Here is a 55,434-nt window from a genome sequence, read left to right as displayed (position 1 = left end):
ATGTCGGCCCCGGCCTCGAACAGCTTGCGGATCATCGCGCTGTCCGAAGAGGCCGGGCCGAGCGTGGCGAGGATCTTGATGCGGCGCAGTCGCCTCATGGCTTCGGCGCTTGCCCCGGCGGCAGCGCCGGTACCGCCGCGGGCGGCGCTCCTTGGGGTCCGTTGGGCAGGCCCGGCATGTTGCCGCCAGGCCCTAGCGTCCCGGGAATGCCGGGCACGCGCTGCTGCGCCGGCTGCTCATTGGCCTCGGTCAGCTGCACCGTCCAGGCGCGCTGGTCGCCGGTGTCGACCTCGAAGAAGCCGGTGCGGTCGAAGCCGCGGGCGAGGCAGTTGTCGGTGCCCTTGATGGTGAATTCCTTGTCGCGCGAGCACATGAAGGCCTGACCGGACCATTCACCGCCACGGTCATAATCGAGCGCGTAGATGTAATAATAGCGCGCCACCAGGGTGCCCTTGAGCAGGGTCTCGCAGCTGCGTGACGACACGTTCCACCAGCCCTCGGTGGTCCAGCCTTCCGCGTCCTTGTAGCCGAGCGCGATCCCGACCCGGCTCGAGGTGTTGTTGCACAGCCGGAAGTCGGCCGCCGCCGGGCTGGATGACAGACAGAGCGCGGCCAAACCAAGCAGCGAAAGCAGTCCGAGACCGGGACGGCGGGGAATGCGATGCAGGAGAGGGAAGGTTTTGGGGATCATTGCGCGAGGCTATATCCAACATTGATTGATGTCGCGTGACTTGGCTGCGACCGTCCGCGGCGATGGATGGTGAAGACACGCTGCGATCGCGCGCCTCGTCCTCCCGACGGTGCTGCGATATGGCCAAACCCGCGACGAAGCCGCATTATATAGCAGACATCCGTCACAGCGCGGAACAGGGAACAGAGGATGACCATGGACAGCACCACCCGGACCGAGCTCGAAGCCGCCGCCTTCCGCCGGCTGGTCGAGCATTTGAGGACCAGAACCGACGTTCAGAACATCGATCTGATGAATCTGGCCGGTTTCTGCCGCAACTGCCTGTCGAACTGGCTCAAGGATGCCGCCGACGCCAAGGGGGCGCCGATGACCAAGGATGAGAGCCGCGAGGCCGTCTATGGCATGCCCTACGAGGAGTGGAAGACGAAGTACCAGCGCGAGGCCAGCGCCGAGCAGATCGAGACCATGAAGAAGGTGCATCCCGGACATTGAGCCTGCCGGCTTGCCCGCGAATCGGCGGCTGTGCGCGCGCGCCGAAAAACGCAAGCGACGTGGCCGATGTGGGGGTCTTCCGGCGTATCGAGCCCAACAACATGTGAGCGCGCTGTGGATGAGGCCGATGTTGCCTTGACGCAGGGCACGCCAGATTTGAGGGTCGCGCCCAACACGCGCGCTCGGGTTTGACGGGCGCTCTCACCGAACCCGGACACCGAGTTCCACTCAGGAGTATCAGATGGCCACCTCCGCTGCCGCGAAGGACGACGACTCGCCCGCGACCCGCTTTGCCGTAGACCAGCTCAAGTCGATCATCGAGCGCATCGAGCGGCTGGAGGAGGAGAAGAAGGCGATCTCCGAGGACATCAAGGACGTCTACGCCGAGAGCAAGGGCAACGGCTTCGACGTCAAGGCGCTGCGCACGATCATCCGGCTGCGCAAGCAGGATCCGAACGAGCGCCAGGAAGAGGAGAGCATCCTCGAGACCTACATGCAGGCGCTCGGCATGCTCTGAGCGTCCTCCTATCGGCTCGGACGATGCCCCCTCACGGGGGCATTTGTTTTTGGGATGATGTCTTGAAAGAACCGCCGGGCCAGGCCACGCTTTCGCATGGGGCAGCGGTGCCTGCGGCTTCAGCGCAGCGCCGCAGCCTTCATCGTGAAGGATTTGGTTTCGAGCTTGATGATCGCAGGTCCCGTGAACTGGTCATAGCTCAGTCCGGGCGTCGGGTCGGCGGTGAAGCTCATCGCCAGCGTGGTCTGCGGCTTGAGGAAGTAGCTGCGCATCACCGTGAGATCGGCGTCGCCCATCTTGGTCACCGACATCGACGACGATGCGCTGGGCGTCAGCATGATCGCCCGCATCCAGGTCGAATCGGGGCCCTTCGCGGCCGACATGCGCGTCGCCACCGTGACCAGGCCGTCCTGGCTCGAACCGCCCTTGGCAGCGGTCTCAGGGGCAGGCGCAACGCTGCGGGTCGCCGGGCGCGAGTTCTTCACCGGGATCGCCGTCGTCGCCGTGCCATTGCCACGCTCGGCCGGCGCGGGCGCAAAGGCCATCGCCTGCATCAGGCTCGCATTCTCCGGCCGGTCGATCGCCGACAGCGCGCGCCGCGCCGTGATGGCGGCGACCTGCTCGGGCGTCGCCTGCTTCGGCTGGCTCGGATTGTCACCCCAGAAGCCGCGCGAATTGATGATGTCGGCCACGCTCTGCGGGCCGCCCTCGCGCGGCGCGGGATTGATCGCGCTGGTGGTCTCCGGCTTCTGCTCGACCTTGGCGGCGACCGGCTGGGCAGCCGATTGCGCGTCGGCCGAGGCGAGCTGCAGGGCGTTGGCGATCTTGCCGCGGGTGGTGGCAGCCTTGCCGTCCGCCGACTTCTCGGCGTTGCGGCCGTCCTTGTCGGCCGACTTGTCTGTTGCCTTGGCAGAGAGCGCGGCGGTCTGGACCGGCTTGGCGTCGGACTTGCTCTCGCTCTCACCGGACTCTTCGTCATCCTCCGCGGGGCGGCCACGGAACAGCCGCGCGAACAGGTTGGAGCCGCCCGAGGACGCCGAGTCACCGTTGCCGCGCTTCTCGATCTCGGCCTTGGCGAGCTCATAGCCCTTCAGCGGCACGCCATTGCTCGGGACATGGACGGTCTTGCCGTCCGGGAAGACGCGGGCGAGCTGGTCGGCGGTCATGCGCGGCCAGTGACGGATATTGCCGGTGTCCAGATGGACGAAGGGTGAGCCGGAGGTCGGGTAGAAGCCGACGCCGCCGCGCTGCAGGCGCAGGCCAGCGAAGCGGATCTGCTCCAGCGGCACGCCGGGAATGTAGAAATCCATCGCGTGGCCGAGCATGTGCTGGCTGTGACGGGCCACCCCGGAATGCGCCGAGCGACGGCGCAGCATCGAATTGGTGGCGGGCGAGCGATACGACGAGATGATCTGGATCGGCTGCTTGGCGTCGACGTCGCGATAGACTTCCCAGAGGATGTCGAACAGGCGGCGGTCCATGACCGTCTCGTCCTGGGTGCGCCAGTCGCGCAGGAAGTGGTTGAGCTTCTTCAGCGCGTCTTCGTCGTAACGGCCTTCGCGCTTGAAGGTGATCGTCAGGTCTTCGCCGGAATGGGTGTGGTGGAAGGAGAGCGTCTTGGTTTCATTGAGCGCGGCCGCGTCATGCACGGATCCGGCGCCCACCAGCAGCAGCAGAGCCGCCAGCCCGTATTGGCATCCAGCCTTCCAGCTCGCCCGGGTGAGCGAAACAGATTGGCGCGCGAAAACAGACAGCAAGATGCAGCCCACCCCGTCGACGAGCGTTTACTCAGATACCCTCTTGCGGCCCGTCCGGCGGAAGAGAGAGGAAACGCTTACCTAAGGCGGGATGGTTAAGGGATACTCACCGACCCGCCCCCCAATTACCCTTAACATATACTCTTGAGTGTGGCGAAAAAGAGCCATCGAATCGTGGTTGATCATTGTGGTTAACCAAAAGCAAAAAACCTCGCCGGTGGCGTCTCCACCGGCGAGGTCTTTGATCTGAAAACCGAATTCAGCTCGCTTCGAGCGCCGGGATCACCGCGTGAAGACGCGACGGGCAGGGCGTCCGACCGGGGCCGGCGGCGTCGGCTGGCTGCCGCCGCCGAACAGCCGCTCGAAGAAGTTCGGACCGGACGAGCCCGACGAGAAGCTGTTGTCGCTGACGTTGACGTTGCTGGGCAGCGGGCCGCGCGGCCGGGCATAGCTCGGCTGGGCGTGGGCAACGACGTTCTCGAGATCCTTGCCACGGCCGTTCTTCAGGATCGCGATCATCGCCGCGTCACGGCCATAGATGTCCTTGCGGAACTGCAGCTTGCCGGCATCGTCCACAAAGGCGGTCTGGTAGGTGATATTGACCGGGATCGGCGTCGGGAATTTCAGGTCGATCTCGCTGCGGCCGTACATGCCGCGGATCCGCTCGGGCGTGTAGCGCTCGCCAGGCATGGTGATGTTGAGCAGCACCGAGGCGTACTGATCCGGATACTGCACGCGCATGCAGCCATGGCTGAAGGCGCGCTCGTCACGGGCGAACAGGTTCTTGTCCGGCGTGTCGTGCTGATAGACCAGGAACTTGTTCGGGAAGTTGAAGCGGATGCGGCCGAGCGCGTTGGCCTCGCCGGGTGGCTGCGAGATGTGGATCGAGCCGTCGCGAGCGCGCTCGAGCTTCAGGCCCATGCGATCGAGCACGGTCGGGTCCTGCTGCAAGGCCGGCAGATACTCGTTGTAGATGATCGACGGCGGCACGTTCCAGGTCGGGTTGACCGTGATGAACTTCATCGTCTCGCTGAGCAGCGGCGTGGCGTGCTGGCCCGGCTTGCCGGTCACGACGCGGGTGGTCCACACCTGCGCGCCGTTCTGCATCACCTTCAGCGTGTAGTCGGGGATGTTCAGGATGACATAGGCATTGCCGATTGCGGGCGCGCCGAGCTCGCGCGGCAGCCAGCGCCAGCGCTCCATGTTCACCAGGATGGTGTCGATCTGCTTGTCGCGCTTCGGCGTGTTGAGCGCCTTGACGGTGCGGTCGTCGAGCACGCCGGTCGGCTTGAGGTCGACGCTTTCCTGGAACTTGCGGACGGCGGCGGCGACCTTGGCGTCATAACGGATGTCGTCGGCGTTCTCGGTCAGGCCGAGCTTGGCGCGCAGCTTCGGCACGCGCGGATCGGACATCTGGGCCTCGGCCTCCGGCGCGTTCTTGCCGCGGGCCGGGGTGTACTTCAGCGGCTCGCCGTCCTCGATGATGACAGGCGCGCCGTCATGGCCGCCGCGCAGCTCGGCGAGCTTGGCCTTCAGCAGCTTGTAGAGCTTGTGCGGCGGGTTGTAGCTGTCCAGCGCCGCGGAGGCATCCTTGGCGGAGGTGACATTGGCCAGCACCTCGTTGGGGTCGATCGGGTGCTCGGGATATTGAATGTCGGCCGAGACCTGCGACCAGTGCATGCGGCCGCTCTGCGCCTGCCGCGCATAGTCCATCATGCTCTCGGTGAGCCGCAGGTCGGCTTCAGCCAGCGCGTCCGGCGCGGACCCGGCGGCGGCGAAATCCGGCACGGGATAGTCGGCGGGGTTGAGGCCGTCGGACGCCGCATCCTTCAGCCGGGCGATCACGCCCTTGGCGGCGGACGTCAGATTGCCGCTCTGGGTCCAGATCGGCGCATAGTCGCGGGCGGTATAGAACTTCTCCACCGCGGCCCGTTCGACTTTCCGGTCGAAATACTTCGTGCCCTTGGTGGCCACCAGGTCGCGCAGGCGGTCGGCGACGGGCTGGTCGGCGGCGGGAACGCTGCTGGCCGCCTTGACCGGTTCCGACGTAACTGCCGGCGCAGGCGCCGTGGCCGTCGCGGGGGCCGCCGTCGGCGGAGAGGCCATCGTCCTGGTGGGCTCGGTGGCCGGCGCCGCGGCCGAATCGACGGGCTTCGTCACAGGCGCGTCGGCGGGTTTGGTCTGGCTGGGCGAAACGGTTGCGGTCGTATCAGCCTTGAAGTCGGCAGCCGTGGGCGGCGGCACATTCGCCGGCTCGGGAAGCGGAACCGCCGCATCGATCGCCAGCTCGGCCGCATTGGCGCGAGGCGTATCGCCCTGAGCGAGAGCCGAGGTCGCGGACACCGCGAGGAAGGTTGCCGCGACAGCCATCAGCACGCGGTCATATCCGCCACGGGTGGTCACACAATCTCGCATCGTCAATCCCTCGGATGATCTGTCCCGTCAGAGACAGGGTCGGTAACAAGGTCGATCTCTGCCCGTCTGTTCCGGCTCGAGCATCGTCGCTGAGAATGGATCACGCCTGCACGCCACGATTCACGCCCAAACGATACTCACGCCCCACTTCTGCGGCCAGCGCCACACGGGACAACTCACGACAAACTGACTCTTGGGAAACCCCGGCCAAACCGATCGTGCGTTTGTGCCATGCGCTTTTTCCTTTGTCTGTCACCGCAAGGCAACGGTTCAGATGTTCCCGTCTTGCCCCGCCGATGCGGCGTTTTTCGGACCGCAGCGGAGCACCAGAATGGTCGTTCAGCCGAGCGGCGGACTCTCTGTCGCAGGTGTCTCGGCATTGGCCTCGTCGAGCTTACGGTACAAGGTCGAGCGTCCGATTTTGAGACGGCGCGCGACCTCCGACATCTGGCCGCGGTAATGGGCGATGGCAAAGCGGATGATCTCGTGCTCCATCTCCTCGAGCGGACGAACCTCGCCGCTGGCGGTAAGCATGGGAAGAAGACCATGTGAGGGCAGGGGGGCGATGGGCACTTCGCTCGCCGGCACCATCGCGGGCAGCCCGGCTGGGAGCGCGCGCTCGACGGTCAGCGCGGGGGCCGGCTCGACCGGCGGCGCATGTGTCGGAATCAACGGGAAGTCGGCGACGCCGAGCAGGTCGGTCTCGCTCATGACGACAGCGCGATAGACCGCATTTTCGAGCTGGCGGATGTTGCCGGGCCAATCGAGCTTGGTCAGGTAGGCGACCGCGTCGCCGCTGATGCCCGAAACCGGGCGATTCTCCTCGGCGGCGAAACGCGCCAGAAAGTGCCGCAGCAGATGCGGAATGTCCTCGCGGCGCGCGCGCAAGGGCGGAATCGTCAGCGGCAGCACGTGCAGCCGGTAGAACAGGTCCTCGCGGAAATGGCCTTCCTTCACCCGGTCGAGCAGGCGGCGGTTGGTCGCCGAAATGATGCGGACGTCGACCTTGACCGGCTTGCGGCCGCCGACCGCCTCGACGGCGCCCTCCTGCAGCGCGCGCAGGAGCTTCACCTGCGCGGTGAGCGGCAGTTCCGAGACCTCGTCCAGGAACAGCGTGCCGCCATGGGCCTCGACGAACTTGCCGGTGTGACGCTCGGTCGCGCCGGTGAATGCGCCCTTCTCGTGGCCGAACAGGATCGACTCGACGAGGTTGTCCGGGATCGCGCCGCAATTGACCGCGACGAACGGTTTGGTCTTGCGCTCGCTGGTGCCGTGGATGGCGCGGGCGAACAGCTCCTTGCCGACGCCCGATTCGCCCTCGATCAGCACGGGAATGGACGAGGCCGCGGCCTTCTCGGCGATGCGCAGGATCGGCGCCATCGCCTCGGCGCGGGTGATGATGTCGGCGAATGTCAGCCGTCCCTCGCGGCTATGCCGGATGCGCTGCAATTCGCCCTTCAGCGCCGAGGTGTTGAGCGCATTGCGCAGCGACACCTGCAGCCGCTCGATGCCGACCGGCTTGACGACGAAATCCTGTGCGCCCGCGCGCATGGCCGAGACGACGTTGTCGATGCCGCCATGCGCGGTCTGCACGATCACCGGAATCGAGATGCCCGCCTCGCGCATTTTCGAGAGCACCCCCATGCCGTCGAGGCCGGGCATCACCAGGTCGAGCACGATGGCGTCGATGGGGCCGGCATCGGGATTGGTCAGCTTCTCGATGACGGCGTCGCCGGTCTCGACGACGACCGCCTCGTAGCCGCATTTTTGAACCATGTTCTCCACCAGCCGGCGCTGGACCGGATCATCATCGGCAATCAAAATGCTGGCAGCCATGGCTTTCCTTGCACGCTACGACTATCTGTCTCGAATCGGGGCACTCTCGCCGACGCCGATTAACGCAACCTTAAACCTCGCTGATCGGGATAAACGTTCGAACAACAGGTTACCCATCCGATGACCTCGCGCGCCTCTTCCGCTCTTCGCAAGCCGACCAAAGCTGCTCCTCCCTCCAAAGCCGTCAAGGCCAAACTGGCTAACAAGCCGGCCAAGAAGCCTGCTGCCAAAACCTCGAAGCCCGCCGCCGCCAAATCCTTGCGTGGCGCTGCGGCCAAATCGTCTGCCAAGCCGGCGAAGAAGACGGTCGCGGCCAAGAAGGGAATCGGGGCGCTGCCCGAATGGAATCTCGGCGATCTCTATATGGGCATCGACGCGCCGGAGATCGCTCACGATCTCGCGAAGATGGATGCCGAATGCGTCGCGTTTGAGACCGACTACAAGGGCAAGATCGCCGAGCATGTCGCGCGCGAAGATGGCGGCGAATGGCTCGCAGAAGCGGTGCGGCGTTACGAGGCGATCGACGATCTCGCCGGGCGGCTCGGCTCGTTCGCGGGTCTCGCGCACGCCGGCGACAGCGTCGATCCGGCGATTTCCAAATTTTACGGCGACATCTCGGAGCGGCTGACGGCTGCGTCGACTCATCTGCTGTTCTTCGCGCTCGAACTCAACCGCATCGATGACGCCGTGATCGCACGCGCGATGGAGACGCCTGCGCTCGGCCATTACCGGCCGTGGATCGAGGATCTGCGCAAGGACAAGCCGTATCAGCTCGAAGACCGTGTCGAGCAGCTGTTCCACGAGAAGTCGCAGACCGGCTATTCGGCCTGGAACCGGCTGTTCGACCAAACCATCGCAGGTCTGCGCTTCCAGGTCGGGGGCAAGGAGCTCGCGATCGAGCCGACCTTGAACTTCCTGCAGGATCGTGACGGTGCCAAGCGCAAGGCGGCCGCCGAAGCGCTGGCCAAGACCTTCAAGGCCAATGAGCGCACTTTCGCGCTGATCACCAACACGCTCGCCAAGGACAAGGACATCTCCGACCGCTGGCGCGGCTTCCAGGATGTCGCCGACTCACGCCATCTCAACAACCGCGTCGAGCGCGAGGTCGTCGACGCACTGGTGGCCTCGGTCCGCGCGGCCTACCCGAAGCTGTCGCATCGTTATTACAAGCTCAAGGCGCGCTGGTTCAAAAAGAAGAAGCTCGCGCATTGGGATCGCAACGCGCCGCTGCCCTTCGCCGCCAATGCCACGATCGCCTGGCCGGAAGCCAAGAACATGGTGCTGACGGCCTATCGCGGCTTCTCGCCGGAGATGGCCGACATCGCGCAGCGCTTCTTCGATCAGAGCTGGATCGACGCACCGGTGCGTCCTGGCAAGGCGCCGGGCGCGTTCTCGCATCCGACCACGCCGTCGGCGCATCCCTATGTGCTGATGAACTACCAGGGCAAGCCGCGCGACGTGATGACGCTCGCGCACGAGCTCGGCCATGGCGTGCACCAGGTGCTCGCCGCCAAGAACGGCGCGCTGATGGCGCCGACGCCGCTGACGCTCGCCGAGACCGCGAGCGTGTTCGGCGAGATGCTGACCTTCAAGCGGCTGCTGTCGGAGACGAAAGACGCCAGGCAGCGCCAGGCGCTGCTCGCCGGCAAGGTCGAGGACATGATCAACACCGTGGTGCGGCAGATCGCGTTCTATTCCTTCGAGCGCGCGGTGCATACCGAGCGCAAGAACGGCGAGTTGACCGCCGAGCGGCTCGGCCAGCTCTGGCTGTCGGTGCAGACCGAGAGCCTCGGCGAGGCGATCGAGATCAAGCCGGGCTACGAGAACTTCTGGATGTACATCCCGCACTTCATCCATTCGCCGTTCTACGTCTACGCCTATGCGTTCGGCGACTGCCTCGTGAACTCGCTCTATGCCGTCTACGAGCACGCCGCCGACGGTTTCGCCGAGCGCTATCTCGCGATGCTCGCAGCCGGCGGCACCAAGCATTATTCCGAGCTGCTCAAGCCGTTCGGCCTCGACGCCAAGGATCCCAAATTCTGGGACGGCGGCCTGTCGGTCATCGCCGGCATGATCGACGAGCTGGAGGCGATGGGGTAGGAGCGTAAAACATCTGTTGAACGGAATGAAGAGGTGCGTTATACATTTGTATAACGCGCCTCTTTCCGTGGGTCGACCCATGAAGATCGAAATCAAGAAGATTGGCAATTCCGACGGCCTGCTGCTGCCGCGCGAGCTGATGCAGCGGCTCGATCTCAAACGCGGTCAGCAGCTGCACATCGTCGAGTTGCCCGGTGGCGGGTTCCAGGCGCTGCCCTACGATCCGGATTTCGAGCGGACGATGGAGATCGCCGACGAGCTCATGGACGAGTATCGCGACACCCTGGCGGCGCTCGCCAAATGAGCGAGCAACGGGAGCCGCTGTGGATCACGTATGAGCAGGCCATCGCGATCCACGCGCGTCAGCTTCGCCGCTTTGGCGGCGCGCCGGGGCTGCGCGACGAAGGCATGCTGCGCTCGGCTTTGGAGCGGCCCATCAACAAATGGAGCTACGAACAGGCGACGCTGCCCGAGCTTGCCGCGGCTTACGCATTCGGTCTCGCCAAGAACCACGCTTTCGTCGATGGCAACAAGCGCATCGCCTTCATGGCAATGATGACGTTTCTACGCAGAAACGACATCGCGTTTGCACCGGACCCGGCTCAGGCCACCGCCGTGATCCTCGCCCTCGCCGCCGGCGAGGTCAGCGAGGCCAGCCTGACGCGCTGGATCCGCGACAATTGGCCGAGCCAATAAGGCGATCGGAAAAACCGATAAAACCGCCTTGCATGCCAGCCGTTGCCCTTGCATTGGCTTTGAGGTATGCGACCTTAACAAAGCATACTTACTCTGGGGGACCCCGATGGCAAACCATGGCGAGATCGCCTACTCGACGGCGGCCGGCAACGACTATCCGGCGCATGAGGCCACCTACGAAGGCTTCATCAAGCTGGTGAAGTACGGCACCATCAGCGTCGCGCTGATCGTCATCTTGATGGCTATTTTCCTCGTTTAATGTCGCACTGGGCCCGCCGGCATCCCGCCGGCGGGCCTTCAGCTGACTGCCGCAGCCGATCGCTGACCCAGGTGTCATGCTGGAGCCTGTGGACGTCCCGCCCGTTTTTAAGCTCGCGCGCGCATCCGCGCCGGAGGCCTCATGAAGATTGCCGTCGCCAAGGAAATCGACCCGTTGGAGCCGCGGGTCGCGGCCTCTCCCGACACGGTGAAGAAGTTCAAGGCGTTGGGTGCCGAGATCGCGGTCGAGCCCGGCGCAGGCATCAAGTCCGGCCTGCCGGATTCGGAATTCACGGCGGCGGGCGCGACCGTCAGCGCCGATGCGCTCAAGGACGCCGACATCATCATCAAGGTGAAGCGGCCGGAAGCCTCCGAGCTCGCCAGCTACCGCCGCGGTGCCTTGGTGTTCGCGATCATGGACCCCTACGGCAACGACGCCGCGCTGAAGGCGATGGCCGATGCCGGCATTGCGTCCTTCGCGATGGAACTGATGCCGCGCATCACCCGCGCCCAGGTCATGGACGTGCTGTCGAGCCAGGCCAACCTCGCCGGCTATCGCGCGGTCATCGAGGGCGCCGAGGCGTTCGGCCGCGCCTTCCCGATGATGATGACCGCGGCCGGCACCGTGCCGGCGACCAAGGTGTTCGTGATGGGTGTCGGCGTCGCCGGCCTGCAGGCGATCGCGACCGCGCGCCGTCTCGGCGCCATCGTCTCGGCGACCGACGTGCGTCCCGCCACCAAGGAGCAGGTGGAGAGCTTGGGCGCCAAGTTCCTCGCGGTCGAGGACGAGGAATTCAAGAACGCGCAGACCGCCGGCGGCTACGCCAAGGAGATGTCCAAGGAGTACCAGGCCAAGCAGGCTGCTCTGACCGCGGAACACATCAAGAAGCAGGACGTCATCATCACCACGGCGCTGATCCCCGGCCGTCCGGCGCCGCGCCTCGTCACCATGGAGATGGTGAAGTCGATGCGCCCCGGCTCGGTCCTGGTCGACCTCGCGGTCGAGCGCGGCGGCAACGTCGAAGGCGTGAAGCTCGGTGAGACCGTCGAGATCGACGGCGTGAAGATCATCGGTTTTCCGAACCTCGCCGGCCGCGTCGCGGCCTCGGCGTCTGGCCTCTACGCCCGCAACCTGTTCTCCTTCATCGAAACGATGATCGACAAGAAGGAGAAGACGCTTGCAGTCAACTGGGACGATGAGCTGGTCAAGGCCACGGCTTTGACAAAGGACGGCGCCATCATCCACCCGAATTTTCAGCCGAAGGCGTAGTTGAAGGTCTGAGGAGCAAAGCCATGGAACATGTCGTCCAAGCCGTCGATCCCTTCGTCTTCCGGCTGTCGATCTTCGTCCTCGCCGTTTTCGTCGGCTACTTCGTGGTGTGGTCGGTGACCCCCGCGCTGCATACGCCGCTGATGTCGGTGACCAACGCGATCTCCTCGGTCATCGTGGTCGGCGCGCTGCTCGCGGTCGGCGTATCGATGGTGTCGAGCGGCAGCGGGCTGGCGCGGGCCTTCGGTTTCATCGCGCTGATCTTCGCCTGCGTGAACATCTTCGGAGGCTTCCTCGTCACCCAGCGCATGCTGGCGATGTACAAGAAGAAGTCCAAGTAATAACGCCGCATAACAACGCCGCGCGACGCGGGATGACAGGCACAACGGGGCATCTGCAATGAACGCCAATCTGTCGGCACTCCTTTATCTCGTGGCGGGTGTGCTGTTCATCCTGTCGCTGCGCGGGCTGTCCAGCCCCGCCACCAGCCGCCAGGGCAATTTCCTCGGCATGGCCGGCATGGCGATCGCGGTCGTCACGACCTTGGCCAGCCATCCGCCGGCGGATGCTGTGGCCTGGATCCTGGTGATCCTCGGCGTTGCGATCGGTGGCGGCATCGGCGCGGTGATCGCGCGCCGGGTTCCGATGACGGCGATGCCCGAGCTCGTCGCTGCCTTCCACTCGCTGGTCGGCATGGCCGCGGTGCTGGTCGCCGCCGGCGCCTTCTTCGCGCCTGAAGCCTTCGACATCGGCACGTCCGGCAACATTCACCCGCAGAGTCTGATCGAGATGTCGCTCGGCGTCGCCATCGGCGCGCTGACCTTCACCGGCTCCGTCATCGCCTTCCTCAAGCTGTCGGGACGGATGAGCGGCGCGCCGATCATGCTGCCCGCGCGCCACGTCATCAACATCGCGCTGGCGGTCGCGCTGGTGTTCTTCGTCGTCCGCCTCGTGCTGACCGGCGGCGGCTTCGACTTCTTCATGGTCACGATCCTGGCGCTGGCGCTTGGCGTGCTCATGATCATCCCGATCGGCGGCGCCGACATGCCGGTCGTGATCTCGATGCTGAACTCCTATTCGGGCTGGGCGGCCGCCGGCATCGGCTTCACGCTCGGCAATTCGGCGCTGATCATCACCGGCGCGCTGGTCGGCTCCTCCGGCGCCATCCTGTCCTACATCATGTGCCACGCGATGAACCGGTCCTTCATCTCGGTCATCCTCGGCGGCTTCGGCGGCGAGACGGCCGCGGCTGGCGGCGCGACGGGCGAGCAGAAGCCCGCCAAGCTCGGCTCGGCCGATGATGCGGCCTTCATCATGAAGAACGCGTCCAAGGTCATCATCGTACCCGGCTACGGCATGGCGGTGGCCCAGGCCCAGCACGCGCTGCGCGAGCTGGCCGACACCTTGAAGAAGGAAGGCGTCGAGGTGAAGTACGCCATTCACCCGGTCGCCGGCCGCATGCCCGGCCACATGAACGTGCTGCTCGCCGAGGCCAACGTCCCCTATGACGAGGTGTTCGAACTCGAGGACATCAACTCCGAGTTCGCCCAGACCGACGTTGCCTTCGTCATCGGCGCCAACGACGTCACCAATCCGGCCGCCGAGGAAGACAAGTCCTCGCCGATCTACGGCATGCCCGTGCTGCAGGTCTGGAAGGCGGGCACCGTGATGTTCATCAAGCGCTCGCTCGCCTCGGGCTATGCCGGCATCGACAATCCGCTGTTCTACCGCGACAACACGATGATGCTGCTCGGCGACGCCAAGAAGATGACCGAGAACATCGTCAAGGGCATGTAGCGCGCCTTGTCAGGAGCCATCACCGGTTTGAAATGGCTCCTGATTGTCCTGGTGGCGATCTACGCCACCGTGCTCGCGGTGCTGTTCGTGCGCCAGCGCGCGATGCTGTTTCCGATCCCGCCGGTCGGCCGCACCGCGCCTGCCGATGCTGGTTTTCCCCAGGCCGAAGAGCACGTGCTGACCTCCGCCGATGGCGAGAAGGTCATCGTCTGGCACGTGCCTGCGAAGCCCGGCCGCAAGGCCGTGCTCTATTTCCCCGGCAATGGCGATTTCCTCGCCGGCGTGGTCTCGCGCTTCAAGGCGCTGACGGCCGATGGCACGGGACTCGTTGCACTGTCCTATCGCGGCTATGCGGGCTCGACCGGCAGTCCGAGCGAGCAGGGTCTGCTTCAGGATGCCGCATCCGCCTATGCTTTCACGCGCGAGCGCTACGAGGCAAAACGAATTGTCGTCTGGGGTTTCTCGCTGGGCAGCGGCGTGGCCACGGCGATCGCCGCGGAGCATCCGATCGAGAAGCTCGTTCTCGAAGCGCCATATACGTCCACCGTCGATGTCGCGTCCGAGATGCTGAAAGTGGTTCCGGTCAGTCTGCTGATGCTCGACCGTTTCCACTCCGATCAGCGCATCGCCAAGGTCCACGTGCCGCTCCTGATCATGCACGGCGCCAGGGATCCGGGCATTTCGATCCGCTTCGGGGAACGATTGTTCGCGCTTGCGCATGACCCCAAGCGGTTCGTACGGTTTCCTGATGGCGGCCATAACGATTTGGATCTTTTTGGTGCGACAGAAACGGCAAAAGGCTTCATCGACAGCCCCTAGCTTTCTCCGCGTGAGCAGGCCTGTGCCGCTCCTCGTCATGCTGCTCTGTGCAGTTCTGCCGGTCGATGCGCATGCCGCCGGGTTGAACGGTGCCGCGATGACCTGGCCGTTCGCGCTGCCCTTCGCGGGCTTGCTGCTGTCGATCGCGCTCGGTCCGCTGCTGTTCGCCAAGTTCTGGCATCACCACTACGGCAAGGTCGCCGCGGCATGGGCGCTGACGACCTTGGCGGCCCTGACCTGGCAGGCCGGCCTCGGCGCGGCATTCGCGTCGTTCGTCCACGCCATCCTCGCCGAGTATCTCAGCTTCATCGTGCTGCTGTTCACGCTCTATACCGTCGCAGGCGGCATCCTGGTGACCGGCGACATCAGGGGCACGCCGACCACCAATACGGCCATCCTGGCGCTCGGCACGATCATCGCGAGCTTGGTCGGAACCACCGGCGCCGCAATGATCCTGGTGCGTCCTCTGATCCGCGCCAATCTGGGCCGGCCGCACAATGTGCATGTGCTGGTGTTCTTCATCATCCTCGCGGCCAATGTCGGCGGTGCACTGAGCCCGCTCGGCGATCCGCCGCTGTTCGTCGGCTTCCTGCGCGGCGTCGACTTCTTCTGGACCATGCGCAACATCTGGCTGCAGACCGCGATCGTCGCCGGCCTGCTGCTCGTGATCTTTGCCGCCATCGACATCTGGCGTTTCCGCTCGGAGAAGCCGGTCGCGGACGCATCAGGAAAGAAGGAGCCGGTGCGCGTTCGCGGGCTCGTCAACATCGTTCTGATCGGCGCCATCGTCGTCAACACGCTGGTCTCGGCGAGCTGGAAGCCGGGCATCTCGTTCGACATCGTCGGCACGCATATCGAGTTGCAGAACCTGGTTCGCGACGCGATCCTGGTGGGGATCGCCGGCCTCTCGCTTTGGCTCACGCCGGACGAGCATCGCGAGGCCAACGGTTTCAACTGGGAGCCGATCCGCGAGGTCGCCAAACTGTTCGCGGCGATCTTCACGGCCATCGTTCCCGTCATCGCCATGCTGAACGCCGGCCATGAGGGGGCTTTCGGATGGCTCCTGAACGCGGTGACCACGCCGTCAGGCGCGCCGCGCGAGGTCGCCTATTTCTGGTTCACCGGGCTGATGTCGGCCTTCCTCGACAATGCTCCGACCTACCTGCTGTTCTTCGAGCTCGCCGGCGGCGATCCCAAGGTGCTGATGGGCGAGCTCTCCGGCACGCTGGCTGCCATTTCGATGGGCGCGGTCTACATGGGCGCGCTGACCTACATCGGCAACGCGCCGAATTTCATGGTCGCGGCGATCGCCAACGAGCGCGGCATCAAGATGCCGAGCTTCTTCGGCTACATGCTGTTTGCGGCCGCCGTCCTGATTCCGCTGTTCGTGTTGTTGACATTGCTGCCGATTCATCCGCTGCTCAGCGCGCACTGACCCGCTCGATGCCGTCGATGACCCGACGATCCGGCGGGCGGGTGCGCAAGCGACGGAGGACGTCATGAGCGTCAAGGGCGCAACACCCGCATCATCGGTGATCTTTCCAGGCCTGGCGGTGGCGCTGGTCGCGGGCGTGACCCTGGCGCATTACGACTTCACGCCCTCGGCGGCGGGTCTGGTGTTCGCGGCCGCGCTGCTCGTCATCCTGTTCGGGACGGTGTTCGCGGCCGTGCATCACGCCGAGGTCATCGCGCATGAGATCGGCGAGCCGTTCGGCACGCTGCTGCTGACGCTCGCGGTCACCGTGATCGAGGTGGCGCTGATCGCGACCATCATGCTCGGCGACAAGGCCGCGCCGGCACTGGCGCGCGACACCGTCTTTGCCGTCGTCATGATCGTCTGCAACGGCCTGGTCGGCGTCTGCGTGTTCATCGGCAGCCTGCGCTATCGCGAGCAGGACGTGCTCGTCTCCGGCGCCAACCTCTATCTCAGCGTCCTGTTCACGATGGCGACCATCACGCTGGTGCTGCCGAATTATACGCTGACCGCGCCCGGCCCGGTGTATTCCGCAGCGCAGCTCGCCTTCGTCAGCGTGGTCACGATCCTGCTCTATGCGATGTTCCTGTACACGCAGACCACGCGCCACCGGGACTATTTCGTCGGCGGCTCGACCGGCTTCAGCGATGACGATGTTCGGCTGCCGCGGTCGAAGCTGATGGTCAGCATCGGGTTGCTGCTGGTGGCGCTGCTCGCGGTCGTGCTGCTCGCCAAGAAATTCTCGCTGGTGGTCGATGCCGGGGTGGCCGCGACCGGCGCGCCACCGGCCGTTGCCGGTGTCCTGGTGGCGCTGCTGATCCTGCTGCCGGAGAGCGTGGCGGCGATCTCGGCTGCGCGCGCCAACGATCTGCAGAAGAGCATCAACCTGGCGCTGGGGTCCTCGCTCGCGACGATCGGCCTGACCATCCCGGCCGTGGCAGTCGCGGCCTATGCGCTCGACAAGCAGCTCGTGCTCGGACTGGACGCGCAGGGGATGGTGCTGCTGGTGCTGACCTTCGTCTTGAGCATGCTGACATTCGGCACTGGACGGACCAACATCCTGTTCGGGCTGGTGCATGTGGTGGTGTTCGCGATATTCCTCTTTCTCCTCTTCGTGCCCTGATTCAGAGAAACACCCGCATGCTCAGCGCCCAGTCCGATGTCCAGGTCGATACGCCCGAAGTCCGCGTCACGGAGTGGCGGCTCGCGCCGGGAAGCGCGACGGGACGCCATGTCCATGGAATGGATTACGTGATCGTTCCTGTCACGGCCGGCGAGATGACGATCGTGGCGCCCTCGGGCGAGCGTTCGAAGGCGCAGCTTGCGGTGGGCAAGTCCTACTTCCGCAAGGCCGGTGTGGAACACGACGTGCTGAACGAGACCAGCTCCGAGATCGTTTTCCTCGAAGTTGAATTGAAGCCGTAACCATTTGTTTACCGGGATGCCGCTGATTGTGGTACCGTAAACCGGCGATCCGGAAGGCTGTGGCTGTCCCAGCGTGGTCTCGGATTGCCGCACGGCTCTGGTCTCAAAGGTTTTCGGGGAAACGACTTTTCGGCGCGTGCCGCCCGCTGTGACGGCGTTAGGCGTGGGCCGAGAGGTATGGGAATGGTCCCTTAATTGTGCCTCAAAGTTCCCGCAAATACCGCGCGGGAGTGGTCAGCATGCTGAAATATCTCACAAAGTTCGCATTGGAGATCATCCCGTCGGTGGTTGCCACCATCATCGGGGCCTACATCGTCAACCACTACATCAACACCAAGCCCGACGCGCCGCCTTCGACCGTGGCGGCCGTGGCGTCGGCCGCCTATGCCAAGCTGACAGGCTCCAAGCCTGATGCCCACAAGGGCGAGGTTCCCAAATCCGTAGAGAAGTCGGCTGATGGCACCAAGCCCGATGCCAAGCCGGCCGAGACCTCGGCCGCGCTGTCCAACGCTCCCGTGCCGGGGATCAAGGCGAAGGGCGTGTCGGAGAAGTCGCTGGCCGACAAGGCCGCCGAGAAGGCGGTCGAGGTGAAGCCGACGGAGACCGCGAGCCTCCCGACCGAAACGCCGGCTGCCCGCCACCCGACCTCGCCGCGCGAAAAGCTGATTGCGCGGGGGACGCCGGCCGAGACGCCTGCTGCCCAGCCCGAGGAGCGTCGTGATGCGGCTGACCTCGCTCGCGCTGCGATCGAGAGGCTGCGTGCGAGCGAGGGCGCCGGAAAGGGATCGGCGGACAAGGCGACGGCAGAGAAGCCGTCCAACAACGATCAGGCCCGCGACACGCCGCGCGTCGTGACGGCCGCGCCGCAGGTGTCGCCGGTGCGTCCGCTGCCGCCGCCGGTGACGGTGTCTGCGCCGCCGGCCGAGCAGGGCTTCGCCATGCCGTCGGCCTCGAACCCGGCCTATACGGGATCGGTGCAGCCGGACGGCCGGCTGACGCCGCCGGCGGAGATTCCCGCGCAGCAGCTGCGTCCGCTCGATTTGCGTGCGGAGAAGGATCCGTCGATCAAGGATCAGATGTCCAACGTGGCGCAGGACATGATGTCAGCCGCCAAGTCGGTGTTCCACTCGGTGCTGCCGAAGTAGTCGGCCGGATCGATCCGCGAACTGATCCGTGAAGCGGTAGACCTGCCGGTCTGCCGCTCTTTCTTTTGTGGCCAGCAGGCGTTGCGGGAGGCGTGGCGACGATATGGGATGCGCGACCGCACCTGCCTTCCAGCGCGGCCGGGGCATGGTGGCAAAAACAAAAACGCGAGCCCATTGGCCCGCGCTTTCACATCAGCAGATCGCTTGAAGAGGTGGTCTGGCGGCTCAGCGCGCAGCCGGACGGGGGCCAGCGCCCGGACCACGCGCGCCACGGTCACCACCGGGGCCAGCGCCGAACACCGGCTTCGGCTTCATCGGCAGCAGGCCTTCACGCTGCAGCTTCTTGCGGGCCAGCTTGCGCGCGCGGCGCACGGCTTCGGCCTTCTCGCGGGCTTTCTTCTCAGAGGGCTTCTCGTAATGGCCGCGGAGCTTCATCTCGCGGAAAATGCCCTCGCGCTGCATCTTCTTCTTGAGCGCCTTGAGGGCTTGATCGACATTGTTATCGCGAACGAGAACCTGCACGCGGCATCCTCTTTCTCAGTCTATCGGTTTGAAAATCTGGTGAAGCCAGGGCTGGCAAATGGCCGCGCCCTTAACCTTGAGCGCGCCCATGTATCAGAGGAGTCCCCCGCTGTCCACCCGGTGGCGGGCCCATGACGGCAAGTTTAACGCCGCGGGGCAGGTTTATTTCAGCCCTGCCGTGGCGGAAGCGGCAAGACCTGGGTGACGTGGCCCATCTTGCGGCCCGGGCGGGCGGCGCCCTTGCCGTAAAGGTGAACGGTCGCGCCGGGAACGGTCAGCCACTGCTCGTAGGTGTCGATCTCGTCCCCGATCAGGTTGGTCATGATGACCTGGCCGTGGCGGAGCGGCTTGCCCAGCGGCCAGCCGGCGATCGCCCGGATATGCTGCTCGAACTGCGAGATCGAGGCGCCATCGAGGGTCCAGTGACCGGAATTATGCACCCGCGGGGCGATCTCGTTGACCAGCACGCCGGGATGGGGTCCGCTGGTCACGACGAACATCTCGACGGCGAGCACGCCGACATAATCGAGCGCGGTGGCGATCCGGCTGGCGATGTCGCGGGCCTCGTCGGCGAGCGCGTCGGGAATCCGCGCCGGGGCGCGCGAGACCTTCAGAATATGGTCGCGGTGCTCGTTCTCGGTGACGTCGAAACACTCCACCTGGCCGTCCGCCGCGCGGGCCGCCACCACGGAAATTTCGCGCTCGAACGGCACGAAGGCCTCCAGGATCGCCGATTTGGTGCCGAGTTCGGCCCAGATCCGCTCGAAATCGTCGCCCTGGCGGACCTTGACCTGGCCCTTGCCGTCGTAGCCGAACCGGCGGGTCTTCAGCACCGCCGGCAGGCCGAGCCGGAACGCGGCCTCGCGCAGGGTCGCGACCGACGATACGTCGGCATAATTGGCGGTCCGGATGCCGAGCGAGGTGACGAAATCCTTTTCGGTCAGGCGGTCCTGCGTGGTCTCCAAAGCCGAGCGGCTCGGCAGCACCGGCCGCCGCGCCGCGAGCACCATGGCCGCAGCGGAGGGCACATTCTCGAATTCATAGGTCACGACGTCGACGTCGTTGGCGAACAGCTCCAGCGCCTCGACGTCGGCATATTCGGCGCAGGTCGCGTTCAGCACGACATCGAACGCCGGCGAGTCCGGATCGGGCGAGAACACCTGGCAGCGCAGCCCGAGCCGGGCCGCGGCGAGCGCCAGCATGCGGCCGAGCTGGCCGCCGCCGAGAATTCCGATGGTGTCGCCGGGCTTGAGCTTCACCCGAGGGGAGCCGGTCACGCCGCGCCCTCCGGACGTTCGGCGATCGCATCGGTCTGGGCCTGACGCCAGGCGGCGAGGCGGCTGGCCAGCGCCGGGTCCGACAGCGCCAGCACGCTCGCGGCGAGCAGGGCCGCGTTGATGGCGCCGGCTTTGCCGATGGCGAGTGTCCCGACGGGAATGCCGGCCGGCATCTGGACGATGGAATACAGCGAATCGACCCCCGACAGCGCCTTGGACTCGACGGGGACGCCGAACACCGGCAGCTCCGTCAGCGAGGCCGTCATGCCCGGCAGGTGGGCGGCCCCGCCCGCGCCGGCGATCACCACCTTGGTGCCGGCCGCCTTGGCGCCCTTGGCGAAGGCGTACAGCCGGTCCGGGGTGCGGTGCGCCGAAACGATACGGGCGTCATAGCTCACGCCGAGCGCACCGAGTGTATCGGCGGCATGGCGCATGGTATCCCAGTCCGACTGGCTTCCCATGATGATGGCGATCGGGGCGGTCATGACCTCAATTCTTCTCGGGAATCCATCAGCATGGGCCGGAGTATAGGATCGGTCCCGACAGCGGCAAGCCATGGCATGGAGGTCCGGATGGACTATCCTGACTTGGTAAAGGCCGGCAAGCCCCAAACGACGGCGCGGCAAGGTGTCGAATGAAAAAGAAGCGCATGATGACTGCGGGACGAGGCGGGAAACGGGGAACCCGCTACCGCCGCAGGAGCGCGCGCGCTGCAAGGCCGCTGGAGAGAGGGGCCGGCCCGGCCGGTGCGCGGCAGGCGATCCGGCGGCTCAAGGCCGAGCTCGCGGCGGCCCAGGAGAGGATCAGCGAGCTCACGATCCTGTCCGAGCGTGACGTCCTGCTCGACATCTTCAACCGGCGAGGCTTCGCCCGCGAACTCCACCGCTCGATCGCGTTCATCAAGCGTTACGACGCCACCGGCGCGCTCATCGTGCTCGATGTCGACCGTCTGAAGCCGATCAACGACGCGTTTGGTCATGCCGCCGGCGACGAGGTGCTCAAGGCCGTCGCGCGGGTTCTCAGCCAGCAGGTTCGCGCGTCCGACGTCATCGGGCGGCTCGGCGGCGACGAGTTCGGCGTGCTGATGTGGCACCTCAGCGAGACCGATGCGCGCGCCAAGGCCGCCGTGCTGGAGGCGGCTATCGACAACCTGACCGTCACGTTTGGCGATCAGACCGTGCGCGCCGGCGCCTCAGCCGGAGTTGCGCTGCTGGACAAGCGGGTCAATCCCGTGCGAGCGCTCGAGGAGGCCGACCGAGCGATGTACATCCGCAAGGCGCAGCGCCGGCACGAGGTGTTTCAGTGACCTGACCTGATCGCTCGTTCGAAGCCTATCGAACGGCCTCGCTGGCTTCACAACGTCTGAGCCTCGGAGGCAAGCATTCGACCATCGGGCAGATCAGTAACAGGTCAGTACAAAGTCCCGCTGCCCGTTCTCCCCCGGCGTTCGTACCGACTACAACTCGCCGAGATCGTCGGGCAGGTCGCCAAATCTGTGCAACAGTTGGGCATCGCTGAACTCGCCCATCAAGGGATCGCCGCTGCGGCTGAAAGCGAGGGCGCCGATATTGTCCGGCAGGCGTGACATCGCCTCGGCGCGTCGGAGGGCCGCCGCCGAACTCCGACACTCCTCGGCCGTTCCTGCGACCAGCGCCCCGGATTCATCGCGTCTGAACGGCATCGCGACGTAGTAGGTGACATCAGGCATTGCATGCTCCTTCGGCCGGCAGAGAGCAGCGCAAACGCGGCGGTGATCTTTTGGAGATTGAGGGGAGTGCTCAGGCTGCGTTGCTCTGCGCGTCCGATGCGGTGTTCGGCATGCAGCCGCAGGAGATCGTGGCGCGCAGTTCCTGCAGCTCCAGCTCGAGATATTCGTTCGCCATGATCAGCGCCTTGATGGTGGAGCGCAGATTGCCGTCGCACATCGCGATCGCTTGATCGCAGGCTTGTTCGTAAAGGCGATCACCGGAAGCGGGGGAAGCGGGCATTGGACCATCCTCTTTGTTCGGCCAGCGCGCCGGCTGGATGGTCGAATGTTCGCTCTTTGTTCTTATTCTGTCAATATGCCGCGCGGCGAACTCACAGCCGCCCCCCGCGAAAAGATCGGTCAGCCAAGCTGGCCCATTCTCACGCAATGATGTCGGGCGTGATCTGGTCTTCGATGAACGCGATCCGGTCGCGCAACTGCAGCTTTCGCTTCTTCAGCCGTTGCAGACGCAACAGATCGGGCGCGGGCGAATGATGCAAGGCATCGATCGCCGCGTCGAGGTCGCGGTGCTCCTGCTGCAGGCGTGCGAGTTCGGCCTGCAGTTCGCGCTCGTCTTGGTCAGCCATGATCTATGATAGCAAAAAAGCGGAAGGAAGTGGGAAGCCCCGGGGCGAGGAGCGCGAATATTGCGCTTGCGAAGCCCAGGCGCAAGCCGCTGATGTCATGAAGTCTGCGGCTGTCCCGTGAATTTCAGGTTGGCGTCGGCCCGAGATTCGTCCGGATCTTCTCACGCTTCATTACGCACGGCGGTCAAATCTCCATGTGCGGTCTTTTGGCCCCATCGACAGGTCAAGCGACTTGTGTACACTCAATGGCCCTGGTCGAATCTCAGGTTCACCTACCAAGGAGGTTTCGAATGGCCCTTCAGGCGCATCTCGTTGAACTGGAGCGTAAGCATAAAGTTCTTGAAAACGAATTGCATGAAGCTCTCCTTCACCCATCGACAGACGATCTGCGCATTGCCGAACTGAAGCGACGCAAACTGATGGTGAAGGATGAGATCGAGCGCTTGAGACAGGTGACGACCGAAACGCTTCACTGAGTTGTGACTACGACCGACTGAGTTTGCTACATCAAGGTCATTCGCGCTGGGATGGTGATCACTCCATCCCAGTCGCTGATGGAAATCCGCCCGAAGGATCTTCAACCGTCCGCCTGCTCGGCGACCGGTTAACGCGATCTTCATACCCGGATCCTGCGCCTCGTCAGCTCGTGATGAGTTCGCCCACATGAGCGGCGATCGCGAGCGATGAGGTCAGGCCCGGCGATTCGATTCCGAACAAATTGATCAATCCATCGACGCCGTGATCGCGCGGCCCCTGGATCACGAAGTCCTGCGATGCGATCGCCGGCGGAACGATCTTCGGCCGGATTCCCGAATAGCTCGGCATCAGGGCGCCGTCCGGCAGCGCCGGCCAGTACCTTCGGATCGCCGGGTAGAAACGGTCGGCGCGCGCGGGATCGACGGTGTAGTCGATCCTATCGACCCACTCCACATCAGGTCCGAAGCGCGCCTGTCCGGCCATGTCGAGCGTGAGATGGACACCGAGCCCGCCCGGCTCCGGCACCGGATAGATCAGCCGCGTGAACGGCGCCTTGGCGCTGCAGCTGAAGTAGTTGCCTTTGGCGAGATAGGCCGTCGGCACGTGTGACGGCGGCATGCCCTCGATCCGCCGCGCCACGGCGGGAGCGTCGAGGCCGGCCGCGTTGATCAGAAGCCGGCAGGCGAGCGTCATCGGCTGCTCGCCTCCGGCCTCGATCTCGATGACGCCGCCCGCGGCCTTGGCGCGCAGCAGCGGGGTATGGAACGCGAGCGCGCCGCCGGCATCCTCGATCTCGCCGCGCAGCGACAGCATGTAGGCGTGACTGTCGAGAATGCCGGTCGAGGGGGACAGCAGCGCCGCCTCGCAGGCCAGCGCCGGCTCCAGGGCCAGCGCTTCGGACGCGGTCAGCAGCCGCATGCCCTCGACGCCGTTGGCCTCGGCATGCGCGCGGATGCCCTGCAGCTTCTCGGTCTCGGCCGCGCTGGTCGCGACGATCAGCTTGCCGCAATTGCGGTAGGGAACGCCATGCTCGTCGCAATAGCGGTAGAGCATGCGTTTGCCGCTGACGCAGAACCGCGCCATCAGGCTGCCGGCCTTGTAATAGATGCCGGCATGGATCACTTCGCTGTTGCGAGATGAGGTCACGGTGCCGATGTCCTCGGCGGCCTCGAGAACGATCACCTCACGGCCTGTCACGGCCAACTGGCGGGCGATCGCAAGTCCTACGACACCAGCACCGACGACGACGCAGTCAACCTTTTCCATACGCCTTCCTGAAACAATCCCGAGAGCTCATGATCCCCTGCAATCGCTGGTGGGCGAAATTCGCCGCTAGGCATGCCACTGCTTAGCAAACCATTCATCATAGAAGGTCATCGCCAGAATTTGCTTCGTGTTTTTCGAAGTTTGTGGAAACCGTTTACCCGATCCCAACCGGTCGAGCCAGAGAATGCCATCCGAATACCGCGGGTGATTGATGGCTGGCAAGAATTGGCAGGCGAGCGACCGAGGCGCGTTTACGGCGCGTGTCGTTGCGGCCTCGATGGCCGTCACGGCGGCGGCGTCGACGTGCGCCTCGGCGGCATCGCCCGGTTTTCTTCCGTCCGGCTATATCGGCAGCGTCGAACCCGAGGTGCTCTGGGAGGTGCTGATCGCAGGCGTCGTCGTCTGCGCCTTCCTCGCGTCCATCGTGATCTGGGTCCATTCCGCGCTGCGGCGGACCAAACGGACGCAGCTACGGCGCAACGCCTTCGTCAGCTCCGCGCTGAACAATCTAAGCCAGGGGCTGATACTCGTCGACGCCGCCAATCGCGTCGTGTTCTACAATCATCGCTTCCTCGAGATCTGGGGTCTGAGCCGGGCGGACATTCCGCCGGGCTGCACCGGCCGGGAACTGGTCGAACTGCGGCGGGCGCGCGGTCTGCTCAATTTGACTGCCGAAGAATTTGCGCGCCAGGCGAACGAGCCCGGCGGATGTTTGACCGAGCTTCCGGATGGACGGGCCATTCGCGTCACGATCTTCCAACTCCCAACCGGAGGATCGATCGGCATTCACGAGGACTGCACCGCCCAGCGCCGGCTCGAAGGTGAGCTCGCCTCGACCAAGCAGTTCCTGGAATCGGTGCTGAACCATGTTCCGGTCTGCGTCGCGGCCAGGGACTTGCAAAACGGCCGCTACGTGTTCGCCAACCGGGCCTTCGAGGAGTTTTCACGCATTCCGCGCGAACGCATCGTCGGCAGCCGGCCCGCCGAGTTGTTCTCGGCCGAGACTGCGGCCAATATCGAAGCCGCGGATCAGGCCGCCATGCGCATGCCCGGATCGTGCTACCGCAACGAGCTGGTGGTGCATCGGAAGGGACAGCAGCGCATCCTGGACTCCAACCGTGTGCTCGCCACCAACGACAAGGGCGAGCCGCAATTCCTCATCTCGGTGTTCGAGGACGCGACCGAGCGGCGCTCGCTTGGGCTCGAGCTCGAGAACACCAAGAAGTTCCTGGAGCTCATCGTCGACAACATCCCGGTTTCGCTGATCGTCGAGAGCGTCGAAGATGGCCGCTATCTGCTCGCCAACCGCAGCGCCGAGATCATCCTCAACCGCAAGCGCGAGGACGCGACCGGCCTCACCGCCACCGACATCTTCAATCCGCGCGAGGCGCGGCTGATCATCGCGCGCGACGAGGCCGCCATCAAGAAGCGCACGCTCCTGACCGAGGAGCACCCGATCTCGACCAAGGACGGGCTGCGGCTGTTCCTGACCCGGCGGGTGACGGTGCTCGGCGATGCCGGTGAGCCGCAATATCTGATCAAGACCTATGAGGACGTCACTGACCGGCGCCAGACCGAATCGCGGATGGCGCACATGGCCTATCATGACGGCCTCACCGATCTGCCGAACCGCGCCGCCTTCCTGCAGGCGCTGAGCCAGATGATCGAGGCCTGCCGGGACACCGACGAGGAATTCGCCGTCCTGAACGTCGACCTGAAGGCCCTGAAGGACGTCAACGACGTCTTCGGACACGCCGTCGGCGACAAGCTCCTGATCGAGGTCGCGCGGCGCGTTCAAGCTGTCGCCCGCGGCGGCGTCGTCGCGCGCCTGTCGGGCGACGAGTTCGGATTGATCATCGACGGCAAGCAGCCGGAGGCGGGCAGGGCGCTCGCCGAACAATTGGCTGCGGCCATCGCGGTGGACTTCCATATCGACGGCAAGTCCATCCGCACCGCGCTGACCACCGGCATCTCGGTGTTCCCGCACAACGGGCACGAGCCGGCCTCGCTGCTCGCCAATGCCGGCGCGGCCCTGTTCCGCGCCAAGGCCAAGGCCCGCGGCAGCATCACCTTCTACGAGGCGGAGATGGACCAGCAGATTCGCGATCGCCGCGTTCTGCACCAGGAGCTGTCGGTCGCGATCAAGAATGGCGAGCTGTCGCTGTACTTCCAGCCGCAGGCCAGTTCGGGGCGCACCGTCGATGCCAGCGAGATCATTGGCTTCGAGGCGCTGGCGCGCTGGCAGCACCCGGTCCGCGGTTTCGTGCCGCCGAGCGACTTCATTCCGCTCGCAGAGGAAAGCGGCATGATCGTCGAGATGGGCGAGTGGATCCTGCGCGAAGCCTGCCGCGAGGCGGCGTCCTGGCCGAAGCCGCTGCAGGTCGCCGTCAACCTGTCGCCGGCCCAGTTCGTCCATGGCGATCTGGTGGCGCTGGTGCATTCGATCCTGCTCGAGACCGGGCTGTCGCCCGGCCGGCTCGAACTCGAGATCACCGAGGGCGTCCTGATCGAGGATTTCGATCGCGGCGTCTCGCTGCTGCGCCGGCTGAAGGCGCTCGGCGTCCGCGTGTCGATGGACGATTTCGGCAGCGGCTATTCTTCGCTGAGCTATCTGCAGGCCTTCCCGTTCGACAAGATCAAGATCGATCGCGCCTTCGTCATGAATCTCGGCCGCAACCCGCAATCGGCGGCGATCATTCGTGCGGTCATCGGCCTCGGTCACGGCATGAACATGTCGATCGTGGCCGAAGGCGTCGAGACGCCGGAGCAGCTCGGCTTCCTCGCCGAACAGGGCTGCGACTCCGTCCAGGGCTATCTGCTCGGCAAGCCCTTGCCGATCGACAAGTATGACGGCGTGGTGGGCCGCGCTTCCGACGACATCGTTACGACCGTGCGCAAGACGGGCTGACCGTAAGATTGCGGTCAGAGGCCGGCACGCAACAGCATCGATTTATCAGCTGATCCGTCGCGCCGGACACTACGAGAATCACAAACGCAGGTTTACGATCGCACGTCCTGACACGCTCGAAGACGTTGCGTATGGCGGACTACGATCTTGCGATCATTGGTGGAGGCCTGAACGGCGTCAGTCTGGCGCGCGATGCGGCTGGCCGCGGCTTGCGCGTGCTCCTGGTGGAGCAGGGGGATCTCGGCGGCGCGGCGTCCTCGGCGACGTCCCGCCTCGTCCACGGAGATCTCGCAGCCCTGGAGCGCCGCAACCTCTGGCGCGTGCGCGCGACGCTCGCGGAGCGGGCCGTCTGGCTCGGGATCGCGCCGCATCTGGTTCGCCCGGTTCGCTTTGCCATTCCTGCGCACGCGAATGAGCGTCCGTCCTGGCAGCTGCGCGCCGGGCTCTGGCTCTACGACCGGCTCGGCCCGGGACGACGGTTGCCGGCGGCGCAGGCGCTCGACGTCACCCACCATCCGATCGGCGACGCCCTGAAACGTCCGTTCGGCACGGCCTTCGAATACTCCGACTGCGTCGTCGATGATTCGCGGCTTGTCGTGTTGACCGCGCTGGATGCTGCCGAGCGCGGAGCCGCGATCCGAACCGGCACCCGCTGCATCCGGGCCGATCGCGATCGCATCTGGCGGCTCGCAATCATCGATCGCGGCCACCGCCGCATCGTCACCGCCTCCGCTCTGGCGAACGCCACCGGCGCCTGGAGCGTCTCGACCGCCGAGACCGTGCTGCGTCAGCCGCCGCCGCGCGTCACGGCGCGGCAAGTGAGCCAGATCGTCGTGCCCAGGCTGTTCGACGTCGACGCGGTCTACGTGTTTCAGAATTCGGACGGACGGCTGATCTTCGCTCAGCCCTATGACCGCGAGCACACTTTGATCGGCTCGGTGGCGCACGGCTTCAAGGGGGATCCGGCCGTCGTGTCCATGCCCGCGGCCGATGTGGCGTATCTCTGCAAGGCGGCGAACCGCTATTTCCGCTCCGACATCCAGCCCGTGGATGTGGTGAGGACCGTCTCCGGCGCCAACGCGACGTTGCTCCGTGACGCCGGCGCAGAGACACTCGAGTCCGTCGTGAGCCTGCATGCCAGCCGCCGTCTGGCGCCGCTGCTGACGATGTGCGGTGGTGACGTGACGACCGCGCGGCGCCGTGCCGAGCAGGCGGTCTCCAGCCTGGCGAAATTCTATGAGTTGCGGCCGCGCTGGACCGCGCGGGCTCCGCTGCCGGGCGGCGATTTCGGCTGGGAGCGGTTCGAGGACCTCGTCGATGACGCCCGCGATCGCTGGCGCTTCCTTGGCGAGGCCGAGGCCCGGCGGCTGGTCGGCGCCTACGGCACCCGGCTGGCGCAGATCCTCGGTGACGCCCGCGAGCGCGCCGATCTGGGCCAGACGTTCGGGTCCGAGCTGACCGAGGCTGAAGTCCGCTACCTCATGACCAGGGAATGGGCGCGGTTTCCCGAAGATGTGCTGTGGCGGCGGACCAAGCTCGGTCTGACCATGGCCGCAGCCGATCGCGACGCCCTGGCCGCGTTCATGGCCACGGCCTCCTGCCAGAACGCAGCCCGGCTTGGCGAAGCGGGCGGGGATAGTCCGGCCCGTAAGGTTGAGCTGCAGTCGATCGGCGGCTAGCTTGCGCTGCGCCGCGCCATTATGAGCCGGCAGGGTGACTAGACCGGATCATGGCTGACGACATCGCGACTACCGAACCTGCCGCCGAGCCGGCGGCCACGCCCCCGCCGGAACCCCGTCCTGATCCCCAGCCGCCGATCCTGCGGATCGAGAACGTCGTCAAGGCCTTCGGCAGCTTCCGCGCCGTCGACGGCGTCTCGCTCGACATCCGCGCCGGCGAGTTCTTCGCGCTCCTCGGGCCCAGCGGCTGCGGCAAGACCACGCTGTTGCGCATGCTGGCCGGGTTTGAGACACCGGACGAGGGCCGCATCCTGCTGTCCGGCGAGGACATCGCGCCCGTGCTGCCGCATGAGCGGCCGGTCAACATGATGTTCCAGAACTACGCGCTGTTCCCGCATCTCAACGTCCGCGACAACATCGCCTTCGGCCTCAAGCGCGCCGGCATGCCGCGCGCCGAGATCGCGACGCGCGTCGCCGAGATGGTGGCGCTGGTCCGGCTCGAGGGGCTGGAGAAGCGCAAGCCCGATCAGCTCTCGGGCGGCCAGAAGCAGCGCGTGGCGCTGGCCCGCTCGCTGGCGCGCCGGCCGAAGGTGCTGCTGCTCGACGAGCCGATGGCGGCTCTCGACAAGAAGCTCCGCGAGAGCACGCAGTTCGAATTGATGGAGCTGCAGCGCCGGCTCGGCATGACCTTCATCATCGTCACCCACGACCAGGAGGAGGCGATGACGGTGGCGACCCGGATCGGCGTGATGAACGCCGGCAGGCTCGAACAGGTCGCGGTGCCGCGCCGCCTCTACGAGGAGCCGGCCACGCGCTGGGTCGCGGAGTTCGTCGGCGATATCAATCTGTTCGAGGGCGAGGTGACGGCGCGGGAGCCGCTGCGGCTGCGGGTGGCGACACAGACTGCGGGCGAGATCATCGCAGCCCAGCCGGTGAGCCCGATCAGCGAGAGCAAGGTCGCGGTCGCGATCCGGCCCGAGAAAGTCCGGCTGGCGCTCCGCCGCCCGGCTGCCGACGCCGCCGGAATCAATTGCGTGCAAGGGGCGATTTCCGATGCGAGCTATCTCGGCGGCAAGACCGTCTACAAGATCAAGCTGGACGGCGGCGCCGTGTTGCACGCCGCGCAGGCCAACACGGCACGGCTCGATGCCGACGGCTATGGCCTGAACCAGCGCGTCGTCGCCTGGTTCACGCCCGATGATTGCGTGGTGCTGGAGCGATGAGCGCGCGCCGCATCTTCTCGCGTCCGGCGCGCTTCGCGGCGATCGCGCCCTACGTCTGGATGGTGCTGTTCTTTGTGGTGCCGTTCCTCTTCGTTCTCAAGATCAGCCTGTCGCAGACCGCGATCGCGCAGCCGCCTTATACGCCTGTGTTCTCGCTGGCCGAGGGCTGGTCGTCGCTGCGCGAGGGCTTCGCGGCGCTGTCGCTCGACAATTTCCGCCTGCTGCTCTCCGACGATCTCTATCTCGCATCCTATCTGCGCAGCGTCGTGGTCGCGCTGACCTCGACGGCGATCCTGCTGCTGATCGGCTATCCCATCGCCTATGGCATGGCGCGGCTGCCGAAGAGATGGCAGGGCATTGCGATGATGCTGGTCATCATCCCGTTCTGGACGTCGTTCCTGATCCGCATCTATGCCTGGGTCAACATCCTCCAGCATGACGGCCTGTTGAACCAGATCCTGCTCGCGCTGCATCTGGTGTCGACGCCGGTGGTGTGGCTGTCGACCGACAGCGCGATGTATGTCGGCATCGTCTACTCCTATCTGCCGTTCATGATCCTGCCGCTGTTCGCGACGCTCACCAAGATGGAGCCGGCGCTGGAAGAGGCGGCCGCGGATCTCGGCGCGACCCCGCGCGAGACGTTCTGGCTGGTGACGTTTCCGCTGTCGTTGCCCGGCGTCGGCGCAGGCAGCCTGCTGTGCTTCATCCCAATCGTCGGCGAGTTCGTCATTCCCGACCTGCTCGCCGGCTCCAAGTCGCTGATGATCGGCCAGACGTTGTGGCTGGAGTTCTTCACCAACAAGGACTGGCCGGTCGCCTCCAGCATCGCCGTGGTGCTGCTGGCGGTGCTGCTGCTTCCGCTGCTGCTCTATGACCGCCTCCAGCGCCGGCAACTGGCGGAGAGCCGGTAATGGATCGACTGCAGCAAGGCATGCTCTCTCGCTCCCCTCCCCCTTGCGGGGAGGGGTCGGGGGTGGGGGTCCACATCGGCAGTCTTTGCTGGGACCCCCCCTCCCTGACCCTCCCCCACAAGGGGGGAGGGAACGGACAGAGTGGCGGCTGGAGCGGAGGAGGCGCCTTTGCCTAAGCCTTCCCGCCTTTCCCGCTTCAACATCGCCTCGCTCTCGCTTGGGCTCGCCTTCCTGTATCTGCCGATCCTGATCCTGGTGATCTACTCGTTCAACGCCTCGCGGCTGGTGACGGTGTGGGGCGGCTGGTCGCTGCGCTGGTACTACGAGTTCTTCAACGACCGCGCCATGATCGATGCGGCCTGGATGAGCCTTCGCGTCGGTGCTACCTCCGCAACTGTTGCGACTGTGCTCGGCACGCTCGCCGCGGTGGCGCTGTCGCGCGGCCAGGCCTTTCGTGGTCGCATGCTGTTCTCCGGCATGCTGTATGCGCCGCTGGTCATGCCCGAGGTGATCACCGGCCTGGCGCTGCTGCTGCTGTTCGTCGCGCTGGACGCCGAGCGCGGCTTCTGGACGGTGACGATCGCGCACACCACGCTGACGATGTGCTTCGTCGCGGTCGTGGTGCAGTCGCGGCTGGTCTCGCTCGACCGCAGCCTGGAGGAGGCGGCGATGGATCTCGGCTGCGATCCGTTCCGGGCGTTTGCGATGGTGACCTTGCCGCTGATCGCGCCTGCGGTGGTCGCTGGCTGGATGCTGGCCTTCACCTTGTCGCTCGACGATCTCGTGATCGCGAGCTTCACGACGGGCCCGGGCTCGGCGACCCTGCCGATCCGGATCTATTCGGAGGTGCGGCTCGGGGTGAAGCCGGAGATCAACGCGATCTGCACGCTGGTGATCGGCTTGATTGCGGTGGTCATCGTGATCGCGTCGCTGGCGTCGAAGCTGTCCAGCGACCGGGGCGAGAGCGCTGCGCCACTCTAGCAGCAGTCATTGCGAGCGAAGCGAAGCAATCCAGGGCAGCGCAAGGACTCTGGATTGCTTCGCTTCGCTCGCAATGACGGAGAGTGTTGAGGCACCGTCTTCAAACCATGAACAGCTTCAAGGCGGCGTCGACCGCTGCGCGATGGACTGCACCGCGATCGACCGATGCCGGATCGACGCAACTGGCGGGATCGGAGTTGCGGCCCAGCTCGGTGCTCTCCGGCAAGAACACGTAGTGGCCGGCATCGTCAGCAACGACATCGAACGCGCTGCCCGGCAAGCGGTCATGCAGCCAACGCGCGGACGGCAGCAGCGCATCGGCGCCGCCGACCATGATGTGTGTCGGCACGTCGATCGCGGCGACGCTGTCCTCGGAGAAGCCCTGCACCGACCGTCCCGGCGCCAGCAGCAGGGCCGCCTTGATGCGCGGATCGTGATAGGACGCCGACATGCGCGCCCAGGAGTCGCGGAAGATCTGGCTCGTCTCCATCAGCCGCGGCAGGTGGTCGACGAGGTCGGGAAACTCGCGCGGGCCGCGGCCGAGATTGGCGCCGGGCGCGAAGGGCGAGCGGATCATGATGGCGCCGAGCAGGGCGGTAGCGGTGACGCCGCCGAGCGAATAGCCGACCGCGAAGATGCGATCGGGATCGATGCGGCCTGCGAGGCCGGGCCGAACGGTGAGGTGGTCGATCAGCAACGAGATGTCGCGCGGCCGCTCCCATGAGCACAGGAAGGCCTCGGCCCGGTACGGTTCGGCATTGCTGTTGCCGTGATGATTGAGCGCGGCCGCGATGAACCCTCGGGCCGCCAGCTCGCGCGCCAGCCATTCGACCTGCAGGCCGTTGCAGCCGGTGCCGTGCGAGTAGACCACGAGCGGATACGGCCCGGCGGCGGCGAGCGGCGCATTCAAGGCGGCAGGTCCTGCCTTGAACCAGCCTTGCGGCCATGGCGCGACAGGCAACGCTGCTTCGGTCGCGCCGTCCGCGGCCGGGTACCAGGCGAACCAGTCGATCGGGCGCGGCCCGTTGCCATCCCAGTTCGGCCGCGAGACATCGGCGATGCGGCCCTGGCGAAAACCGACCCGCATCACGCCGTCACGACTTCACGGCGCCGGCGGTGAGGCCGCCCACCATGTAGCGCTTGAAGGCGTAATAGACCGCGGCCGGCGGCAGCGCATAGATGAAGCCGGTAGTCATCAGCAGCTCCCACGGCGAGTCGTCGGCGGCCAGGAAGTTGCCGAGCGCCACGGGCAGGGTGATGGCCTTGTCGTTCGACAGCAGCAGGAAGGCGTAGAGATACTCGTTCCACGCCAGCAGCACCGCATAGGTGCCGATCGCGACCAGCGACGGCATCATCAGCGGCACGTACACCAGGCGGAAGATCTGCAGCGGGCTCGCGCCGTCCATGACGGCGGCTTCGTCGAGTTCGACCGGCAGCTTGTCGGAGGCCTGTTTCAGCACCCAGATCGCGTAGGGAGAGGCGATCGTGACCATCGCCAGGATCAGCGACCAGTCGTTGTTGAGCAGGCCGTATTTGCCCATGGTGCGATACATCGGCACCGCGAGGAACGCGGCCGGGATGAAGTAGGTGAACAGCGCCAGATTCATCACGACGCGGCTGCCCGGCACGCGCAGCCGCGAGATCGCGTAGGCCGCGCAGGTCGCGATGATCAAGGTCAGCGCGCCGACGGCGACCGCGATGATCACGGAATTGCCGAACTGGATCCAGAAGTCGCGCAGGAAGTAGTGCTGCTGGTGGAACACGATCGAGAAATTGTGCAGGGTCGGATGATCCGGCCACAGCTTGCCCGAGAACGCATCCTCCTTCGGGGAGATCGCGAACAGGAACATGTGATAGATCGGGATCATCGTCCAGATGAAGACGGGAATGCCGATCAGCAGCAGCCGGGCCTCGGTGCCGACTTCGCGGAGGGTAGGGAGCTTCATCGCGACAACCGCTTCATCATGAAATAGACTAGGGGGAGCACCAGCGGCATCGCGCAGACGATCGAGGCCATCGCGAGATTGAGCTGATCGAGCCGGAGATAGCGGATGCCGAGCGTCGACAGCACGTGGGTGAGATCGGCCGGGCCGCCGCCGGTCAGGAGATAGACGCTGTTGAAGTCGCCGAGCGTCCAGATCATCGAGAGCAGCGTGCAGGTGATGTAGAGCGTCTGCATCGACGGCCAGGTGATGTAGCGGAACTTCTGCATCCAGGTGGCGCCGTCGACCTCGGCGGCCTCGAACAGGTCCTGCGAGATCGCGAGCCGGCCGGTCATCAGGATCAGGGTCCAGAACGGCAGCGACTTCCAGATGTGCATGCCGATCGCCATGCCGAGCGCGATCGTCGGGTCGTTGAGCCAGTTCGGGCCGTCGTCACCGGTCAGGCTGAAGATCAAATGGTTGACCATGCCCCATTCGGGATTGAGCATGAAGCGCACCGACAAAATGGTCGGGATCGACGGCACCGCCCAAGGCAGGATGAAGATCACCGAGAGCCATTTGATCCAGCCGCGCTGCTGGATGAAGAAGCCGGACAAAAACAGCGCGATCAGCATCTTCAGATTGATGCCGACCAAAAGGAAGATCAGCGTGTTGACGGCGGCGCGCGCGAAGATCGGATCGTTGTACAGCGCGACGTAGCTCGCCGGATCGCGCGCCAGCCACAGGCCGTAGCCGACGGGATAGACGACGAAGGCGAGGAATACGAGGATGTAAGGCGCGAGCATCACGATGCCCCAGATCTGGGGCGGCGTCAGCCGCGCCGGGCGCGGGGCCTCCGCGAGCGCGGAGTCGGAAGCTGAAAGCGTGATCGCCATGGTGGTCTCTTCTGGTCGTCTCTTCCCGCCGAGTACCAAACCGGCCGCATGGGCTGCGGCCGGCAGTCTTTGTTGTCAGGACGTGAGGCTAGTGCATCGCGATGCGAGAGACTAGCCCGCGACCTCCTTGATGCGGGCGATCAGCTCGTCCACGGCCTTCTCGACCGGAACCTTCTCGCTGACCACGCGGTTCATCGCCTTCGCCCAGACGTTCTCGTTGTTGAGAATCGTGAACTTGTAGTTCTTGGTGAAGTCGAACGGCGAGGTGCCGCCGGTGAACTGGGTGTAGACGGCCTTGCGGTGGCGGTCGGCCTGCCAGAACGGGCTCTTCTGGCCGGCGGTCGTCACCGGGAACCAGCGGCCCAGCGCGCCCTCGACGTAGGGGCCGAGGTTCTCCTCCTGCATCAGGAACTTGATGAACTCCTTGGCCTGCGCCTTGTTCTTGGCGTTGCTGAAGATGAGACCGGTCTTGACGTCGGAGCGATACTTGATCGGCGTGCCGTCCGGCTTATTGGGGAAGGACGCGGTGATGATGTCCTCCTCATAGGCCTTCTTGCCGGCGGCGCGCTGCTCGGGCGTCAGCGCCTGGTTGGTCGAATCCTCGAACCACTTCGCAGCGATCGAGATCGTGAAATTGTGGGTCATCACGATCGTCTTGTTATGGAAGGCGACGTTGTTGTCCGGGTCCTTCCAGGTCGTGGACGACGGCGGCGTGCAGCCCTTGATGTAGGTGTCGGTATAGTCCTTCAGCGCCTTGGTCAGGCCCTCGCGCACCTTGGGATCGTCGACCAGCAGCTTGCCGTCGTCATCGACCAGCTTGACGTTGTAGGCGTCCATGAAGGTGTAGAACGACTGGAACGAGTCGGTCGACTCGACGCCCATGGGCTGGCCCACGCCATAGAGGCGCTGTCCGGTCGCCTTGCGGATGCCGGGCTGCACCTTGTCGCACCAGAACGTCCAGTAGTCCTCCCACTTGGTCGGGATGTCGGCCTGCTTGAAGCCGGCCTTCTCGAGCAGGTCGCCCCAGATCTGGACGTGCATGCTCTGCTGCTTCAGCGGGAAGCCGTAATAGGCCTTCTTCTTGGTGACGTTGTTGAAGAGATAGGCGGTCTCGATCGTGTTCGGGGCGAAGGCCGACTTCATCGGCTCCAGGATGTCGGTGAGGTCCTCGAGCTTGCCCTCATAGGCCCACTTGCCCTGCGCCTGGACGTCATAGGTGTCGGCATAGGCGACGTCGGGGACGGTGCCGGAATCGAGCGCTGCGACCGTCTTCGGGATCATGTCCTGGATCGCGTATTGCGACAGCTCGACCTTGATGCCCGTTTTCGCCTCGAATTTCTTGACGACGTTGAGCAGCGCATCGTCCTCGGACTTGTAGAAGCCCTTGCTCCACCAGATGGTGATAGTGTCCTGAGCGATGGCCGGTGCTGCAGCGCAAAAAAGCCCGGCGGCTGCGACTGCGGCTGAAAGCGCACCCATTCCCCTGGATTTCACGTGTCTCTCCCTGATCCGCCGATCTTGCTTGATCGGTTGTGGGCGGACACTAGCCCACGGGCTCGGCGTGATCCAGAAGTAATATATCAGACATAGGTCGAGGCCGCGGGCGTTGCCTGACCACGCTGAACGGGGCCGGTGCGATCAGTTCTGTTTGGTGGAAGTGCCGCCCGTGGGAGCATCGGCCTGCGGCGCGTTGTCCTGCTGTGGCGGGCGCAGCCCGCCCCCGGTGAAGCGCTCCAGCACCGAGCGCACGGCGTCCCGGGTCTTGCGATCCTTCACGGCATCGAGCAGCGGCGCCGCCGCCGGCGCGCGGCGGATCAGGCTTTCCGGATCGGGGAAGATCAGCGGATCCTCCCAGGGACCCTGCACCACGAAGGGCAGTTCGAAGCCGTTGCCGCCATTGCCCGATGACAACAGGCTCGCGACGCCCTTGAAATCATATTCGCGGCTCGGCACCGAGGCCGTGCCTGTCATCGTGATGCGTGAGGTCTGGCTCTCGACGCGGATGTCCTCGGCCGTGGCGATACCGTCGGAGAATTTCACGGCGACCGTCAGCGAATCGTACGGTGTCGACCCCGAGCGGAAATTGCCGCCCCGCGACAGCGGGCTGCGCTCCAGGCGCTTCAACAACTGCTCGACGTTGAAGCCCGAGATCGCGCCGTCGCGCCCCTGCAATGTCGCGCTGCCGTCCAGCGATTGGGCCAGCCCGAACGGGCTGGAGCCGGACGCGGTCAGGGACATGTTGAGATTGCCGCGTCCAGACAGCGAGGAGATGCCGAACATCTCGTTGGCGCAGGTCTGCAGGTCGACGTCGTTGAACTGCAGCTCGGCCTTCACGTCGGCGATGGTGTCGGCGCGGGCAATGCCGAACGAGCCGCGCACGATGCCGCCATACATCTGCGCTTCGCCGACCGACAATGCGAGCACGCCGTTGCGCAGGTTGGCGCCGAAGGCGGTGCGTCCGAGCTTCGACGACCCGACCGTGACTTTTGCGGCTGATAGCCGCATGTCGAGATCGGTGGTCGAAAGCGCCTTGAGGTCGAACAACTGCCGGTTCCAGTCGCGCGCGCCATTGGCGAGCAGACGGACGGTCGAGATATAGGGGGTGAAGTCGAGCGCATCCGCGGCCAGCGTCGCCTGCAGCGCCTGCCGGCCGTTGTTGGAGTAGGTCATCACGCCTTCGGCGGTGTTGCCGTCGAGCTCGACATTGACATTGGTGAGCGCGATCGAGGCGCCGACGACATTGGCGCGCGCGCGCAGCGCAAAGCGGCCGAAGCCGCCGCCGCCGATCGGCGTCTGTCCGGTCCAGCGGAGCGCGTCGCGCAGCGAGGGGCTGTCGACCGTGAGCGTGCCTTCCATCAGCGCGCTGGTGCGGTTGGCGACCGTGCCGTCGAACGCGACCTTCAACGGCGGGCTGGCGAGGCGCATCTTCAGGCCGGACCGGTCGCCCGACAGCGCCGCGAGGAAATCACTGACGCTGATCGAGCCTTCGATGCGCTGGCCGTGCCAGTCGAACTGTCCGGTCGCAGCGAAGGAGCGCGAGATCGACGGCCAGGCCAGCGAGAGGTCGATGTCGTCGAGCCGCTCGGAGGCATGATGCGACTCGTCCTGATAGACGAGGATGCCGTCCTGGATGCGGATCTCCGAGAACGACATCTGGCTGTCGGGACCCGGGCGCATGGTGCGCGCGATGGTCTCGATGAACGGCGTCCAGTTGCTATTGCCGTCGGCCTCGCGGGTGACGTTGATCTGCGGCCGCAGCATCATCACGTCGGCGATCTCGAACCGCTGCAACAGCAGCGGCAGCAACTGCAGATTGGCCGTCAGCACGTCGACGCGCAGCGCGGGGTCGTCGGCGCCGCTGCCCTTCAGGCCGACGTCATGGAAGGAGACGTAGCTGCCGGGAAACAGCGAGACGTCGATGTGTCCCTTGACGACGAGCTCGAGCCCGGTCACGGCACGGATCTGGGTCTCGACCGCTTTTCGCAGTGCCTCACGATTGACCAGCCAGGAGCTCGCGAGCAGGCCCACCAAGGCGATGCCGAGCAGCACCGCAATCGGTGTGCCTAACCGCCTCATTCCTTGGGCCATGGTGACGGGCATGTCCTGGGATTATCTCTTGGATGGTCGGATCGCTGGTTACGAAAGACGGGCAGGGTGCGCCGAAAACCCCTGCCAACATCAACAACTTGATGCGCTTTCTTGACGCTTTCAAGGCCGCGCCGCTGGTGTGGCCGGATTGCGGCGGAGCCCGCATCGTCCACAGAGTCCGGCATCCGGTCGATCCCGGGGACGCGGATCGTTGCGACTGCTAAAGCAGGACGTGTCCCTTGGGAAGGCATCATTGACGCATTGCGAAGATTTCGCCTAATAATCCGGTTGATACCCGTGCGATTGCCGCCCTCCATTAGGTCATTCCCGTATGAACAAGGTCTACCCGGACGCCAAATCCGCCCTTGCGGGCCTCCTCAAGGACGGCATGACCATCATGTCCGGCGGGTTTGGTCTTTGCGGCATTGCGGAAACGCTGTCGGATGCCATTCGTGAGTCAGGGGTCAAGGACCTCACCGTCATCTCCAACAATGCCGGTGTCGACGGCATCGGGCTCAGCCGATTGCTCGAGACACGGCAGATCAAGAAGATGATCTCGTCCTATGTCGGCGAGAATAAGCTGTTCGCCCAGCAATATCTGGCCGGCGAGCTGGAGCTGGAGTTCTGCCCGCAGGGCACGCTGGCCGAGCGCATCCGCGCCGGCGGCGCCGGCATTCCCGCCTTCTTCACCAAGACCGGTGTGGGCACGCTGGTCGCCGAGGGCAAAGAAGTCCGCGAATTCGACGGCGAGAAATATCTGATGGAGCGCGGCCTGTTCGCCGACATCGCGATCGTGCATGCCTGGAAGGGCGATACCGCCGGCAACCTCGTGTACCGGAAGACCGCGCGCAACTTCAATCCGATGATGGCCACGGCGGCCAAGGTCACGATCGCGGAGGTCGAGCATCTCCTGCCGGCCGGCCAGATCGATCCCGATCACATTCACACGCCGGGCATCTTCGTGAAGCGCCTCATCGAGGTCGGCACCGCGCTCAAGCGCATCGAGCAGCGCACCGTCCGCAAACGTGAAGCCGCCGCTGCAGCGGGGGAGGAAGTCTGATGGCCTGGACACGCGAGCAGATGGCGGCGCGCGCCGCCAAGGAACTGCGGGACGGCTACTACGTCAATCTCGGCATCGGCATTCCGACGCTGGTGTCGAACTACATCCCGCCGGGCGTCGACGTCGCACTGCAGAGCGAGAACGGCATGCTCGGCATGGGTCCGTTCCCCTTTGAGGGCGAGGAGGATCCCGACCTCATCAACGCCGGCAAGCAGACGGTGACCGAACTGCCGATCACGAGCTACTTCTCGTCGGCCGATTCGTTCGCGATGGTCCGCGGCGGCCATATCGATCTCTCCATCCTCGGCGCCATGCAGGTGGCCCAGAACGGCGATCTCGCCAACTGGATGATCCCGGGCAAGATGGTGAAGGGCATGGGCGGCGCGATGGATCTCGTCGCCGGCGTCAAGCGCGTCGTCGTCGTCATGGAGCACAGCGCCAAGGACGGCCCGAAGCTGCTCAAGCAGTGCACGCTCCCGCTCACCGGCGAACGCGTGGTCGACATGGTGGTCACCGATCTCGCCGTGTTCACGATCGACAAGCACGGCAATGACGGCATGGCCCTGATCGAGCTCGCCGACGGCGTCACGCTCGACGAGGTCAAGGCCAAGACCGAAGCCGAATTCCGGGTCGCGCTGAAGAATACCTAGGGCTTGATCCCCTCCCCGCAAGCGGAGGGGAGAGCGTCGTGCCGAGGCGAAAGCGGAGCAACTCATAGCGACGCTGTGGCCCCAGTTGAGAGCGGACTAACTCACGGCGACGCTGTGTCCCCGCAGACGGTCCGCTCCCCTCCCCGCAAGGGGGAGGGGAGTCCGCCGTTGCCGAGGCGAGAGCGGAGCAACTCATAGCGACGCTGTGGCCCCAGTTGAGAGCGGACTAACTCACGGCGACACTGCGTCCCCGCAGACGATCCGCTCCCCCCCACTGCGGGCCCAAGAGGGCGCCGCTACCAGCGTCGGCACAGCATCTCCGCTACCTTCACGGCCAGCCGGCACGCGGCATCGCGCGCCGGGCTTGCCGCGTGTGGCCCGGCGTCCACCAGCCGCTGGATCACGAGGCACGGCACGCTGCGGCTGAGACAGATCAGCCCCATCACATAGGCCACGCCGTCCATCCCCAATGCGCCGGGGAATGCCGCCGAGACGTCGGCCTCGGAGCCGTCGGTGTCGCGCGTGACGGTCATTCCTTCGAAGAATACGCCGATGTCGTCCAGCATGGCGTCCGCCGCCTCGTGCGCCAGACGGCAGAGCTCGGGATCGGCGGGAATGATCATGCCGCCGTCGCTGAGGTAGGGTGGGTCGGCAATGCTGAGGGCATCGCGCAGCTTGAGCTGTATCCGGAACGGCGCGACCGACGTGGCGATAACGAGGTCGCCGGGGCCTGCGCCAACGAAGCGGGGTCCGCGAGCGACATGCGGAAGCTTCGAGCCCAGCGCCTCGGCCCACCCCGGCATGATCAGCCATTTGGCGCCATGCTCCTCGATGGCCATGGCCGCCGCGCCGGCCACTTCGGTCATCGACCGTCCGAGGCATATGACGGCATGAAAGCAGCCGTGCCGGATGATCGCGCGGGTCGCGTTGCGCTGTTCGATGAGCGCGCCCGGACCCATGGCCTGAATGAGGGCTTCGATGTCCTCCGGCGTTTCCACGACGAAGCCGATCGTGTTGGCCTTGGCGTGCAGAAAGTTGAGCGCGTCGAGCATTGCATTGATGCTGGCCTTCTCACGGCCGTCGAGTTGTTGCCAAAGCGCTTCCAGCACGTCCAAGGACGCTTCGATGCCCGCACCGATCACGCCCTGGCCGAGCGGGCGCCCGGGAGTTTCGCAGCCGTAGAGTTCTTCCAGCGCCTGCAGCATCGTTCGGCGATCCTTCACCGCACAGGCGCCTTGCAGCACCCGGGCGAGGACCTGCGTGCGCTTGCCGAGGTCGAGCGGAACGGCCAGCCAGGCGAAATCGGCGAGTTCCGCGGCCTGCTCCGTGGCGGCCCGCTGGAATTCGCTGACGACCTGACCATAGTGCCAGCTGAGCTGCCAGGGCATGACCTGGCGGCCGCGATACCGGCCGCGCTCGATGCGCTCGAGCGATTGCCCCTGCAATTCGTTGCGCAGGTCGGGATCGACGCCGCCCGCGCGCGAATCCAGCAGGCGATAGGCGCGCGCCGCGATGGCCGGTCCGAACCATTCCTGATCGGGGGCGCCGACCGAAAGTCCGCTTGGCATGCGGATCTGAACGGTCCTGCGGAACTGATCGAGCTCGCGCTTGGCAACCCTCGCAGCGGTGGCCGAGATCGGCTGCACCTCGCACAGGCCATCGACCACGCTGGCCCAATCCCAGAAATCGTCGCCATAGAATGGAATACGATACTGGCGGCTCGCGACGATCCGTGCGCAGACCTCTTCGACGGCCGGTGCAACACGGCTGAGAATGTCGTGACGCGCAAGGGCTGCGTCGGTGAGGCATTGATGGACGATCCTCACCGCAGCCGCATTGGCGACGTGCCAATCCTTGGCGGCGAATTTCAGCGGAATCCGAAGATACTCGAGCGCATCGATGAGGCAGCGCCCGGCCAGGGCCCGTGGCGAATGATCGTCGAACCAGCTGGTGTTACCGATGCCATACCCATGCAGGTCGGACGTGAAGAAGACCGGCGGATGTCGAGGAACCACACTCGCCTCCTGGCCCGCTCATCGCGTCTCTCATTTCAATTGTGTAACGTTTGTAGCTCCATGATCGCAACCGAAAGTTGAGATTGCGTGACTGGAATTTGTGCCAGTGTCCGCGCACCGTCGCGCCCGGGCGTGTCCGCCCGGGCCGCGGCGGGATGAGGCCTCAGGTTCCCATCAAACTCCCGTTGCGCCGCGCAGCCGGCTGAGCCGCTGCGCCATGCTGCGACTCCAGCTTGGCTGCTCGCGCACCAGGCGGAAGCCGAGATTGGCGGGCGGCGTGCCGGAGGCGCAGCCGCCGGCTCGCGCATCGCGGATGAAGTCGGTCACATAGGCCCGGTGCGCGCCTTCGGCCAGACGAACCCCGCAATTGCTGACGGTCTTCGTCACCCGCCCGGCATCATCGTGTAGCTTCCGCGTGAAGCAGGTCGATGTCCATTCCCACACATTGCCGGCCATGTCGGCGAGGCCGTGTTCGTTGATCCCGAACGCGCCGAAGCTGCGAGTTCTGGCATCTTCAGGCAGCGCGGCTTCGCGTTCGTAGCGGGCGATCCAGCGTCGTGACGGATCGGCGTCGTCGACCGTGACGCTGTCGTCCTTGAAGCGGCTGCCGGCGGCGTGGGCCCATTCCACATCCGTCGGCAGCCGATAGAGATCGCCGGTCTTGTGCGAGAGCCACGCGGCGTAGGTGACGGCGTCATGCCAGCTGACCTGCACCGCCGGCCGGTCGATGGCGATCGACACGTCACGATCAAGCGCCCGGCAGCGACGCTCCTCGACACAGGCCTGATAGTCGGCGGCGCTGACCTGGTTGGTCATGATCGTCAAGGGATGAGCGAAGCGGATCGCCGTGAGCGGCGCCTCGGCCGGACGGCCGTTGCGCAGGTGGTCTCCGGAATCGCGATAGCGGATGGTCGCGGGCGCGATCTCGGTCATTGCCGGACCGTCGAAGCCGGGCGTTGCGGTGTCGTTCAGGCCGGTGACCAGGGGAGCCATCGCGGTCGGACCGGCGAGGCCGACGATGCAGGCGAGAGCGAGCTTGAGCTTGAAAGCGAGCAGCATGGCAGCACATCGGAGAGTGAGGGGGCCGGAGCGGCCGGCCCCCTCGGTTGATCAGTTGGTCGAGCCGGTCGGAATGTCCGCCGGAGCCTTCACCTGCATCATCAGGTCGTCGTTCCACTTGCCTTCGACCTTGAAATGGGCGGTGGCGCCGAGATTGGCCGCCTCGATCAGATTGTGGGTGACGTAGGCGTAGATGCCCGGCTGCAGGAATTTGTAGAGCGCAGCGCCGGCAGAGCCGCCGCGGATGAACCAGGTCTCGAGCCCGGTCTCTGGCGCGTTGGAGAACTTGCCGGTCTCCCAGACATAGTCGCCATGGCCGCCGATCAGATGCGGGCGACTGTCGCGGTTGGCCTGCGAATGCACGATCAGCACGTTCTCGCCGACATTGGCGGTGAGCGCATTCTTGCCGGTGAGCGCGCCGGCCTTGCCGTTGAACACCACGTGGGTCGGCGTGAGCTTGCGCATCACCTCCTCGGTGTCGGAATAGGCTTCGCCGGGCGAGTCGTAGGACTTGAAATTGCCCTTCTCGTCGCGCGGGACATACAGGTCCTGCTCGCCGATGTAGTAGACGCGGTCGTAGCGCAGGGCGTGGCCGCGGCCGTCGTTCAGGCCGTCGCGCGGCAGCACCATCACGGCGCCGTTCATGCCGGATACGACATGCCACGGGATCATCGGGCCGCCCGGGGCGCAGTGATAGACGAAGACGCCGGTGCGCGTCGCCTTCCAGCGCAGCACGACCTGCTCGCCGGGGTTGACCAGCGTCAGCGCGCCGCCGCCAAGGGCGCCCGTTGCCGAGTGGAAATCGATGTTGTGTGGCATGGTGTTGGTCGCCGGATTCACCAGCGTCACCTCGACGTAGTCGCCTTCGTGGACCACCATCAGCGGACCCGGCATCGAGCCGTTGAAGGTCATGGCCTGGAAGGTGGTGCCCTTCTCGTCGATCACCATCTTCTTCTCCTGGATCACGAGCTTGAACTCCATGATCTTCGGCCCCTGCTTGGTGGCCTGCTCGTGCACATGCACGAACGGCGGGGCCACCAGATCGACCTTCTGGCGCGGCAGCTTGAGGTCGTCGGCAACAGCGGGAGCCGCAAGCATCATCGCGGCGATGGCTGCACTGAGCAGGGCGGTGCGGCGGGTCAACATGGATCGCTCCTTCGTTTGGACCTGTTGTTTAGCCGCGATGAGCATGCGCCCGTGGGAACCGAGCTTGTTTGTGCTGCAACAAGCAACTTAGCAATTGCGGGAGCGTGAGGGCGAGCTTGTGCTCGGCGCGCAGCAACGCGCCCGCAATTGATTTGCAAGCGCGTACGGAGGGCGCGTCCAACGATCGAGTCAGCAAGTGCGGGACTACACGCTGGTCATCACGTGTGAGGTCCGAGACGGGTACGACGCTGTCTCCACGTCGTCATGCCCGGGCTTGTCCCGCCTGCGCGGCCGAAGCCGCTTCGGTGCGGCGAAGGCCCGGGCATCCACGTCCTTCCGAGTGCGCCGATCGACGTGGATGGCCGGGACAAGCCCGGCCATGACGCGGAGGGAGTTGGGCTCAAACGGAGTTTGCCGGATGTGGTCGAGCTCGGCCGTGCCTCAGCTCAGCCAGCGCACCGCCAGCAGCACGACGAAGGCGATCGCGGCGGCGATGCAGAACACGGTGGTCAGGAACATCGCGATGTTGCCGGCCAGACCGGTCGGCCCGGAGTCCTCGTGAAACGAATCGAAGCCGTCGGACTGGGGGATATGGCCGCGGACACCGGCAATGAACGCAAACGAGCGGATGAGCAGGTGCAGAGCTTCCATTGCGGATTCCTCGAATCGTCGATGACTCAAGGATGGTGCGAAATAGGCCGGCGACTTTGACCAAGCGCAAAGTCGGGGGCGAAAGCCGGAGTTCTACTGGCAAAATTGACGGGGGCATGTGCCGGCCGCGCGCTTTGAGGAAGCTCAAGGCCGTCGCCCTGGCCTCGTGTCAAATGCGTCCAAACCCCAGGTGGACAGGCGGGACATGAGACCAGACCTTGCAGCATGCTACGGGCAGGAGCGCCTGCCGCGCTACACCAGCTATCCCACGGCGCCGCATTTCTCGGCCGCGGTCGGCGCCTCGACCTATGCGGAGTGGCTGCGCGCAATCCCCGCGAGCGCAACGGCATCGCTGTACCTGCATGTGCCGTTTTGCCGCTCGATGTGCTGGTACTGCGGCTGCAACACCATGGTCGCCAAGCGCGACGAGCCGATCGCGGTGTATGAGTCCGCGTTGCGCTGCGAGATCGACATGGTGGCGCGCCAGATCGGCCGGCGGCTTCCGGTCGGCCATATTCATTTCGGCGGCGGCACACCCACCATCATGGCGCCGGAGTCCTTCGTCGACCTCGTCGGCTCGCTGCGCCATTCCTTCTTCGTGCAGCCTTCGGCCGAGATCGCCATCGAGATCGATCCGCGCACGCTGACGCAGGCGATGATCCGCGCATTGGGGCTGAGCGGCGTCAACCGGGCGAGCCTGGGGGTGCAGAGCTTCGATCCGCGCGTGCAGCAGGCCATCAACCGGGTACAGAGCTTCGAGCAGACCGCCGCCGCCACCAACGGTCTGCGCCAGGCGGGCGTTGCCGGCGTGAATTTCGACCTGATCTACGGGCTGCCCTATCAGACCGTGGCGTCGTGCCTCGACACGGTCCGCCGCGCCATCGAGCTGCGGCCGGACAGGCTGTCGGTGTTCGGCTATGCGCATGTGCCATCGTTCAAGACGCACCAGCGCAAGATTGCTGATAACTCGCTGCCGGACAGTCTGGAGCGCTACGATCAGTCCTGCGCAATCGCCGATGCGCTGAAGGACGCCGGCTACGTCCAGATCGGGCTCGACCATTTCGCCCTGCCGGATGACACGATGACGGTCGCCTTCCGCGAAGGCCGGCTGCACCGCAATTTCCAGGGCTACACCACCGACGCCAACGATCTCCTGCTCGGCTTCGGCGCCTCGGCGATCGGCCAGCTGCCGCAGGGCTACGTACAGAACGCGCCCCAGGTGCGCGCGTATGAGGAGAAGATCGCCTCCGGCGGCCTCGCCACCGTCAAGGGCTATGGCCTGACCGATGACGACCGGCTGCGCGCCGACATCATCGAGCGGATCATGTGCGACTACGGCGTCGACCTTGATGTCATCTGCACCCGCCACGGCACCGAGACGGATGACATGCTGCGCTCGGCGCCGCGGCTGCAATCGCTGATCTCCGACGGCGTGGTGGAGCTCAACGGCAGCGCGCTCGCCGTGACCGAGCATTCGCGGTTCCTGGTCCGCAGCGTCGCCGCCGCCTTCGATGCCCATCTCGACGCCTCGAAGCAGCTGCACAGCCGGGCGGTGTAAGGCGGACCGGTCGCATACGAATACAATGTGTAGCAGGCAGCGCGCCGTTCCAACGTCCTTCGAGACGCCCGCCTGCGGCGGGCTCCTCAGGACGAGGGCGGATTTCGCGGAGAGCTATTGACCCTCATGGTGAGGAGCGTCGCTCTTGCGACGCGTCTCGAACCATGAGGCCTCAGACGGCGCGTAACAAGAAGCGATTGCCTTGGGGTCCAAACAGAATCACGTTGCGGCACGGTGCTTGTGCCGCGACAAAGACGATCACAGGTCCGCCGGCTACCATTCGCTTTCGAATGGAGGCCCGCATGTCCATCTCATTTGACGACCTGGTCGACGACGTCATGCGGCGCAGGCCGGAGACGATCCGCGTCTTCCTTGCGTTCCAGATGCGCTGCGTCGGCTGTCCGATCGCCTGCTTCCACAATGTCGCCGATGCCTGCCGTGAGCACGGCGTCGATCCCGACGCGTTCCTGTCAGCGCTGTGCGCCTGCACCTGATCAGCCGCGTGACGACGGGCTCTCCGCGCTCTGCTCCGCCAGCAGCACGATCTTGTGCGGCTCGCGCAGGATGATCTTCTGGCGCCCGCTTTCGACCAGGCCCTGCTGCTCCCAGCCGGAGAGAATGCGGCTCACCGTGTGCAGCGTCGTTCCGGTCATCTGCGCGATGTCCTGGCGGCTTATCGGGAAGTCGATCTGCACGCCGTGATCGAGCTTGCGGCCAGCCTGGCTGGCGAGTCGCAGCAAAGCATGTGCGATGCGCTGCTCGACCTGCTGCGTCGACATCTCGATGACGCGGGCGTGGGTTTCCTGCAGCCGCTGTCCCACCGTCTGCAGCGTATTGGCCGCCAATGACGGGAACCGCGCCACCAGCCGCGGCCAGGCGGCGGACGGCCACGCCAGCACGATGCTGTCGTCGACAGCGGTCGCCGTTGCCGGATAATGCTGCAGCCCGATCGCCGGCGCGACGCCGAAAGTGTCGCCCGGCACGACGTAGCGCACCACGATCTGATCGCCGGTCGGCGTCGTCTTGCTGGCGCGGACATGGCCGTGCAGCAGCAGGAAGAACGAGGTCGCGTCGGCGCCCTGCTCGAACACCGCGCCGTTGCGCGCCACGCGGATGGAGCGGGCCTCGCGCAGCACGTCGGTGAGATCCTCGGCCGACAGGCCCGCGAACAGCGGCAGATGCGCGACCAGCGAGCGGTCGATGGAAGCCATGAGGGTCTCCGGCGGGCCACGGCGAATGTGCGCCGCTGCTTAGCACGGTTTTGCGATCGGCCGGAAGTTTGTGCTGGCGCAACCCACCGCGAATGGCTGGCAACTACATCTGAGACGCAGCGCCGCGCGCGCGGTTCCGTCACCAGATCGAAGCGAGCAAGCCCATGGCCATTCCCCGCAACTATCAAGGCTGGATCGTTCTCGCCAACGGGTTCCGCCCGTTCTTCCTGCTCGGCGCGATCCAGGCCGCGCTGGCGATCCTGATCTGGCTTCCGGTCTATTATGGCGAGCTGAAGCTGAACTCGACCTTCGCCCCGCGTGACTGGCACGTGCACGAGATGCTCTACGGCTACCTGCCGGCGATCGTCACCGGCTTCCTGTTCACGGCGATCCCGAACTGGACCGGACGCCTGCCGATCCGCGGACTGCCGCTGCTCACGCTCGTCCTCGTGTGGATGGCCGGGCGGCTGGCGGTGACGCTCGCTGCGCCGGCGCCCTGGTGGGCGGTGCTCGCGATCGATGCGAGCTTCCTGCTGCTCGTCGTGCTCGCCGCCGCGCGGGAGATCGTGGCCGGGCGCAATTGGCGCAATCTACCCGTCGTCGCGATCGTCGGCATCCTCTGCGTCGGCAACATCGCATTCCACATCGAGGCGCATGTCAGCGGCGCGGCCGATGTTGCGATCCGCATCGGCGTCGCCGTGATCGTGCTGCTGCTGGCGCTGATCGGCGGCCGCATCACGCCGAGCTTCACCCGCAACTGGCTGGTCAAGCACAACCCCGGCCGGCTGCCGGTGCCGTTCGGCAAGTTCGACATGGTCGTCGTGCTGCTCAGTGCGCTCAGCCTGCTCGGCTGGATTATCGTGCCGGAGGGCCGCGCGACCGCGCTGACGCTGGCTCTGGCTGGCCTGCTGCATACAGCGCGGCTCGCGCGCTGGGCCGGCGACCGCACCTTGCGCGAGCGGCTGCTGGTGATCCTGCATGTCGGCTACGCCTTCGTGCCGCTGGGCTTTTTCGCCAGCGCGGCGGCGAGCGCCGGATGGGTGCTGCCGAGCGCCGGCCTGCATGCCTGGATGGTCGGCGCGGCCGGCGTGATGACCTTGGCGGTGATGACGCGCGCCACGCTCGGTCACACCGGCCATGCGCTGACGGCCACGCCGGCGACGCAGGCGATCTATCTCGGCATCATTCTCGCGGCCATCGCGCGGGTCTGCGCGGTGCTGCAGCCGGCTCACGCCGAGCTGCTGCTGCATGCCGCGGCGTTCGCGTGGATCACGGCCTTCGCGGGCTTTGCCCTCGCCTTCGGTCCGCTGCTGCTCGGCCTCAAGCGCCGCGCCCTCGCGGTACGCGCGGAGAGATCGGCTCAGCCGGCGCTCTGATTGCGCGCCATCGCGCGCGGGAACACCACCTCGATCATGGTGCCGGATTTCGGCGCCGCCTTGATGTGGAACTGCGCGCGATTGGCCTCGACCAGCGCCTTGGTCAGCGACAGGCTGAGACCCGCGCCGTCGGAACTGTGCTCGGCGGCGCCGGCGGCGCGGAATGGCTCGAGCGCCGCGGCGACCTCCTGGTCGTTGAGGCCCTGTCCGGTGTCGCGGACGCGCAGCACGACCTCGCCGAAATCCGACAGTGCCGTCGACACGATGACCTGGCCGCCGGGATTGGCGAGCGAGATCGAGGCGGACATCAGGTTCATGGCGATCTGGCGCAGCGCGCGCGCATCGGCGATCACCGGCGGCAGCATCTGCGACAGCGAGGTACGGATGATGATGCGGGCGCGATTGGCCTGCGGCTGCATCACGCCGACGCAGCTCTCGACCAGCTCGTTGAGGTTCTGGCTGGAGAAGGCGAGCTCGAGCTTGCCGGTCTCAATCCGCGACAGCTCCATCAGATCGTCGATCAGCGACACCACGCGCTCGCCGGAGGCGCGGATGTCCTTCATGTATTCGGCATAGCGGGTGTTGCCGATGGTGCCGAAGCGCTCGCCGATCATGACCTCGGCGAAGCCGATGATCGCATTCAGGGGCGCGCGCACCTCGTGGCTGATCCGCGCCAGCATGTCGGCCTTGGCGTTGGCGGCGCGGTCGGCGACGCGGCGCGCCTGCGACAGCTCGCTCTCGCCCCGGCGCGCCTGCGACAGGTCGCGGAATACGGCAAAGAAGTTCGGCCCATCCGCGCGTGTCCGGCCGATCGTCATCGACAGCGGAATCGCGCCGCCCTGGGCGAGCTTGGCCGTCACTTCGCGGCTCTGGTCGAGCAGCCCCGACTGGGCTGCTGCCTGTTGCACGCTGTCGAGATCGTCCAGCACGAGGCGGGCGCTCTCCGGCGCGAACAGCTCGATCAGGTTGCGCCGGACCAGCGCCGCGCCGTCATAGCCGAACAGCGCTTCGGCGCTGCGGTTGCAGGCGTGAATGTTGCCGCCGGCATCGAACATCAGGACGCCCTCGGACGTGACGTCGAGAATCACCGCCAGATCCTCGGCATCCGCATGGCCCGCAGCCGGCGGCGCAACGACCAGCGGAGCCGGTGCAAGCGGAGCAGGCGCCGGCGCCGCCGCGGTTTCCACAGCGGGAGGAAGGGCCGCTGCCGGGCCTGGCGGCGGCGCGAAGATCAGCGCATGTGCGGTGTCGCCATCCCAGGTGATCGTGAACAGCCGCGCCTCGGCCTTGATCTCCTCGCTGGAGGAGCCGTCGGCCGCGGAGATCGTCACCGGCGTGCCGGCTTCCGACTTGTTGGATGATGACGACACGCCGGGCTCGACATACAGCGCATCCAGCCCGCCGGCCTGTTCCAGCGCAGCGAGATCGGCATAGCCCATCTGCTTGAAGAATGCCGGGTTGCCGTAGAGCAGCCGGTCGAGCCGGTAGATCAGCATGCCCGTCGGCAGCAAATCGAGCAGGATGCGGTCGCGCTGGCTGTCGCCTTGCGCCGGCGGCGCTTCCGGAGAGAGCCACTCGGTCTGCAATTCGGTGCCGTGCGCGTAGGCCGCCTCGGCCGCGCCCGGCGCCTCCGGGGAGGATGGCGGCACGAACGGATCGCTCACGCGCGCGCCCGCATCGGACGGTGCGATGGCGGCTTCCGCCGGCGCGGTGCGCGCGTCGCCTTCGAGCCGGGCCGACAGCTGTCGCGCGAGTTCATGAAACGCATTGTTCTCCACCGGCGTCAGCGCCGGATGCTTTGCCTCGCCGACGGCGCGGAACGGCACCACATTGCCCGTCGTTTCCAGGCCGATCCCATCGATGTGGGGCCTGTCGGCCGCAATGGAAGCGTCGCGCGTGGCGTGGGTGAGATTGTCCGGACGGGGCGGCGCATCTGCGGCCGGCGGATGGTCGGATTCGACAACATCCGCGGCGTCGGGATCATCCGATCCGTTGCGGCGCAGCGCCTCCAACCGGTCCAGCGCGTCGAGATCGCGGCAGACGCCGAAGCCCCGATAGCCGGCAAAGATCTTGTCGGCGGTCATGAAGACGGGCAGGCCGGACATCTCGATCGCGAGCCGCTCGCCGCCATCGGCAGGCCAGGTCACGACGATGCCGCTCCAGGTCTCCCGCGTCTCGAGGGCGGCGCTCAGCCGTCCCTCCGGATCGAGGCCCAGCGCCGCGGCAAGATCATGCCACGGACGGTCGAGCTGGGCGGCGCTATCAGGCCCGATCAGGCGGATGAAGGGATCGGAGCCGATCGAAAAGCGTCCCTCCGCATCGATCTGCCACGACAGGCGCAACGGATGGCGCCGCCCGCCGTTCGATGCCATGTCCGTGCCGGCCTGCTCATGGGCGGGCTCCGCATCAGCCTGCACCACTGGCGAAAGCTGCATGGTCGCGGTCTCGGCGATCTCCTGCGCGTGTGAGGCTGATGCTTCCTCAGCTCCGGAGACCGGCGCATGGATGTCGGACGTCGTCTGCGATTCCGGCGCGAGCGGCTCGAACAGATCGGCGGCCGCGGGATCGTCGATCAGCAGGAATTCCGCCGGCGCTTCGTTGGACAGCGCAGGCGCTTCGTAGTCGGTGTCGCGTTCGGTCATTGCATCCATCGAAGCAGGAGGCGGAGGTTCGGCCGCGTCCTCGGGGGCAATCGGCTCGGGGGCACTCGTGTCAAAGGCGCTCGTGTCAGAGGCGCTCGGGTCAGCGGCACGCATTTCGGAAGCGGGGGGCGCCGGCGTCTCGTCCGCTTGTGCCGCACTCAATGTTTCGATCTCATCGGCGACGGCCGGCAGCGGCGCCGCCACCAGGCCGATCTGGTTGCCGCTGCCGATGCGGCAGAGCACGGCGCAGTTCGCTCCGAACGTCACCTCGGCGACGCCGTCGGCCAGCGCCGCGAGGCGCGGCGCCGCGTAGCTGGGCTCGCTCAGATCGTGGATGCCGAACTGCTGACGCCCGGCCGGGCTGATGCCGGCGAACTGGCCGTCCTGGGTGAAGGCGATCAGCGCGTGACCGCTGGTTTCCACCAGCCGCCTCAGACGTTCGGGAAACGGGACGTTGCGCCCGGCATTGTCCGTGCTGGTGATCAGCACGGCGCGCGTGCCATCCGCTAAATCGAGCCTGGCGCAGCCGCAGGTCGCGAGCGTCCCGAGCGGCGCGCCGAAGCCGCGCAGGCGCTCGAGCCGGAGCGTGCCGTTCTCCGGCAGCCGACGCGCCAGTTGGGCGATCTGGCGGCGATGCGAATCGGCCGGGCCGAATGTCTTCGCGACCAGGGCCGGCGCGTTGGCCGCGCCGAGCGCCCGCGCGCCGATGGCATTGGCCCAGAGCACGCGGCTGCCGTCGGCGGCCCACAGCCACGCCGGCAGCGCGCCGGCGGCATGAACGGCCAGCCGTGGATCGCTGAGGGCCTGCAATTCGAGATCGGCGTGGGTCATGGGCGGCGAGGACGAAGGGCTCTTTGACTTTGATCTGCGGCCGGAACTGGCAGCGTTAAGAATTCGTTACTATCGCGCGTTTTGAGGGCCGAGGTCCACGGCCCGGCCAGCGGGCCGTCCTGCTAAAGCTTGGATAACCTTAATGTGTTCCTCCGCCGCGCCCGGGCGCGGCTCGAGGCGGACATGAGATTCCGGGCGTTGCAATTGCGGCGCGGGCGGTCACGATGAAAGTGGACCGGACGGGACGTGCGGATGGGCTCCGGCCCTGCCGGCGCCCCGCAAGCCAATTTGGGCATCGGGAGGAGAGACACATGACGGACGACGGACGCCGATTCGAGATTCCGAAGGACATGCGGGCCATGGCCGAGGCCGGCTTCGACCAGGCCAGGCAGACCTTCGAGAAGTTCCTGGCCGGGGCGGAAGCGACCGCCGGCTCGCTGGAGGAGCGCGGCGCCACGGTGCGCGCGGGCGCCAAGGACATAGGCGCCAAGGTGCTGTCCTACGCGGAGAAGAACGTGCAGACCTCGCTCGATTACGCCCAGTCGCTGGTCCACGCGAAGGATCTGCCCGAGGTGCTGAAGCTGCACAGCGACTACATCCAGGGGCAGATGCGATCGCTGGCCGAACAGGCGAGCGAGATGGGTCAGGCGATTCAGAAGGCAGCGATCGACGCCACCAAGCCCAAAGCCTAAAAGACGCAGGCGTGAGTGACGCGCCAGCCTGACCATCCCGTGGTGCACGCTTGAATTGAGCGGCCCGTCCGCTCAATGGCCGCGCCGCGACAAAGAGTTCCAGTTCTCGGAATTTACCGTTGCGTTGCACAAATTCGACACGATATAGCTCTACGCGAGGTTGTTACCTCCCAGGGGCGGTTCCTCTGCGTGATCCCAAGCCGTGATCCAAGCGACGTCTCGTAGCCGGGACGATTCAGCCTTAATGTTCCGAAGGATGCATGCCATGACCAATGCCACCGATCCTTTTTCCGCGTCCATCATTCCGTTCGAGGTTCCCGAGCAGGTGCGGGCGCTCGCCGAAAAGGGCGTGTCGCAGGCCCGCGAGAACTACGCCAAGTTCAAGGACGCGGCCGAGACCCACAATTCGGCCATCGAGGCCTTCTTCGCCAACGCCAGCAAGGGTGCCGGCGCCTATTCGTCCAAGGTGATGGAGTTCACCAAGGCCAACACCACGGCGTCGCTCGATTTCGCCCAGGAGCTCTTCAGCGTGAAGTCGCCGTCGGAGGCGATGGAGCTGTGGGCCGGCTTCGCCCGCAAGCAGTTCGAGGCCTTCACCGCCCAGGCCAAGGAGCTCGGCGAGCTCGGCCAGAAGGTCGCCACCGAAACGGTCGAGCCGATCAAGGAAAGCGCCACCAAGCTGTTCAAGCCGGCGGCCTGAATCACCGCTTGAGCCCCGCTCGGCGCCCCGAGGCGCCAGCGGACGGCCGCGAATCCCGAGCCCGGCGCGTCCTGCGTCCGGGCTCGATCCTTTTCAGCCCGCATTCTGGGCAGTCGCCAAAACCGCTCACAATCGCGGCAAAAATCGCCGGGGAGGCGGGTGACTTTATCCGTTCTCGGACTTGCCAAATCCCCCCGTTGCACCTAGTTTCCGGCCCGTTCGGGCGCCCCCTCTCGCGGGGCCATCCCCGTTGCGGATGCAGTTGTAGCTCAGTTGGTTAGAGCGCCTGTCTGTGGAACAGGAGGTCGGTGGTTCGAGCCCACCCAACTGTACCAAAATGGTGGAAATCCCTGTCTCTCCGATAACTTGCTGATAGACCAGCCGTATTTGAGCGCCCTAGATACAAGACGGCGTACAAATGGTGTTGCCGATGGTTGGGCTGGTTCCAGCAAAAAAATGGCGACTTGGTTGCACGCGAGGGCATCCCCTCCGACGTCCGAGCGGATTGCGCGCGCCTCTATGCCGTACGATGGGAGGCACAGTTGCGCCTCGCTGCCGGAGCGCCGAAGGCGCTTGCAAAGGTTTAGCACAGCGAATGGCTGGTCGAGGTTGAGACCCGCATCGCAACGCTCCGCGCTCAGAGGAACGGCCAGGGGCAACCGCTCACAAAGCTCAACGCCACCCTCGAACTTGTCCATGAGCTCTTTAGCCACGGCTTCAAACGTATTTGCCCGAGCCATCCTGGCGTCGCGGCGCTCGGCCTTGCGCTCAACTGAGGGATCGATGTCTTCCGTCAGGAGCCGTTTGGCGTTGTCCCGCTTGATACGGGCGTCCAACAGCGAGACGATTGGATATTGCCCGAGCGCGAGCAGTTTTTGCTTGCCGTCATAGCGATAAGCGAAGCGCCACAGCTTCGAGCCCGTCCTAGTGACAATCATGAAGAGCCCCCCTTCGTCGGAGCGCTTGTAGTCCTTCTCTGCCGGCTTGAGGTGCCGGAAATAGGCGTCGGTCTTGGCCGGCATTGGTTCGATCCCACCCAAAAAGCGCGATACATCGCTGCCGCAAACTACCACCTAGAGCATACTGTTTCTATACGGAAACATATCCTGAGTTTCTGAGATAGTTGGCGCACTCCTTTTCCGGGAAGAGATCGAGGAGATCTCCAGC

At 65.6% G+C, this 55,434-nt stretch carries 53 protein-coding genes, 1 tRNA gene and 1 pseudogene (1 of these 55 only partly in view); 31 read left to right on the top strand and 24 right to left on the bottom strand.

What is annotated here, in order from left to right:
- Together pyk and ACQR1Y_RS31550 are read right to left on the bottom strand one after the other, a co-directional pair.
- Nucleotides 1–98: the beginning of a pyruvate kinase gene (gene pyk / locus ACQR1Y_RS31555; protein WP_434880029.1), read on the bottom strand. The gene continues 1,339 nt to the left of window position 1, outside the view; only the first 98 of its 1,437 coding nucleotides appear in the window; the start codon lies at nt 96–98; its stop codon lies off the left edge, out of view.
- Entirely contained in the window at nt 95–691 is a 597-nt protein-coding gene (locus ACQR1Y_RS31550; protein ID WP_434861195.1) for a DUF1036 domain-containing protein, read from the bottom strand. The genes pyk and ACQR1Y_RS31550 overlap by 4 nt, the downstream gene beginning before the upstream one ends.
- 189 nt (nt 692–880) lie before the next feature.
- On the opposite strand from ACQR1Y_RS31550, the gene ACQR1Y_RS31545 reads away from it, so the two are divergent.
- Complete coding sequence (locus ACQR1Y_RS31545) at nt 881–1,183, top strand: DUF1244 domain-containing protein (protein WP_434880028.1); 303 nt, start codon at nt 881–883, stop codon at nt 1,181–1,183.
- Between the two features lie 241 nt (nt 1,184–1,424).
- Complete coding sequence (locus tag ACQR1Y_RS31540) at nt 1,425–1,700, top strand: DUF2312 domain-containing protein (RefSeq protein ID WP_434861193.1); 276 nt, start codon at nt 1,425–1,427, stop codon at nt 1,698–1,700.
- A 119-nt stretch (nt 1,701–1,819) separates the two neighbouring features.
- Here the strand turns inward: ACQR1Y_RS31540 and ACQR1Y_RS31535 are convergent, their stop codons facing one another.
- From ACQR1Y_RS31535 to ACQR1Y_RS31525, 3 genes are all read right to left on the bottom strand, one after another.
- A complete protein-coding gene (locus tag ACQR1Y_RS31535) occupies nt 1,820–3,457 on the bottom strand; it encodes a DUF882 domain-containing protein (protein ID WP_434880027.1) in 1,638 nt (545 codons plus the stop codon).
- A gap of 282 nt (nt 3,458–3,739) precedes the next feature.
- A complete protein-coding gene (locus tag ACQR1Y_RS31530) occupies nt 3,740–5,827 on the bottom strand; it encodes a L,D-transpeptidase family protein (RefSeq protein WP_434880032.1) in 2,088 nt (695 codons plus the stop codon).
- Nucleotides 5,828–6,211: 384 nt separating this feature from the next.
- Complete coding sequence (locus tag ACQR1Y_RS31525; protein ID WP_434861191.1) at nt 6,212–7,708, bottom strand: sigma-54-dependent transcriptional regulator; 1,497 nt, start codon at nt 7,706–7,708, stop codon at nt 6,212–6,214.
- A gap of 120 nt (nt 7,709–7,828) precedes the next feature.
- Between ACQR1Y_RS31525 and ACQR1Y_RS31520 the strand changes: the two genes are divergently transcribed.
- The 12 genes from ACQR1Y_RS31520 (at nt 7,829) to ACQR1Y_RS31465 (ending at nt 18,692) form a co-directional block, all read left to right on the top strand.
- Nucleotides 7,829–9,808 carry a M3 family oligoendopeptidase gene (locus tag ACQR1Y_RS31520; RefSeq protein WP_434880026.1) on the top strand — a complete coding sequence of 660 codons (1,980 nt, stop codon included), beginning with the start codon at nt 7,829–7,831 and terminating at the stop codon, nt 9,806–9,808.
- Between the two features lie 79 nt (nt 9,809–9,887).
- Nucleotides 9,888–10,112: an AbrB/MazE/SpoVT family DNA-binding domain-containing protein gene (locus tag ACQR1Y_RS31515; protein WP_006612211.1), complete on the top strand. Its 225-nt coding sequence runs from the start codon at nt 9,888–9,890 to the stop codon at nt 10,110–10,112.
- Nucleotides 10,109–10,504 carry a type II toxin-antitoxin system death-on-curing family toxin gene (locus tag ACQR1Y_RS31510; RefSeq protein ID WP_434880025.1) on the top strand — a complete coding sequence of 132 codons (396 nt, stop codon included), beginning with the start codon at nt 10,109–10,111 and terminating at the stop codon, nt 10,502–10,504. Before ACQR1Y_RS31515 ends, ACQR1Y_RS31510 begins: the two co-directional genes overlap by 4 nt.
- A gap of 106 nt (nt 10,505–10,610) precedes the next feature.
- Complete coding sequence (locus ACQR1Y_RS31505; RefSeq protein WP_434880024.1) at nt 10,611–10,763, top strand: aa3-type cytochrome c oxidase subunit IV; 153 nt, start codon at nt 10,611–10,613, stop codon at nt 10,761–10,763.
- Between the two features lie 141 nt (nt 10,764–10,904).
- Entirely contained in the window at nt 10,905–12,032 is a 1,128-nt protein-coding gene (locus ACQR1Y_RS31500; RefSeq protein WP_434880023.1) for a Re/Si-specific NAD(P)(+) transhydrogenase subunit alpha, read from the top strand.
- A gap of 23 nt (nt 12,033–12,055) precedes the next feature.
- Nucleotides 12,056–12,373, top strand: a complete 318-nt coding sequence (locus ACQR1Y_RS31495; protein ID WP_006612207.1) for a proton-translocating transhydrogenase family protein — start codon at nt 12,056–12,058, stop codon at nt 12,371–12,373.
- Between the two features lie 58 nt (nt 12,374–12,431).
- A complete protein-coding gene (locus ACQR1Y_RS31490) occupies nt 12,432–13,829 on the top strand; it encodes an NAD(P)(+) transhydrogenase (Re/Si-specific) subunit beta (RefSeq protein ID WP_434880022.1) in 1,398 nt (465 codons plus the stop codon).
- 18 nt (nt 13,830–13,847) lie between these two features.
- Complete coding sequence (locus ACQR1Y_RS31485) at nt 13,848–14,648, top strand: alpha/beta hydrolase (protein WP_434880031.1); 801 nt, start codon at nt 13,848–13,850, stop codon at nt 14,646–14,648.
- 97 nt (nt 14,649–14,745) lie between these two features.
- Complete coding sequence (locus tag ACQR1Y_RS31480; RefSeq protein ID WP_434861198.1) at nt 14,746–16,083, top strand: sodium:proton antiporter; 1,338 nt, start codon at nt 14,746–14,748, stop codon at nt 16,081–16,083.
- A 64-nt stretch (nt 16,084–16,147) separates the two neighbouring features.
- On the top strand, nt 16,148–17,245 hold the full coding sequence (locus tag ACQR1Y_RS31475) for a calcium:proton antiporter (protein WP_434861185.1): 1,098 nt from the start codon (nt 16,148–16,150) through the stop codon (nt 17,243–17,245).
- Nucleotides 17,246–17,262: 17 nt separating this feature from the next.
- Nucleotides 17,263–17,547: a cupin domain-containing protein gene (locus ACQR1Y_RS31470; RefSeq protein ID WP_434861184.1), complete on the top strand. Its 285-nt coding sequence runs from the start codon at nt 17,263–17,265 to the stop codon at nt 17,545–17,547.
- Between the two features lie 239 nt (nt 17,548–17,786).
- Nucleotides 17,787–18,692: a hypothetical protein gene (locus ACQR1Y_RS31465; protein WP_434880021.1), complete on the top strand. Its 906-nt coding sequence runs from the start codon at nt 17,787–17,789 to the stop codon at nt 18,690–18,692.
- Between the two features lie 225 nt (nt 18,693–18,917).
- Here ACQR1Y_RS31465 and rpsU read toward each other — a convergent pair whose 3' ends face one another.
- The 3 genes from rpsU to purE all read right to left on the bottom strand — a co-directional run bounded on the left by rpsU (nt 18,918) and on the right by purE (nt 20,976).
- On the bottom strand, nt 18,918–19,214 hold the full coding sequence (gene rpsU, locus ACQR1Y_RS31460; RefSeq protein ID WP_434861182.1) for a 30S ribosomal protein S21: 297 nt from the start codon (nt 19,212–19,214) through the stop codon (nt 18,918–18,920).
- A 167-nt stretch (nt 19,215–19,381) separates the two neighbouring features.
- Nucleotides 19,382–20,491, bottom strand: a complete 1,110-nt coding sequence (locus ACQR1Y_RS31455) for a 5-(carboxyamino)imidazole ribonucleotide synthase (RefSeq protein ID WP_434880020.1) — start codon at nt 20,489–20,491, stop codon at nt 19,382–19,384.
- Nucleotides 20,488–20,976, bottom strand: coding sequence for a 5-(carboxyamino)imidazole ribonucleotide mutase (purE, locus tag ACQR1Y_RS31450; protein WP_434861180.1), 489 nt, complete (start codon nt 20,974–20,976; stop codon nt 20,488–20,490). Before purE ends, ACQR1Y_RS31455 begins: the two co-directional genes overlap by 4 nt.
- Before the next feature lie 164 nt (nt 20,977–21,140).
- Between purE and ACQR1Y_RS31445 the strand changes: the two genes are divergently transcribed.
- Nucleotides 21,141–21,797: a GGDEF domain-containing protein gene (locus ACQR1Y_RS31445; RefSeq protein WP_434880030.1), complete on the top strand. Its 657-nt coding sequence runs from the start codon at nt 21,141–21,143 to the stop codon at nt 21,795–21,797.
- 150 nt (nt 21,798–21,947) lie between these two features.
- On the opposite strand, the gene ACQR1Y_RS31440 is transcribed toward ACQR1Y_RS31445, so the two are convergent.
- The 3 genes from ACQR1Y_RS31440 to ACQR1Y_RS31430 all read right to left on the bottom strand — a co-directional run bounded on the left by ACQR1Y_RS31440 (nt 21,948) and on the right by ACQR1Y_RS31430 (nt 22,825).
- On the bottom strand, nt 21,948–22,199 hold the full coding sequence (locus tag ACQR1Y_RS31440) for a hypothetical protein (protein WP_434861178.1): 252 nt from the start codon (nt 22,197–22,199) through the stop codon (nt 21,948–21,950).
- Nucleotides 22,200–22,269: 70 nt separating this feature from the next.
- Nucleotides 22,270–22,479 carry a hypothetical protein gene (locus ACQR1Y_RS31435; RefSeq protein ID WP_434880019.1) on the bottom strand — a complete coding sequence of 70 codons (210 nt, stop codon included), beginning with the start codon at nt 22,477–22,479 and terminating at the stop codon, nt 22,270–22,272.
- A gap of 139 nt (nt 22,480–22,618) precedes the next feature.
- Nucleotides 22,619–22,825, bottom strand: coding sequence for a YdcH family protein (locus tag ACQR1Y_RS31430; RefSeq protein WP_434861176.1), 207 nt, complete (start codon nt 22,823–22,825; stop codon nt 22,619–22,621).
- A gap of 290 nt (nt 22,826–23,115) precedes the next feature.
- Between ACQR1Y_RS31430 and ACQR1Y_RS31425 the strand changes: the two genes are divergently transcribed.
- Entirely contained in the window at nt 23,116–23,301 is a 186-nt protein-coding gene (locus tag ACQR1Y_RS31425) for a YdcH family protein (RefSeq protein ID WP_434861175.1), read from the top strand.
- Nucleotides 23,302–23,464: 163 nt separating this feature from the next.
- Here the strand turns inward: ACQR1Y_RS31425 and ACQR1Y_RS31420 are convergent, their stop codons facing one another.
- Complete coding sequence (locus ACQR1Y_RS31420; RefSeq protein WP_434880018.1) at nt 23,465–24,568, bottom strand: NAD(P)/FAD-dependent oxidoreductase; 1,104 nt, start codon at nt 24,566–24,568, stop codon at nt 23,465–23,467.
- A 211-nt stretch (nt 24,569–24,779) separates the two neighbouring features.
- Between ACQR1Y_RS31420 and ACQR1Y_RS31415 the strand changes: the two genes are divergently transcribed.
- The 5 genes from ACQR1Y_RS31415 to ACQR1Y_RS31395 all read left to right on the top strand — a co-directional run bounded on the left by ACQR1Y_RS31415 (nt 24,780) and on the right by ACQR1Y_RS31395 (nt 32,270).
- A complete protein-coding gene (locus ACQR1Y_RS31415) occupies nt 24,780–27,476 on the top strand; it encodes a sensor domain-containing protein (RefSeq protein WP_434880017.1) in 2,697 nt (898 codons plus the stop codon).
- Between the two features lie 131 nt (nt 27,477–27,607).
- Nucleotides 27,608–29,155, top strand: a complete 1,548-nt coding sequence (locus tag ACQR1Y_RS31410; RefSeq protein ID WP_434880016.1) for a glycerol-3-phosphate dehydrogenase — start codon at nt 27,608–27,610, stop codon at nt 29,153–29,155.
- A gap of 50 nt (nt 29,156–29,205) precedes the next feature.
- A complete protein-coding gene (locus ACQR1Y_RS31405; protein ID WP_434880015.1) occupies nt 29,206–30,378 on the top strand; it encodes an ABC transporter ATP-binding protein in 1,173 nt (390 codons plus the stop codon).
- On the top strand, nt 30,375–31,289 hold the full coding sequence (locus ACQR1Y_RS31400) for an ABC transporter permease (protein ID WP_434880014.1): 915 nt from the start codon (nt 30,375–30,377) through the stop codon (nt 31,287–31,289). The genes ACQR1Y_RS31405 and ACQR1Y_RS31400 overlap by 4 nt, the downstream gene beginning before the upstream one ends.
- Before the next feature lie 168 nt (nt 31,290–31,457).
- Nucleotides 31,458–32,270 (top strand): ABC transporter permease, encoded by an 813-nt coding sequence (locus tag ACQR1Y_RS31395; RefSeq protein WP_434880013.1) that lies wholly within the window; start codon nt 31,458–31,460, stop codon nt 32,268–32,270.
- Nucleotides 32,271–32,370: 100 nt separating this feature from the next.
- Here the strand turns inward: ACQR1Y_RS31395 and ACQR1Y_RS31390 are convergent, their stop codons facing one another.
- The 5 genes from ACQR1Y_RS31390 to ACQR1Y_RS31370 form a co-directional block, all read right to left on the bottom strand.
- Nucleotides 32,371–33,357: an alpha/beta hydrolase family protein gene (locus ACQR1Y_RS31390; protein WP_434880012.1), complete on the bottom strand. Its 987-nt coding sequence runs from the start codon at nt 33,355–33,357 to the stop codon at nt 32,371–32,373.
- 7 nt (nt 33,358–33,364) lie between these two features.
- A complete protein-coding gene (locus tag ACQR1Y_RS31385) occupies nt 33,365–34,216 on the bottom strand; it encodes a carbohydrate ABC transporter permease (protein ID WP_009030131.1) in 852 nt (283 codons plus the stop codon).
- Entirely contained in the window at nt 34,213–35,088 is an 876-nt protein-coding gene (locus ACQR1Y_RS31380) for a carbohydrate ABC transporter permease (protein WP_434880011.1), read from the bottom strand. Before ACQR1Y_RS31380 ends, ACQR1Y_RS31385 begins: the two co-directional genes overlap by 4 nt.
- A gap of 111 nt (nt 35,089–35,199) precedes the next feature.
- The gene (locus ACQR1Y_RS31375; protein ID WP_434880010.1) at nt 35,200–36,582 is read right to left on the bottom strand and encodes an ABC transporter substrate-binding protein; all 1,383 of its coding nucleotides are present in this window, start codon (nt 36,580–36,582) and stop codon (nt 35,200–35,202) included.
- 144 nt (nt 36,583–36,726) lie between these two features.
- Nucleotides 36,727–38,676, bottom strand: coding sequence for an AsmA family protein (locus ACQR1Y_RS31370; protein ID WP_434861165.1), 1,950 nt, complete (start codon nt 38,674–38,676; stop codon nt 36,727–36,729).
- 32 nt (nt 38,677–38,708) lie between these two features.
- Between ACQR1Y_RS31370 and ACQR1Y_RS31365 the strand changes: the two genes are divergently transcribed.
- The 3 genes from ACQR1Y_RS31365 to ACQR1Y_RS31355 all read left to right on the top strand — a co-directional run bounded on the left by ACQR1Y_RS31365 (nt 38,709) and on the right by ACQR1Y_RS31355 (nt 40,386).
- Nucleotides 38,709–38,900, top strand: coding sequence for a hypothetical protein (locus ACQR1Y_RS31365; RefSeq protein WP_434880009.1), 192 nt, complete (start codon nt 38,709–38,711; stop codon nt 38,898–38,900).
- Between the two features lie 107 nt (nt 38,901–39,007).
- The gene (locus tag ACQR1Y_RS31360) at nt 39,008–39,736 is read left to right on the top strand and encodes a CoA transferase subunit A (protein WP_434861164.1); all 729 of its coding nucleotides are present in this window, start codon (nt 39,008–39,010) and stop codon (nt 39,734–39,736) included.
- Entirely contained in the window at nt 39,736–40,386 is a 651-nt protein-coding gene (locus tag ACQR1Y_RS31355; protein WP_434861163.1) for a CoA transferase subunit B, read from the top strand. Before ACQR1Y_RS31360 ends, ACQR1Y_RS31355 begins: the two co-directional genes overlap by 1 nt.
- Before the next feature lie 296 nt (nt 40,387–40,682).
- Here ACQR1Y_RS31355 and ACQR1Y_RS31350 read toward each other — a convergent pair whose 3' ends face one another.
- A complete protein-coding gene (locus ACQR1Y_RS31350) occupies nt 40,683–42,053 on the bottom strand; it encodes a hypothetical protein (RefSeq protein ID WP_434880008.1) in 1,371 nt (456 codons plus the stop codon).
- A 111-nt stretch (nt 42,054–42,164) separates the two neighbouring features.
- Between ACQR1Y_RS31350 and ACQR1Y_RS31345 the strand changes: the two genes are divergently transcribed.
- Complete coding sequence (locus ACQR1Y_RS31345) at nt 42,165–42,482, top strand: hypothetical protein (RefSeq protein WP_434861161.1); 318 nt, start codon at nt 42,165–42,167, stop codon at nt 42,480–42,482.
- 93 nt (nt 42,483–42,575) lie between these two features.
- Here the strand turns inward: ACQR1Y_RS31345 and ACQR1Y_RS31340 are convergent, their stop codons facing one another.
- From ACQR1Y_RS31340 to ACQR1Y_RS31330, 3 genes are all read right to left on the bottom strand, one after another.
- Nucleotides 42,576–43,460, bottom strand: coding sequence for an SUMF1/EgtB/PvdO family nonheme iron enzyme (locus ACQR1Y_RS31340; protein WP_434880007.1), 885 nt, complete (start codon nt 43,458–43,460; stop codon nt 42,576–42,578).
- A gap of 51 nt (nt 43,461–43,511) precedes the next feature.
- Nucleotides 43,512–44,606 (bottom strand): copper-containing nitrite reductase, encoded by a 1,095-nt coding sequence (nirK, locus tag ACQR1Y_RS31335; RefSeq protein ID WP_434861159.1) that lies wholly within the window; start codon nt 44,604–44,606, stop codon nt 43,512–43,514.
- Nucleotides 44,607–45,047: 441 nt separating this feature from the next.
- Nucleotides 45,048–45,257, bottom strand: coding sequence for a hypothetical protein (locus ACQR1Y_RS31330; RefSeq protein ID WP_434861158.1), 210 nt, complete (start codon nt 45,255–45,257; stop codon nt 45,048–45,050).
- A gap of 205 nt (nt 45,258–45,462) precedes the next feature.
- Between ACQR1Y_RS31330 and hemN the strand changes: the two genes are divergently transcribed.
- Both hemN and ACQR1Y_RS31320 read left to right on the top strand, forming a co-directional pair.
- Nucleotides 45,463–46,815, top strand: coding sequence for an oxygen-independent coproporphyrinogen III oxidase (gene hemN, locus ACQR1Y_RS31325; RefSeq protein ID WP_434880006.1), 1,353 nt, complete (start codon nt 45,463–45,465; stop codon nt 46,813–46,815).
- Between the two features lie 302 nt (nt 46,816–47,117).
- Nucleotides 47,118–47,309 carry a DUF1858 domain-containing protein gene (locus ACQR1Y_RS31320; RefSeq protein ID WP_434880005.1) on the top strand — a complete coding sequence of 64 codons (192 nt, stop codon included), beginning with the start codon at nt 47,118–47,120 and terminating at the stop codon, nt 47,307–47,309.
- Here the strand turns inward: ACQR1Y_RS31320 and ACQR1Y_RS31315 are convergent, their stop codons facing one another.
- Nucleotides 47,310–48,026, bottom strand: a complete 717-nt coding sequence (locus ACQR1Y_RS31315) for a Crp/Fnr family transcriptional regulator (RefSeq protein WP_434880004.1) — start codon at nt 48,024–48,026, stop codon at nt 47,310–47,312.
- Between the two features lie 164 nt (nt 48,027–48,190).
- Here ACQR1Y_RS31315 and ACQR1Y_RS31310 point away from each other — a divergent pair, with 164 nt between their 5' ends.
- Nucleotides 48,191–49,402: an NnrS family protein gene (locus ACQR1Y_RS31310; RefSeq protein WP_434880003.1), complete on the top strand. Its 1,212-nt coding sequence runs from the start codon at nt 48,191–48,193 to the stop codon at nt 49,400–49,402.
- Here the strand turns inward: ACQR1Y_RS31310 and ACQR1Y_RS31305 are convergent.
- Complete coding sequence (locus ACQR1Y_RS31305) at nt 49,387–52,875, bottom strand: PAS domain-containing protein (protein ID WP_434880002.1); 3,489 nt, start codon at nt 52,873–52,875, stop codon at nt 49,387–49,389. The genes ACQR1Y_RS31310 and ACQR1Y_RS31305 overlap by 16 nt on opposite strands.
- 311 nt (nt 52,876–53,186) lie before the next feature.
- Between ACQR1Y_RS31305 and ACQR1Y_RS31300 the strand changes: the two genes are divergently transcribed.
- The 3 genes from ACQR1Y_RS31300 (at nt 53,187) to ACQR1Y_RS31290 (ending at nt 54,602) form a co-directional block, all read left to right on the top strand.
- Nucleotides 53,187–53,567, top strand: coding sequence for a phasin (locus ACQR1Y_RS31300; protein ID WP_434880001.1), 381 nt, complete (start codon nt 53,187–53,189; stop codon nt 53,565–53,567).
- A 265-nt stretch (nt 53,568–53,832) separates the two neighbouring features.
- Nucleotides 53,833–54,267 (top strand): phasin, encoded by a 435-nt coding sequence (locus ACQR1Y_RS31295; RefSeq protein WP_434880000.1) that lies wholly within the window; start codon nt 53,833–53,835, stop codon nt 54,265–54,267.
- A gap of 258 nt (nt 54,268–54,525) precedes the next feature.
- A tRNA-His gene (locus tag ACQR1Y_RS31290) sits at nt 54,526–54,602 on the top strand.
- Between the two features lie 432 nt (nt 54,603–55,034).
- Here ACQR1Y_RS31290 and ACQR1Y_RS31285 read toward each other — a convergent pair.
- Nucleotides 55,035–55,289, bottom strand: a pseudogene (locus ACQR1Y_RS31285) (Arm DNA-binding domain-containing protein); the annotation flags it as partial.
- Nucleotides 55,290–55,434 lie beyond the last annotated feature (145 nt).

This window comes from Bradyrhizobium sp. HKCCYLRH3099, from assembly GCF_051167855.1.
In the GTDB taxonomy this organism is placed as follows: domain Bacteria; phylum Pseudomonadota; class Alphaproteobacteria; order Rhizobiales; family Xanthobacteraceae; genus Bradyrhizobium.
The sequence above is the reverse complement of the archived record's forward strand: the minus strand, read 5'-3'. Positions and strand labels throughout refer to the sequence as shown.

Coding starts and splice junctions, on each gene's coding strand:
- ACQR1Y_RS31550 (WP_434861195.1), bottom strand. CDS start 691: ATGATCCCCAAAACCTTCCCTCTCCTGCATCGCATTCCCCGCCGTCCC.
- ACQR1Y_RS31545 (WP_434880028.1), top strand. CDS start 881: ATGACCATGGACAGCACCACCCGGACCGAGCTCGAAGCCGCCGCCTTC.
- ACQR1Y_RS31540 (WP_434861193.1), top strand. CDS start 1,425: ATGGCCACCTCCGCTGCCGCGAAGGACGACGACTCGCCCGCGACCCGC.
- ACQR1Y_RS31530 (WP_434880032.1), bottom strand. CDS start 5,827: ATGGCTGTCGCGGCAACCTTCCTCGCGGTGTCCGCGACCTCGGCTCTC.
- ACQR1Y_RS31525 (WP_434861191.1), bottom strand. CDS start 7,708: ATGGCTGCCAGCATTTTGATTGCCGATGATGATCCGGTCCAGCGCCGG.
- ACQR1Y_RS31520 (WP_434880026.1), top strand. CDS start 7,829: ATGACCTCGCGCGCCTCTTCCGCTCTTCGCAAGCCGACCAAAGCTGCT.
- ACQR1Y_RS31515 (WP_006612211.1), top strand. CDS start 9,888: ATGAAGATCGAAATCAAGAAGATTGGCAATTCCGACGGCCTGCTGCTG.
- ACQR1Y_RS31510 (WP_434880025.1), top strand. CDS start 10,109: ATGAGCGAGCAACGGGAGCCGCTGTGGATCACGTATGAGCAGGCCATC.
- ACQR1Y_RS31505 (WP_434880024.1), top strand. CDS start 10,611: ATGGCAAACCATGGCGAGATCGCCTACTCGACGGCGGCCGGCAACGAC.
- ACQR1Y_RS31500 (WP_434880023.1), top strand. CDS start 10,905: ATGAAGATTGCCGTCGCCAAGGAAATCGACCCGTTGGAGCCGCGGGTC.
- ACQR1Y_RS31495 (WP_006612207.1), top strand. CDS start 12,056: ATGGAACATGTCGTCCAAGCCGTCGATCCCTTCGTCTTCCGGCTGTCG.
- ACQR1Y_RS31490 (WP_434880022.1), top strand. CDS start 12,432: ATGAACGCCAATCTGTCGGCACTCCTTTATCTCGTGGCGGGTGTGCTG.
- ACQR1Y_RS31480 (WP_434861198.1), top strand. CDS start 14,746: ATGACCTGGCCGTTCGCGCTGCCCTTCGCGGGCTTGCTGCTGTCGATC.
- ACQR1Y_RS31475 (WP_434861185.1), top strand. CDS start 16,148: ATGAGCGTCAAGGGCGCAACACCCGCATCATCGGTGATCTTTCCAGGC.
- ACQR1Y_RS31470 (WP_434861184.1), top strand. CDS start 17,263: ATGCTCAGCGCCCAGTCCGATGTCCAGGTCGATACGCCCGAAGTCCGC.
- ACQR1Y_RS31465 (WP_434880021.1), top strand. CDS start 17,787: ATGCTGAAATATCTCACAAAGTTCGCATTGGAGATCATCCCGTCGGTG.
- purE (WP_434861180.1), bottom strand. CDS start 20,976: ATGACCGCCCCGATCGCCATCATCATGGGAAGCCAGTCGGACTGGGAT.
- ACQR1Y_RS31445 (WP_434880030.1), top strand. CDS start 21,141: ATGATGACTGCGGGACGAGGCGGGAAACGGGGAACCCGCTACCGCCGC.
- ACQR1Y_RS31440 (WP_434861178.1), bottom strand. CDS start 22,199: ATGCCTGATGTCACCTACTACGTCGCGATGCCGTTCAGACGCGATGAA.
- ACQR1Y_RS31435 (WP_434880019.1), bottom strand. CDS start 22,479: ATGCCCGCTTCCCCCGCTTCCGGTGATCGCCTTTACGAACAAGCCTGC.
- ACQR1Y_RS31430 (WP_434861176.1), bottom strand. CDS start 22,825: ATGGCTGACCAAGACGAGCGCGAACTGCAGGCCGAACTCGCACGCCTG.
- ACQR1Y_RS31425 (WP_434861175.1), top strand. CDS start 23,116: ATGGCCCTTCAGGCGCATCTCGTTGAACTGGAGCGTAAGCATAAAGTT.
- ACQR1Y_RS31420 (WP_434880018.1), bottom strand. CDS start 24,568: ATGGAAAAGGTTGACTGCGTCGTCGTCGGTGCTGGTGTCGTAGGACTT.
- ACQR1Y_RS31415 (WP_434880017.1), top strand. CDS start 24,780: ATGGCTGGCAAGAATTGGCAGGCGAGCGACCGAGGCGCGTTTACGGCG.
- ACQR1Y_RS31410 (WP_434880016.1), top strand. CDS start 27,608: ATGGCGGACTACGATCTTGCGATCATTGGTGGAGGCCTGAACGGCGTC.
- ACQR1Y_RS31405 (WP_434880015.1), top strand. CDS start 29,206: ATGGCTGACGACATCGCGACTACCGAACCTGCCGCCGAGCCGGCGGCC.
- ACQR1Y_RS31400 (WP_434880014.1), top strand. CDS start 30,375: ATGAGCGCGCGCCGCATCTTCTCGCGTCCGGCGCGCTTCGCGGCGATC.
- ACQR1Y_RS31390 (WP_434880012.1), bottom strand. CDS start 33,357: ATGCGGGTCGGTTTTCGCCAGGGCCGCATCGCCGATGTCTCGCGGCCG.
- ACQR1Y_RS31385 (WP_009030131.1), bottom strand. CDS start 34,216: ATGAAGCTCCCTACCCTCCGCGAAGTCGGCACCGAGGCCCGGCTGCTG.
- ACQR1Y_RS31380 (WP_434880011.1), bottom strand. CDS start 35,088: ATGGCGATCACGCTTTCAGCTTCCGACTCCGCGCTCGCGGAGGCCCCG.
- ACQR1Y_RS31370 (WP_434861165.1), bottom strand. CDS start 38,676: ATGGCCCAAGGAATGAGGCGGTTAGGCACACCGATTGCGGTGCTGCTC.
- ACQR1Y_RS31365 (WP_434880009.1), top strand. CDS start 38,709: ATGGTCGGATCGCTGGTTACGAAAGACGGGCAGGGTGCGCCGAAAACC.
- ACQR1Y_RS31360 (WP_434861164.1), top strand. CDS start 39,008: ATGAACAAGGTCTACCCGGACGCCAAATCCGCCCTTGCGGGCCTCCTC.
- ACQR1Y_RS31355 (WP_434861163.1), top strand. CDS start 39,736: ATGGCCTGGACACGCGAGCAGATGGCGGCGCGCGCCGCCAAGGAACTG.
- ACQR1Y_RS31340 (WP_434880007.1), bottom strand. CDS start 43,460: ATGCTGCTCGCTTTCAAGCTCAAGCTCGCTCTCGCCTGCATCGTCGGC.
- nirK (WP_434861159.1), bottom strand. CDS start 44,606: ATGTTGACCCGCCGCACCGCCCTGCTCAGTGCAGCCATCGCCGCGATG.
- ACQR1Y_RS31330 (WP_434861158.1), bottom strand. CDS start 45,257: ATGGAAGCTCTGCACCTGCTCATCCGCTCGTTTGCGTTCATTGCCGGT.
- hemN (WP_434880006.1), top strand. CDS start 45,463: ATGAGACCAGACCTTGCAGCATGCTACGGGCAGGAGCGCCTGCCGCGC.
- ACQR1Y_RS31320 (WP_434880005.1), top strand. CDS start 47,118: ATGTCCATCTCATTTGACGACCTGGTCGACGACGTCATGCGGCGCAGG.
- ACQR1Y_RS31315 (WP_434880004.1), bottom strand. CDS start 48,026: ATGGCTTCCATCGACCGCTCGCTGGTCGCGCATCTGCCGCTGTTCGCG.
- ACQR1Y_RS31310 (WP_434880003.1), top strand. CDS start 48,191: ATGGCCATTCCCCGCAACTATCAAGGCTGGATCGTTCTCGCCAACGGG.
- ACQR1Y_RS31305 (WP_434880002.1), bottom strand. CDS start 52,875: ATGACCCACGCCGATCTCGAATTGCAGGCCCTCAGCGATCCACGGCTG.
- ACQR1Y_RS31300 (WP_434880001.1), top strand. CDS start 53,187: ATGACGGACGACGGACGCCGATTCGAGATTCCGAAGGACATGCGGGCC.
- ACQR1Y_RS31295 (WP_434880000.1), top strand. CDS start 53,833: ATGACCAATGCCACCGATCCTTTTTCCGCGTCCATCATTCCGTTCGAG.